Origin of the sequence: Ligilactobacillus saerimneri DSM 16049 (assembly GCF_000423265.1) — a bacterium.
Lineage (GTDB): Bacteria > Bacillota > Bacilli > Lactobacillales > Lactobacillaceae > Ligilactobacillus > Ligilactobacillus saerimneri.
In genome coordinates, this window is sequence record NZ_AUHQ01000003.1 from 57672 (window position 1) to 114218 (window position 56547).

54 protein-coding genes are annotated in these 56547 nt (G+C 43.1%); 36 read left to right on the forward strand and 18 right to left on the reverse strand.

Translation table 11 applies throughout. The features are described from left to right. Positions 1-141: 141 nt before the first annotated feature. A complete protein-coding gene (locus tag G541_RS0101935; protein ID WP_027826310.1) occupies positions 142-531 on the forward strand; it encodes a hypothetical protein in 390 nt (129 codons plus the stop codon). Between the two features lie 840 nt (positions 532-1371). Here the strand turns inward: G541_RS0101935 and G541_RS09930 are convergent. The 8 genes from G541_RS09930 to G541_RS09185 form a co-directional block, all read right to left on the reverse strand. Next, positions 1372-1752, reverse strand: coding sequence for a hypothetical protein (locus G541_RS09930; protein ID WP_051174526.1), 381 nt, complete (start codon positions 1750-1752; stop codon positions 1372-1374). A gap of 332 nt (positions 1753-2084) precedes the next feature. After that, positions 2085-3563, reverse strand: a complete 1479-nt coding sequence (locus tag G541_RS09180; RefSeq protein ID WP_051174527.1) for a DNA primase family protein — start codon at positions 3561-3563, stop codon at positions 2085-2087. Continuing rightward, positions 3560-4465, reverse strand: a complete 906-nt coding sequence (locus tag G541_RS0101950) for a phage NrS-1 polymerase family protein (RefSeq protein ID WP_027826311.1) — start codon at positions 4463-4465, stop codon at positions 3560-3562. The genes G541_RS09180 and G541_RS0101950 overlap by 4 nt, the downstream gene beginning before the upstream one ends. A gap of 40 nt (positions 4466-4505) precedes the next feature. Continuing rightward, positions 4506-4763, reverse strand: a complete 258-nt coding sequence (locus G541_RS0101955) for a hypothetical protein (protein WP_027826312.1) — start codon at positions 4761-4763, stop codon at positions 4506-4508. A gap of 62 nt (positions 4764-4825) precedes the next feature. Next, complete coding sequence (locus G541_RS10345; protein WP_155824442.1) at positions 4826-4990, reverse strand: hypothetical protein; 165 nt, start codon at positions 4988-4990, stop codon at positions 4826-4828. Next, the gene (locus G541_RS0101965) at positions 4983-5210 is read right to left on the reverse strand and encodes a hypothetical protein (protein ID WP_027826313.1); all 228 of its coding nucleotides are present in this window, start codon (positions 5208-5210) and stop codon (positions 4983-4985) included. Before G541_RS0101965 ends, G541_RS10345 begins: the two co-directional genes overlap by 8 nt. Before the next feature lie 50 nt (positions 5211-5260). Then, the gene (locus tag G541_RS0101970; RefSeq protein WP_027826314.1) at positions 5261-5536 is read right to left on the reverse strand and encodes a helix-turn-helix domain-containing protein; all 276 of its coding nucleotides are present in this window, start codon (positions 5534-5536) and stop codon (positions 5261-5263) included. Continuing rightward, on the reverse strand, positions 5505-5741 hold the full coding sequence (locus G541_RS09185) for a helix-turn-helix domain-containing protein (protein ID WP_051174528.1): 237 nt from the start codon (positions 5739-5741) through the stop codon (positions 5505-5507). Before G541_RS09185 ends, G541_RS0101970 begins: the two co-directional genes overlap by 32 nt. 123 nt (positions 5742-5864) lie before the next feature. On the opposite strand from G541_RS09185, the gene G541_RS09935 reads away from it, so the two are divergent. The 6 genes from G541_RS09935 (at position 5865) to G541_RS0102005 (ending at position 12522) form a co-directional block, all read left to right on the forward strand. Beyond that, positions 5865-6491, forward strand: coding sequence for a helix-turn-helix domain-containing protein (locus G541_RS09935; RefSeq protein ID WP_027826315.1), 627 nt, complete (start codon positions 5865-5867; stop codon positions 6489-6491). Between the two features lie 70 nt (positions 6492-6561). Next, on the forward strand, positions 6562-7647 hold the full coding sequence (locus G541_RS0101985) for a tyrosine-type recombinase/integrase (protein ID WP_420890025.1): 1086 nt from the start codon (positions 6562-6564) through the stop codon (positions 7645-7647). 145 nt (positions 7648-7792) lie between these two features. Next, positions 7793-8674, forward strand: a complete 882-nt coding sequence (locus tag G541_RS0101990) for an alpha/beta hydrolase (RefSeq protein WP_027826317.1) — start codon at positions 7793-7795, stop codon at positions 8672-8674. Between the two features lie 43 nt (positions 8675-8717). Continuing rightward, positions 8718-9722 (forward strand): hypothetical protein, encoded by a 1005-nt coding sequence (locus G541_RS0101995; protein WP_035162696.1) that lies wholly within the window; start codon positions 8718-8720, stop codon positions 9720-9722. 178 nt (positions 9723-9900) lie between these two features. Beyond that, positions 9901-11715 carry a heavy metal translocating P-type ATPase gene (locus G541_RS0102000; protein ID WP_027826319.1) on the forward strand — a complete coding sequence of 605 codons (1815 nt, stop codon included), beginning with the start codon at positions 9901-9903 and terminating at the stop codon, positions 11713-11715. Positions 11716-11910: 195 nt separating this feature from the next. Then, on the forward strand, positions 11911-12522 hold the full coding sequence (locus G541_RS0102005) for an NUDIX hydrolase N-terminal domain-containing protein (protein WP_027826320.1): 612 nt from the start codon (positions 11911-11913) through the stop codon (positions 12520-12522). Between the two features lie 58 nt (positions 12523-12580). On the opposite strand, the gene G541_RS0102010 is transcribed toward G541_RS0102005, so the two are convergent. Genes G541_RS0102010 through G541_RS0102020 form a run of 3 tightly spaced genes read right to left on the reverse strand, consistent with a single transcriptional unit; the run spans position 12581 to position 16367 of the window. Then, positions 12581-12886: a PTS fructose transporter subunit IIB gene (locus G541_RS0102010; protein WP_027826321.1), complete on the reverse strand. Its 306-nt coding sequence runs from the start codon at positions 12884-12886 to the stop codon at positions 12581-12583. A 20-nt stretch (positions 12887-12906) separates the two neighbouring features. Further along, positions 12907-14457, reverse strand: a complete 1551-nt coding sequence (locus tag G541_RS0102015) for a PTS fructose transporter subunit IIABC (protein WP_081654763.1) — start codon at positions 14455-14457, stop codon at positions 12907-12909. A 17-nt stretch (positions 14458-14474) separates the two neighbouring features. After that, a complete protein-coding gene (locus G541_RS0102020; RefSeq protein WP_027826323.1) occupies positions 14475-16367 on the reverse strand; it encodes a BglG family transcription antiterminator in 1893 nt (630 codons plus the stop codon). A 477-nt stretch (positions 16368-16844) separates the two neighbouring features. Between G541_RS0102020 and G541_RS0102025 the strand changes: the two genes are divergently transcribed. From G541_RS0102025 to tkt, 7 genes are all read left to right on the forward strand, one after another. Next, a complete protein-coding gene (locus tag G541_RS0102025; RefSeq protein ID WP_009551323.1) occupies positions 16845-17315 on the forward strand; it encodes a PTS sugar transporter subunit IIA in 471 nt (156 codons plus the stop codon). A gap of 10 nt (positions 17316-17325) precedes the next feature. Next, positions 17326-18414 carry a fructose-specific PTS transporter subunit EIIC gene (locus G541_RS0102030; protein WP_235806342.1) on the forward strand — a complete coding sequence of 363 codons (1089 nt, stop codon included), beginning with the start codon at positions 17326-17328 and terminating at the stop codon, positions 18412-18414. 40 nt (positions 18415-18454) lie between these two features. After that, the gene (locus tag G541_RS0102035) at positions 18455-18757 is read left to right on the forward strand and encodes a PTS fructose-like transporter subunit IIB (RefSeq protein ID WP_009551319.1); all 303 of its coding nucleotides are present in this window, start codon (positions 18455-18457) and stop codon (positions 18755-18757) included. A gap of 35 nt (positions 18758-18792) precedes the next feature. After that, complete coding sequence (locus G541_RS0102040; RefSeq protein ID WP_009551317.1) at positions 18793-20070, forward strand: class II D-tagatose-bisphosphate aldolase non-catalytic subunit; 1278 nt, start codon at positions 18793-18795, stop codon at positions 20068-20070. Positions 20071-20156: 86 nt separating this feature from the next. Continuing rightward, positions 20157-20879: an HAD family hydrolase gene (locus tag G541_RS09195; RefSeq protein ID WP_051174530.1), complete on the forward strand. Its 723-nt coding sequence runs from the start codon at positions 20157-20159 to the stop codon at positions 20877-20879. 22 nt (positions 20880-20901) lie between these two features. Continuing rightward, positions 20902-21558, forward strand: a complete 657-nt coding sequence (gene fsa, locus G541_RS0102050; protein ID WP_009551312.1) for a fructose-6-phosphate aldolase — start codon at positions 20902-20904, stop codon at positions 21556-21558. Positions 21559-21570: 12 nt separating this feature from the next. Then, a complete protein-coding gene (tkt, locus tag G541_RS0102055; protein ID WP_027826325.1) occupies positions 21571-23565 on the forward strand; it encodes a transketolase in 1995 nt (664 codons plus the stop codon). Between the two features lie 111 nt (positions 23566-23676). Here tkt and G541_RS0102060 read toward each other — a convergent pair whose 3' ends face one another. Beyond that, the gene (locus tag G541_RS0102060; protein WP_009551309.1) at positions 23677-24108 is read right to left on the reverse strand and encodes an Rrf2 family transcriptional regulator; all 432 of its coding nucleotides are present in this window, start codon (positions 24106-24108) and stop codon (positions 23677-23679) included. Between the two features lie 73 nt (positions 24109-24181). Then, positions 24182-25036 carry an NAD(P)H-binding protein gene (locus G541_RS0102065; protein WP_027826326.1) on the reverse strand — a complete coding sequence of 285 codons (855 nt, stop codon included), beginning with the start codon at positions 25034-25036 and terminating at the stop codon, positions 24182-24184. Positions 25037-25302: 266 nt separating this feature from the next. Here G541_RS0102065 and G541_RS0102070 point away from each other — a divergent pair, with 266 nt between their 5' ends. Together G541_RS0102070 and G541_RS0102075 are read left to right on the forward strand one after the other, a co-directional pair. Further along, the gene (locus G541_RS0102070; RefSeq protein ID WP_027826327.1) at positions 25303-26907 is read left to right on the forward strand and encodes an APC family permease; all 1605 of its coding nucleotides are present in this window, start codon (positions 25303-25305) and stop codon (positions 26905-26907) included. Positions 26908-27040: 133 nt separating this feature from the next. After that, positions 27041-27856 carry a Cof-type HAD-IIB family hydrolase gene (locus G541_RS0102075; RefSeq protein WP_027826328.1) on the forward strand — a complete coding sequence of 272 codons (816 nt, stop codon included), beginning with the start codon at positions 27041-27043 and terminating at the stop codon, positions 27854-27856. Between the two features lie 268 nt (positions 27857-28124). On the opposite strand, the gene G541_RS0102080 is transcribed toward G541_RS0102075, so the two are convergent. Further along, positions 28125-28976, reverse strand: coding sequence for an aldo/keto reductase (locus tag G541_RS0102080; RefSeq protein WP_027826329.1), 852 nt, complete (start codon positions 28974-28976; stop codon positions 28125-28127). A 187-nt stretch (positions 28977-29163) separates the two neighbouring features. On the opposite strand from G541_RS0102080, the gene jag reads away from it, so the two are divergent. The 14 genes from jag (at position 29164) to G541_RS0102150 (ending at position 45975) form a co-directional block, all read left to right on the forward strand. Next, positions 29164-29922: an RNA-binding cell elongation regulator Jag/EloR gene (gene jag, locus G541_RS0102085; protein ID WP_035162708.1), complete on the forward strand. Its 759-nt coding sequence runs from the start codon at positions 29164-29166 to the stop codon at positions 29920-29922. A gap of 400 nt (positions 29923-30322) precedes the next feature. Beyond that, a complete protein-coding gene (locus tag G541_RS0102090) occupies positions 30323-31189 on the forward strand; it encodes an ROK family protein (RefSeq protein WP_027826331.1) in 867 nt (288 codons plus the stop codon). Between the two features lie 122 nt (positions 31190-31311). Continuing rightward, a complete protein-coding gene (locus G541_RS0102095) occupies positions 31312-32949 on the forward strand; it encodes an ABC-F family ATP-binding cassette domain-containing protein (RefSeq protein WP_027826332.1) in 1638 nt (545 codons plus the stop codon). 522 nt (positions 32950-33471) lie between these two features. After that, the gene (locus G541_RS0102100) at positions 33472-34017 is read left to right on the forward strand and encodes a folate family ECF transporter S component (protein ID WP_027826333.1); all 546 of its coding nucleotides are present in this window, start codon (positions 33472-33474) and stop codon (positions 34015-34017) included. 363 nt (positions 34018-34380) lie between these two features. Then, a complete protein-coding gene (locus tag G541_RS0102105; protein WP_027826334.1) occupies positions 34381-35235 on the forward strand; it encodes a glycosyltransferase in 855 nt (284 codons plus the stop codon). 1118 nt (positions 35236-36353) lie between these two features. Next, a complete protein-coding gene (locus G541_RS0102110; protein ID WP_027826335.1) occupies positions 36354-37298 on the forward strand; it encodes a glycosyltransferase family 2 protein in 945 nt (314 codons plus the stop codon). A gap of 12 nt (positions 37299-37310) precedes the next feature. After that, on the forward strand, positions 37311-38306 hold the full coding sequence (locus G541_RS0102115; RefSeq protein WP_027826336.1) for a glycosyltransferase family 4 protein: 996 nt from the start codon (positions 37311-37313) through the stop codon (positions 38304-38306). Positions 38307-38387: 81 nt separating this feature from the next. Next, entirely contained in the window at positions 38388-39446 is a 1059-nt protein-coding gene (locus tag G541_RS0102120; RefSeq protein WP_155824444.1) for a hypothetical protein, read from the forward strand. Next, a complete protein-coding gene (locus G541_RS0102125) occupies positions 39443-40381 on the forward strand; it encodes a glycosyltransferase family 2 protein (RefSeq protein ID WP_027826338.1) in 939 nt (312 codons plus the stop codon). The genes G541_RS0102120 and G541_RS0102125 overlap by 4 nt, the downstream gene beginning before the upstream one ends. 10 nt (positions 40382-40391) lie before the next feature. Then, positions 40392-41390 (forward strand): glycosyltransferase family 2 protein, encoded by a 999-nt coding sequence (locus G541_RS0102130; RefSeq protein ID WP_027826339.1) that lies wholly within the window; start codon positions 40392-40394, stop codon positions 41388-41390. 2 nt (positions 41391-41392) lie between these two features. Continuing rightward, a complete protein-coding gene (locus tag G541_RS0102135; RefSeq protein ID WP_027826340.1) occupies positions 41393-42427 on the forward strand; it encodes a glycosyltransferase in 1035 nt (344 codons plus the stop codon). Next, the gene (locus G541_RS0102140) at positions 42417-43397 is read left to right on the forward strand and encodes a Stealth CR1 domain-containing protein (protein ID WP_027826341.1); all 981 of its coding nucleotides are present in this window, start codon (positions 42417-42419) and stop codon (positions 43395-43397) included. Before G541_RS0102135 ends, G541_RS0102140 begins: the two co-directional genes overlap by 11 nt. An 11-nt stretch (positions 43398-43408) precedes the next feature. Continuing rightward, positions 43409-44962 (forward strand): lipopolysaccharide biosynthesis protein, encoded by a 1554-nt coding sequence (locus G541_RS0102145; protein WP_009551277.1) that lies wholly within the window; start codon positions 43409-43411, stop codon positions 44960-44962. Positions 44963-44994: 32 nt separating this feature from the next. Continuing rightward, positions 44995-45975 carry a glycosyltransferase family 2 protein gene (locus G541_RS0102150; RefSeq protein WP_027826342.1) on the forward strand — a complete coding sequence of 327 codons (981 nt, stop codon included), beginning with the start codon at positions 44995-44997 and terminating at the stop codon, positions 45973-45975. Between the two features lie 284 nt (positions 45976-46259). Here the strand turns inward: G541_RS0102150 and G541_RS0102155 are convergent, their stop codons facing one another. Both G541_RS0102155 and G541_RS0102160 read right to left on the reverse strand, forming a co-directional pair. Next, positions 46260-48020, reverse strand: a complete 1761-nt coding sequence (locus G541_RS0102155; protein WP_027826343.1) for a glycerophosphoryl diester phosphodiesterase membrane domain-containing protein — start codon at positions 48018-48020, stop codon at positions 46260-46262. Between the two features lie 121 nt (positions 48021-48141). Next, positions 48142-50211 carry a KUP/HAK/KT family potassium transporter gene (locus G541_RS0102160; protein ID WP_009551272.1) on the reverse strand — a complete coding sequence of 690 codons (2070 nt, stop codon included), beginning with the start codon at positions 50209-50211 and terminating at the stop codon, positions 48142-48144. Between the two features lie 209 nt (positions 50212-50420). Between G541_RS0102160 and G541_RS0102165 the strand changes: the two genes are divergently transcribed. The 3 genes from G541_RS0102165 (at position 50421) to G541_RS0102175 (ending at position 53183) form a co-directional block, all read left to right on the forward strand. Then, positions 50421-50714, forward strand: a complete 294-nt coding sequence (locus G541_RS0102165; protein WP_027826344.1) for a hypothetical protein — start codon at positions 50421-50423, stop codon at positions 50712-50714. Positions 50715-50938: 224 nt separating this feature from the next. Beyond that, positions 50939-51922, forward strand: coding sequence for an LCP family glycopolymer transferase (locus G541_RS0102170; protein ID WP_027826345.1), 984 nt, complete (start codon positions 50939-50941; stop codon positions 51920-51922). A 7-nt stretch (positions 51923-51929) separates the two neighbouring features. Continuing rightward, complete coding sequence (locus G541_RS0102175) at positions 51930-53183, forward strand: tyrosine-protein kinase domain-containing protein (RefSeq protein ID WP_027826346.1); 1254 nt, start codon at positions 51930-51932, stop codon at positions 53181-53183. Positions 53184-53271: 88 nt separating this feature from the next. Here G541_RS0102175 and G541_RS0102180 read toward each other — a convergent pair whose 3' ends face one another. Next, entirely contained in the window at positions 53272-53748 is a 477-nt protein-coding gene (locus G541_RS0102180; protein ID WP_035162713.1) for a nucleoside 2-deoxyribosyltransferase, read from the reverse strand. Positions 53749-53914: 166 nt separating this feature from the next. On the opposite strand from G541_RS0102180, the gene G541_RS0102185 reads away from it, so the two are divergent. The 3 genes from G541_RS0102185 (at position 53915) to G541_RS0102195 (ending at position 56169) form a co-directional block, all read left to right on the forward strand. Beyond that, on the forward strand, positions 53915-54655 hold the full coding sequence (locus G541_RS0102185) for a deoxynucleoside kinase (RefSeq protein WP_027826348.1): 741 nt from the start codon (positions 53915-53917) through the stop codon (positions 54653-54655). Between the two features lie 30 nt (positions 54656-54685). Continuing rightward, the gene (locus G541_RS0102190; RefSeq protein WP_027826349.1) at positions 54686-55594 is read left to right on the forward strand and encodes a CPBP family intramembrane glutamic endopeptidase; all 909 of its coding nucleotides are present in this window, start codon (positions 54686-54688) and stop codon (positions 55592-55594) included. Positions 55595-55692: 98 nt separating this feature from the next. Beyond that, on the forward strand, positions 55693-56169 hold the full coding sequence (locus G541_RS0102195) for a universal stress protein (protein WP_009551258.1): 477 nt from the start codon (positions 55693-55695) through the stop codon (positions 56167-56169). Positions 56170-56251: 82 nt separating this feature from the next. Here G541_RS0102195 and G541_RS0102200 read toward each other — a convergent pair. Beyond that, positions 56252-56547 (reverse strand): IS30 family transposase (locus G541_RS0102200; protein ID WP_027826350.1); only part of this gene is annotated, 296 nt, incomplete at its 5' end.

Genomic DNA, 56547 nt, shown 5'->3' on the forward strand with positions numbered 1-56547 from the left:
GCCGTTTTAAGTCATCTATGTATAATTAGACATAAAATGAATTCAAACGATACCTTGACCCATTATATTAAGCCGTTTTTAAGATAGAGCATTATTTTTCTTTTATAATGGTGGTAGTAGTTTCTCTAGGAGGATGATGCCATGCTAGCCATTGATGAAAAGGCAACGATTAAGAACGCCCGCAATTTTTTTAGGAACGATCTGGAAAAATACCAGGCGCTCTCTCTTTCAAGATATACCATTCAGTCAGGGATGCCGGCGGTTGTTGCCGTCTCTGGTGGTTTATTGGATCAAGCAGAAAGAACGCAAATAACCGGGGTTGATGCCGTTGCTACCGTTGACCAAGTACGGGATGCCATGGATAAGATGCAAGCAGATAATAGAAAGCTCCTAGAACTAAAATATTTCAGTCGCCTAAGCATCCTGGATCTTTGCGAACGCTTGGGCTATGGTCATTCAACAGTAGCAACCAAACTCAACCAGGCGCTATTAGAATTTGGCTTGATCTTTGGCTTGGCTGTCTTTAAATAGGAGGTGTTGCCGTTAGGTTGTCTGCTGTTCGTATTGGGCGGGTTCGGTCTGTTCATCCTTACTTGGTAAGTTAGGTTTTTTTCCTGGTCGTTCTGAGCGACCTGTTTTTTATTTGCTGTTAGTGGGTCAATTTGATTGACCGAGATAGTATATATAATCCTATATGCCAAAAGTTTTTAATGCTGAGGCTAGGGGATGTCCTGAACATCCTGGAAACAGGTTATTTCAAATCACCCGTTTTATATATCCGCAATTACTGAAAATAAGCCATTTATGCAAAAAATAAGCCCTAGCTGGTAAAGCTGGGGCTTTCTGCATTATTGCATAATCATTTTCTGTATTTTAGTATAGCACATCACATAAAAGCCTGTTTTTGTGAATTGCTACGCCTTGACATTACAACCTGATAAAACCTGACATAAAACACCGCCAATACGGCAATATTTGGCAATTAGCAAGGTCTAAAAAAGCCCCTAAATGTCCAATATTGTCCAATTTTTTCTAGCAAATTCTAGCATTTAATGTCAGCAAAAGTCAGCATTTTAAGTAGTTATGGGCTGGTGTCGCGATTTGCGACATTGAATAGCCCCCGCGCGTATAGTAAGCAGACGAAGCCAAAAATGGTTTGGTTAAAAATATGTGAATAGTTCCCGTATTCCAGGTAGCAAAAAAACCCGCTGTCCATTTAATGGATAGCGAGCCAAAAAAGAAAGTTATCAGATAAGAATTTTTTTACTACGTAAGCAATTATATCATATCGAATGCCCCGCCTACGCCCTTTTATAGTCGGCAAAAACTGAATAAAAATAACCCTAGCTGATTAGCTAAGGTTACTTGCTGTTAATACTTATCTGGAAACTTCTCTTTTAACTCTCCTATCAAGTCTCTATTTAATTTTTTGCCTAGGATTTTGAGCCCCGCTTCACTGATGCATACTCTACCATCAAGCACTTTAAAATATTTGTCTGGTAGCAAGCTAAAAATAGGATACTTTGCTTTAAACTCTGCTACTGGCTGAGGCTCTTTATTAATCGTCATTCTAACAGATATTAACCCCTCTTTAATTGCTCTTGCTGTTGGTTCGCCGTCTTGGTCAATGATTCCCTCTTGTAAGAGCATAGATGCTATGTCCTGGATGCTGGTATTAAAGCCATCATTTTTAGCCATCTTATAAGCTGATACAACCAAACTACTATTTATAATTTTATTCCAATCAATCATCTTGTATCATCCTCCTATATAGAGCGTGTTAATAATTCAACTAGCCTAAATAAACACGCTATATAACTAAGTTAGTTAGGAAACTAACCAAAAAATAAGGTTAGTTAGACGCTGTAACCCTTGGGGCTGTAAGCTTCATTAACTATAAAATAACTTTCTAACTAAATTTTTTGCTTCCAAGTTGCATATATATGTATATATACGGGATATATTTATATATACTGGCAATATTAGTAAGGTAGTTAGATAGTTAGTATATAAGCATTCTATCCTTGATATAACAACGTTTTTTAAAGCTAACTATCATACTAACCATCTAACCAACTTTTTTATTAGTTAGTTTCTTTACTAAAAATTCCTTGCATCTTGTCTTTTTCTTCTTCCAAGTTATAGAGCTTGTCAATATCAAGTCCAGTTCCTGGATCGTACTTATCCATCAAGTCTAGATCCGCTTGCTTGAATTTGTCTCCTGGTTGTCTACCTGTCTTGTAAAAATTCCAACCCATGGAATGCATCAGGGGCTTAATTCTAGTAGTGAATTTTCTTCTTGAGATCGTTTGCTTGTTGTTCTCCCGTTCCATCACCCATAAAAAATAATGAAATAAAAATTTGCTTGGTAGCCATTCACTAACTAGGGGATCAATGTAATTGCTAGCAAAGTAAGCTACGGGGTCATTATCCAACCTGGTATTTTCTACAAGCTCCTTACTCTCTTTAGGGTTTACAATCTGATCCAGATTAATATCAAGGGACTTTTTTAGTACCCATTCAAGCAAGCGTTTATCATAGATATAGGTATCTTTGACCTGTTTGCTTGCTGGATCATCCGGGAATTGATGAGGAAAGTTAATCATCCTAAACCGGCGATATAGCCCGCCTGTCTTATCCTTGAATTTGGGTAGTCCGTTCATAGACTGGATAACAATAGCATTAAATCTTGCTGTAAACGGCGTTAACCCTTTTGGATTAATCAATACAATTTCATTAGTGATGATACTTTTTAGATTGCTACCGTTATCTATGTAGCGCTCTGGGGGATTGTCATCACCAATCAATAGGCGTCCGCCGTATCCTTGAGCGAGTAAAAAATCGTTATCGAACTGATCCAGCATTAAAGCCTTGTAATTACCGTTGCCAACAAGGTTAATCAAAAACTGTTCCATGGTACTCTTGCCCGTTCTACCTTGCCCGGCGTCTACTAGCATAAACATTAAGCCGGTTTTACCTCTAACAATGCTAGCGATGAATTGCCATAGCAATAATTCTTTTTCATGGTCTGAGGATGATAATTGTTTGATCCAACTAGTAAAATTCCAGCCGTTAAAATCCGGCTCTGTTGCATCCGGGTTATAGTTAGTTGCTATCTTGGTAGTAAAAACATACATAGGGTTAAACGGGATCAACCGCTTATCTTTTAGATTGATGATGCCATTCCCTACTGGTATTAAGTCGGGATCATCCGTCAACTTAACCGCCGGGCTTTCAATCTGCAACCAGTCTAAAATTTCCTTGCGCCATCTCTTGGATATTGTGCTTTCAATAGCAAGCATTAGCTCCTGGATGCGCCGGGATCCATTAACATAAATTCCAGCATCCGGGTCATAGTAAGATAGGGGGGCTTTTTCCAGCTCCTTATCATCCTCACCAATTACAACCAGCTTCAAACTCTGCTTCAATCTGTTTGCGATAACTCGGGCGGGTACTGGGATTGTCTTGGTCTCGCCCGTCTTACTGTTCATCTTTGCATGATCCGCCCGCCAATCGTTGCCCCATTGGGCTAATTCTCTTTTGATCTCTTTAAATTTGCTCAATATAGCGCCTCCTTGACCCCGTTAATTGCCTTGTTGATAGTTAGTTGCCCATAGGTTAGGGCGCCCCGCCGTTTGTCCCATTTTGGGCGATATAGAGCAGATTTTCTAAAAAGTCTATCTATCTGAGTCGGGTTACAATCACTAAACAAGGCTAAGTCGTTACATAGCGATAAATCTTTTGCGCTGTCGTCTTGGTCGGTTTTAGGATTTGGATGCTTACCATCAAAAAATAGCATTGCTACTCGTTGCCCGGTCTTGGATGCTAAAGCTTTCATCATAACAATATAATCTGGATGATTAGGGGGGATATTAAGCATAGCATCCGGGTCTGTCATTGCCTGTTCTGCCTTGCTAATCTCCTTTAAACCGTATGCATCAAGTAATAACTTGAACTGATCCAGATCTAAAAAGCTAGTTTTTGGGGGCTGATCTGGTTGGATCTTGTTCCCCGTCATAGCAATAAACCGCCCGCCGGTATAAATTTCGGCTTCCTTGTTCTTGCTATGGTGTTTCGGCGGTTCTTCTTCCAATTTGAAAAAGCAATGAATGCCCGTTCCTGATTGGCTTATTTCGCTGTAACCCCATCCGGTAAGGTCTAAGGCTTTATATACGGCTTGATTACTAATGTCTTGGGGATCAAGTTTAGGGGCGATATTATCAACGTCTAAGCAACCCCATCCATCACCTAAGAAAAAGGCAAGCCCGCAATCTTGGGGTCTTTTAGCGTTGTTATAAGCTTCTAATGCTGTTTCATAACTTACCCATTCCCATGGTCTATTAGTTGCTGTTTTTCTCCTAGTGATAGGACTATAAGGAACTTTTTCTCTTTTATGTCCTTGCCCATCTCCTAAAACATAGATACACCAGCGGTTAACTTCTTTCATCTCGTTAGGAATTGTCATGTTGTAAACCTCCTATTTTTGCTAAAATAAGAGCAAACAATTATTTATATGTCTTTAATTGTTCCCCCGGTGCTTCTTGGTCGTTGACCGGGGTTTTTGTTTGCTCTAATTCGTCAATTAAGCAACTTGATGCTGAAATTATTGCTGAGAGAACGGCAAACATAAATTCATACTGCCGTTCAAACTCATATTTTTTGAGATTGCCCATCTCGTTAATATCTGTAATAGTGTTGGTTAGTCCGCCGGCTAGAGCTTTAACTTGGATAGCTTTTTCTATGAGTTCATCAATATTATTCATTTTTCCTATCTCCTATCTTTTTTATTGGTCTTGCATCATAAAAAACATAGTCAAAAAGTATGTTAATTAATTCTTCTAGATCCTTGTCCGTCATTCCCATATTTGAAACCTCCTAGCAAGCGAATATTTAAGAAAGCAACCAGGAAAAATAGCACAATCGATGCTATCAGATAGTTTGCATAAGCAAAGAAAAACACCGCTAATACCATCAATAGTAATTCAATCATTAATTTTTCCCTCCTTGATGAATGCGCTAATGTCATCCAGTCGGGATGATAAGCATTGCATACTGTCTAGCATTTTAGGCAAGCTGTAATTCAAAAAATAAGCTCTTTGATCGGGATCATCCTTACATGATAGGACTTGCCCCGCCAATTCAGTTAAAGCATGCAAACTGATTGAGAATAGTTGCAATTCGTCTGAAATTCGTTCTTGATCATCCATCATTTTTTATTCTCCTATCTTTAAATAGTCCTATTGGTAGCCGGTCTATTTTTTTAGTGTTCATATTGCGCCATAAAATCATCAAGGGATTGTCTGCTGTATCTTTTAACCCCGTCTATTTCTACTGTTGGGATGCCGTGCTTCTTGATCCAGTCATAAAAGGTAGATCTTGAAACACCTAGATATTTACTTGCTTCTGTTGCCTTGAGATACCCGGGCGCTTGCTGGTTGTTCCTAGTCTCAGTGATAGCAACCATTAAAGCGGTTCGGGCTAAGTCGGTAACTGCTTCTCTCAGTTCATCCGGTAATTGCATTTTGACTGCTTGCATCCTGGTTATCCTCCTTATTGAGATATTGCTTAATTAACCAATCATCAATCTTTCTAACGTTGCTACTAGTGATTGATTGACCTTTTAAAGCTCTGCTAAGTGGAAAGCGACTGATGCCAATCTCACTAGCTAGATCGGTAATAGTAATGTTCATCTCACCTTTAAAACGTCTTAAAGACAATAATTGATCTGCTGTTAGTTCCATATCATCACCCCCTTTGCATTTTTCGTAAATAATTATAATTTACGTTTTTTGCAAATTCAAGCGATTATTTACAAAAAGTGCAAAGTAATTTATTATAGTATGTTGAAAAGGACTGATTTTTTCATGAATAGAATTAAAGAATTGAGAACTGAAAAAGGGTTAACTTTAAAAGACTTTGCAAGTTCTTTCAATGAGTTTACAAAAAAGGATAGAGATTATATAAAGAGTGTCTCTTATGCTACTGTTTCAAGGTGGGAAAAAGGTATTAATGAGCCTAAAATTTTAACTTGGAAAGCTTTAGCAGATTTTTTCGGTGTCTCTATTGGATACATACAAGGAACGTCTGAGGTAAGAGATAGCTTTTATAATGAAGATGATCCATTCAATGCCTGGGTCAATGTTACGGCGGTTCATCAGGATAAAGCGGGTAATGCTTATTTTGGTAAGAACTTTAGAGCAGAAAGCACTTCATTTTTAAGGGATATAGATGCAAGAAAGTTTGAATATCTTTGTTTATCATTAAATACCAGTGCTCTTTTTTCTCCTGATGAGATAAAAGAGAATGCAAACATAATCAGTAATATTGATGATATTCTTACTGCTAACACCATCAGAGATACAATAGGTGAAGTTTTTAAAATGAGCTTAAAAGCTTATAACGGAGACGAGAAAGCTAAAGATGCAATGAGTAGCATAGAAAAGGTAATTCATAGAGATTACTTGGGTATTAAGGACGATGATTACTCTTAATTAACTTATCCAATCCTTTTAAATGGTCGTATTGGTAGCCGGTCATCAAAAAGGACTGAGACTAATGAGTATATCTATTAGAAAAGAGAAAGACGGCTTATATAGGAGCTATGTTTATTATTATGATAAGGATCACAAACGGCGGGGGAAATCTGCGGGCAAGTTCAAACGCAAAAAAGATGCCGTTGCATCCGCTAATGAGTTAGAAAGAGAACTAAACCAAATCAATCTTAATCTAAGGGATATTAGCTTGGCTGATTATTTTAAGCGCTGGTATGAAACATATAAAAAAGCTTCCATTGCTGATAATACCTGCATCAAATATTCAAACACTTTAAACGCCATCATTGAGTATTTTAAGGACACCATGCTAAAAGACATTAAGCGATCTGATTACCAGCGTTTTATTAACTGGTACGGGGAAAGCCATGCAATGGTAAGCGTTAAAAAAGTAAATGGTCATATTCGGTCATGCATTGGATATGCTATTGATGATGATATTATTGCTAAGGACTTCACTAAAAGAGTTCAATTAGTAGCAGATAAGAACAGAGAGCGTAAACCAGAGTATTTAACCACTAGCGAACTGATCCAGTTCAAGGATGCTGTTGTTAATCGTCTTGGTGGTCAATCCGTATCACCTTACATGATCCTAACGGCTATTTATACGGGCGCTCGTAAGTCTGAGATCCAGGCTTTAACATGGAATGATATTGATTTTATGCATGGTACCATCTCAATTACTAAGTCTTGGGATGATCTCAGAAAGAAAGTTAAACCAACCAAGAATGCATCCAGTAATAGGACTATTCCAGTTAACCGGGTGCTATTAGACAAGCTTGTTGATCTGAGGGCTAATCACTCTATCATGGTTTTTCAAAACGTACTAGGGGAAATACCAAATAGCGGGGTATTAAATAAAGCGATTGATAACATATTAGCTAGTATTGGGATCAGTAAGAATTATTTTACATTCCACTCATTGCGCCATGTTCATGTTGCCTATTTGATAGGACAAGGGGTAGACATTTACGCTATTTCAAAAAGATTAGGACATAGCAACATAACGACTACTTTAAACACATACAGTTATTTAATTGATGAATACAAGGCTAAAAATGATAAGCAGATTATCCAAAAACTAGGCGCCTTATAAATTGCAACCAAATTGCAACCAAATATGCCTTAAGCATTGATATAAAAAGGGTTTTAAGGCTTATGTTAAGGTTAGTGACTAGTAAGAAGTGATTACTAAAACTTATCCCCAAGTGGATAAGTTTTTTAATTAGAAGGGAGAAGTTATGCACAAGCAAAAAGTAACATGGTGGGTTCTCGGCGGCCTGCTCGTCCTCTTGTTGGTTACTGGCGGCGGGTTGGGGCTGCGGTCTTACCAAAGAAAAGCTTTGGCCCGCCAATACCGGCAGACGACTACGCCAACCATCTTTTTTCATGGTTATGGTTCGAGCTACCAGGCTGAACGCCAGATGGCAAATTACGCCCGCAAACAAGGCGTGACTAATACTGTTGTGCGGGCGAATGTGGCCCGCAACGGGCGGGTGACCTGGCACGGAACTATTCCTCCAAAAGCCCGCAATCCCATCGTTCTGGTTAACCTGGATAACAATAAGATGACCGCCACGGAAAGGAAGGATTTTGTCAAAGTTTATGACCAACGCAGTCAGTATGTAAAAGCCGTTGTGGTAACCATGCAAAAAAGATATGGGTTTAAACACATGAATTTGGTGGCACATTCGATGGGTAACCTTTTGGTAGCCAACTATATCAAAAACAACGCGCATAATAAGCACTTACCACAAATTGACCATGTGGTTGCAATCGCCGGTCACTTTAACGGCTTTAATGGCGAAGCTGGTGCCAAACAGACAAACATTGACCCGCAAACGGGAAAACCCGACCGAATGCTACCAGGTTACCGGGCGTTACTGCCACTTCGCCATACTTTCCCCAAAACAACGCGGGTCCTTAATATTTACGGTGACCAGGGAGATGGAAATGACGGGGCGGTACCAGTTGCCTCAGCCCGCTCCTACCGCTACCTGGTAGCTACTAGGGCCCGGTCGTACCAGGAAAATAAAATTACTGGACATGATGCCCAACATAGTCGGTTACATGAAAGCCAGCAAGTGGATCGTTTGTTAGCCAATTTCCTCTGGCGGAAGTGATATGGTAATCTTAGAGCAGTATCTTTGGAAAGGAGAGTTGGCGATGCCAACCAAGATTACTGCCCTGACAAGGGAGCAGCGTTTGAAGATTATGGCAACTCTGACAGCTGCCCAGGTCCAGGCGCTGGGGGAATTTACCCGGTTCACAATCTTGTCACGCTTTCACACCCGCCACTATTTGCACAATACTGACTGGGTCTTTCAAGGTGTACAAGTTGATCCGTGGTACCATATGGCACATGCACACGGGGGGACGAATTTGTACTGTGATTGTGGGCGACGTTTGAAAAATCAATTCATCCTCAAGTCACGCCGAACGGGTCAGGTTTTGATGTTGGGGAGTGCGCATTTTGCCCAACATGCAGCGATCCCCCACCAGGTTGTTCGTGAAATTCAGCAGGGGTTGAACGCGATCAACCTGTATGTTGACCGCGTGTTGGTAGCCTACCAACGCGGGCAGCGGTTCCCGCATGCTCTTTATGAGCGGGTGGTCCAGCAGCACGGGTTTGCCGGTAGGGAGCAAAGTGTTTTTTACCAGCGGTGCAATCTTTTTGACCAGGTTGATTTGCCATTATTAGCAGACGATGTTGCGCGGTTACGTCGCTTGCTACGTCCCGACAAACCACGGCTCTCACCAGCTGAAAAACAGGAACGTTATCAAGCAACGCTAACCAACTGGGAAGAATTAGCCCAATTGGTGCGGGCCTTTCAGTTGCGGTTGAGTCAGTTGAATTTGACGCCGCAAGCCCGGCACCGGATCATGACCAATGCCCGTAACTATGCGCTCCACCGCCGCCAGAATAAATACTATTGCCTGGATCGGAATGAAGCAGCAACATTAACCCTGACAAAATTACGAGCACAGGTCGAGCTCAAACTGCAAGAAATATCTTTTTATGCCCAAATAACTGTCCAGCATCCTGATCAGCAAGTGGAGAAGTTGCACCAACGGGCGGTGCAATTGCTGAATAAACATGGGCGGAAACTAGTACGTTCACGACAATTTGGGGTGGCTGAGGTCCAAGCATTATTAGCAAAGAATTATTAGATCGCCGTTAGTTTTTAAAAATTATAAACTAGCGGTGATTTTTTTATTTTTGCTGGGGCTAAAGTAGCAATTTGATCATTGGCGGAGCTGGGATAGGCAAAAGCTGGGGAATATAAATCATTCTATTTCAATCTTTGTTACAATAGTTATAGAAGAAAGATGAAAGGGGTTACGGATGATGGCACATAAACAAAAGTTAATGCTCCTAGGTGGGGTAGCAGTCCTGGCCATGATTTGTGAGTGGGGATTGCACCAAGCCTTGTGGGCCCAAGCAATTAATACGATTGCTGGGGGAATCATTGCACTATCAATGCTGATTGAAATGGTCAAAAAGATGCGCACTGGTGACTACGGAGTGGATTTGTTAGCAGTGACGGCGATTGTCGCAACTTTGGCCGTGGGAGAATACTGGGCGGCAATGGTGATCCTACTGATGCTTATCGGTGGTGATACCCTGGAAGATTATGCTAATGCCCGGGCGCACAGTGAGCTCAAGACGTTACTGGACAATAGTCCGCGGATCGGCCATGTCAGGCTTGACGGCGAGTTGGTTGACCAACCCGTAGAAGCCATCCAAGTAGGCCAAGAAGTAGTGGTGCGACCAGGTGAATTAGTCCCGGTTGACGGGATCGTTGTCCAAGGGAACAGTACGGTGAATGAATCTTCCTTAACGGGGGAATCAAAGCCCCTGGATAAAGGACCTGGAGACGAGCTGCTTTCGGGTTCGTTGAATGGGGATGTGTCCTTGACGATGCGGGTTGAGCGGACAGCCCAGGATAGTCAATACCAGCAATTGGTGGAATTGATTCGGCAAGCGGACCAAACACCAGCTGACTTTGTCCGCTTGGCGGACCGTTACGCTCTACCGTTTACCATCGTTGCATATATTATTGCCGGGATTGCTTGGTGGGTAGCCCAAGATCCGGTACGGTTTGCGCAAGTTTTAGTGGTGGCGTCACCGTGTCCCTTGATCTTAGCAGCCCCAGTTGCCTTTGTTTCGGGGATGAGTCGGTCTTCCCATGCAGGGGTTGTAGTTAAGACGGGGGCAGTGATTGAAAAAATGGCGACCGCTCAAACGGCAGCCTTCGACAAGACAGGAACTTTAACACGGGGAAACTTGGCAGTAAGTCAAGTTGTTCCTGTATCGGGGCGCGATCCTCACGAATTGTTGGCTTTAGTTGCTAGCGCTGAGCAGACTTCGGGTCACGTCCTAGCTCAGTCTATTGTTAGCCGGGCCAAGGAAGAGGGCTTGACGTTGACCGATCCGACTACGATGAATGAAGTGACCGCTAAGGGGATTATTGCGACCGTGGCGGGCCACGAAGTAAAGGTCGGAAAGCATGCCTTCATTGTGGAGGAACTTGACGAAAGCCGGATCCTCCAAGTGCCTATTACAGCAGTATATGTAGCAGTTGATGGTGCATATTGGGGCCGGATTGAATTAGAGGACCAGCTCCGACCAGAAGCGAGCGAAACGTTGAACCGCCTTCGTAAAGCCGGAGTTAGTCACCAAATGATCGTGACGGGCGACCAGCAAAAGATCGCAGATCAGATCGCCCAGGTAGTCGGAATTGATGAAGTATATGGTGACTTATTGCCCAAAGATAAGGTAAGCCACCTCAACGACTTACGCCCAGACCAGCGACCGAGCATTATGGTGGGGGATGGGGTCAATGACGCCCCAGTCCTCAAAGTGGCTGATGTTGGGATCGCGATGGGGGCACACGGGTCGACGGCAGCCAGTGAGTCAGCGGATGTGGTGATCCTGACAGATAACCTGCAGAAGGTGGCTGAAGCGGTGGAAATTGCCCAAGATACATTACGGATCGCTAAGCAGGCCGTGTGGATTGGGATTGCTGTTTGTACCGCGTTGATGTTGATTTGTTCAACCGGCTGGGTCCCAACAATTATCGGCGCGATGCTCCAGGAAGTGGTAGATACGGTATGTATCCTCTGGGGCTTGCGGGCTAAGAGTGCTCACGGTAGAAATTAATAGCAAGCTAAGGGTAGTCCCACGTGAAAGCGTGGGGCTATTTTGTCGAGAAATATAGTGGTTATCAATATTCACAGTTAACCGTCAGATTTAGGGAAAACAATAATTATTTCCTAAACCTGACGGTTATTTGTTTGATGAATAAAAAATGTTTTATCATATAGTTAGTAAGCGTTATCAAAAGGAGCGGATATTATGGCACAATGGTTGGATTGGGCGATTGAGTTACAGAGTTTGGCCCAAGCAGGTTTACACTATGGACATTATGTATATGACAAGGAACGTTACCAGCGTATTCGGGAGATTGCAGCTGAGATCATGGCGGTCCATGCCGATATACCAGTTGAACGGGTCCAAGATTTATTTTGTAATGAAAAAGGATATCAAACACCTAAACTTGATTGTCGGGCAGCGATCTTTCAGGACGACAAGATTCTGCTGGTGCAAGAGAGCAACGGTCAATGGGCACTGCCAGGTGGTTGGGTTGAGGTGAACCTCTCGGTTAAGAATAATACGATTAAGGAAGTCAAAGAAGAAACAGGGTTGGATGCTATTCCGCAACGCTTGATTGCTTTGCATGATCGGAATCTCCACAATGAACCCCTATATGCGTATGGAATTTGCAAAGTTTTCAGCTTGTGCACGGTAACCGGGGGAGAATTCCACGAAAATTCAGAAACTTTAGGCTATGAATATTTTGCCCAAGATGAATTACCACCTTTGATGGCAGACAAAACGACGGTTGAACAGGTGCAGATGTGTTTTGAGGCCTACAAAGATCCTCAATGGCAACCTGTGTTTGATTAAGAAAAATGTCGGATATAATGGCTCAATTCCATTACGTCCGACATTTTTTAGTATATATTTAATTTCTTTCGACCAAACGACTGACAATTATTTCAGCGTTATCGATAATATCTTGTGCGGGTAAGCGGACTGCTTTTTTACCCTTAAAACGTTCCATACCAGAGATTACGGTATCGTTTGTCAAAATGACATAATCAGCTTCTTGAATCTCTGTTAAAGTCAGCGGGTTTTCTGCACCAGTGAGTCCCTGGGTTTCGACTTTAATAGGCACACCATACAGTTTGGCGGCATATTTCAATGCTTCAGCTGACATATAGGTGTGGGCCACCCCGCTAGGACAAGAAGTAACAGCAACTAATTTCATATTATTCCTCCGCATACAAATTATAGAACCTCAATTTCAAAATCGAAATCTTTTCGCTTAGGTTTAGGACTTGTCTGAGTTTTTTTCAATAAGCCGATAATTAATGCCGTGATTGTTGCTCCGATTAATAGTGCTAATAGGAAGCCAAGACGATTGCCGATGACTGGTAAAACAATTAATCCTCCCCAGGGAGCATGGTTAGTAACACCTAAGAATCCAGCTAATGCACCTGATGTTAGAGTGCCAATAATACAGGCGCTAACAATCAGGATCGGATTAGTCGGGATAAATGGGAGAACTCCTTCAGTGATACCACAACTTCCCATTAAAAGAGCAGCAACGCCATTATTCCTTTCTGCAGGAGTGAACTTCCTTTTAAAAAGAAGGGTGGCAAGCCCTACTCCTAATGGAGGAGTTGCAGTAGCTACCCCCATAATACCAGTTAGGAAAGGAAGCGTATTAACTTGTGATTGGCAGAACGTAGCGGCAACTTTATTAATTGGTCCTCCCATATCCGAACCGATCATTGCACCAATAATGGCACCTAGGGGAATACGCGATGTTCCACTTAATGAAGCTAAATAATGAGTCATGGTAGCAACAAACCAAGCAATCGGTTGACCTAGTATTAGTAGGATGATTGTAGCCGGAATAATTGTTCCAACCAATGGATATAGAAAAATCGGACCTAATGATTGCACAGGTTGTGGCAAGTGTATCCTTTTGAGCCCTAAAACTGTTCCGCCAACCAGAAAGCCACTAGCAATTGCACCAATGAACCCACTGTTAATTTGAACAGCTAGTAAAGCAGTAATAAAACCAGGTGCTAACCCAGGTCGTCCGGCCATGCTATATGCAAGATACCCTCCAAGAGCCGGAAGATATAAGTGTAACCCGGCTTGGCCTACAAGTGCCAAAAGACGGGCAATGGAATTGCTCATTAAAGGGTCAGTATCAACTCCAGCAAGCATGATGGATAGTGCATATAGAATACCACCGGAAACAATAAACGGAATCATATAACCAGTTGCTGTCATAAGGTTTTGTTGTAAGTAATGCCAGAAAAATTTACTGAAGAATTTATCTTTAAAAAATTGGCGACGTTCATTATGAATGAATTTTGCTGAAGCACGGGTCAACATTTTATGCGCCTCTACTGGTGATGCATTGACAAATTTTTCTCGAAAATCGTCATGAATTAGTAATCCTGATAAATGAGCCAGGATTCGAAGATGGAGGGACCCTGTTGCTGTTTCAGGAACAGCAATAAGCACTAAAAAGTTAACACTGTGATCCTGGTCCCAGGAAATATTATGGGATAGTCTCCCCACTAAAATAACAGGACGCTTGACGTATTTACTTCGAGTATGCGGGAGACCGATAGAATGCCCAATATAGGTCGATAATTCGTTTTCACGATAACATAGGTCGTGTAGAAAACCCGCTTGGTCGCTAATAATTCCATCATTGAATAAACTAGTTGTCACTTCAGTTAGAACTTCTTTTTTAGAAAGAGCTGCGATGTCAAAGACAGTCTTAATAGCAATATTTTTACGACGAATAGTTTTCATTTATAGCTCTCCTAGCATTAAATGGTATCAATAATTTTTAAGACTTCTTCTGCCGAATGAGCTTGAGCAATTCGTTCGATTGCCTGATTATCACGAACTAGAAGGTAAAAATGCTGATAGAGCCGATCGAGTTCACTATCAAGTTGTTCATTTACTGCAATAAAGAAAACAGCTTTAATATGATTCTTCCCCCATTGCATACCAGAACGATTCAAAAGAATACTGATTGATGGGATGATTACTAAGCGCGGATCACCATGGGGGATTGCGGCATTGCGAAGCTCGGTTGAAGATTGTTCCTCACGTTTCAATGCTGTTTCAAGCATGCCTTCATGAACGTAGCCTGCTTGCTTAAGATTATTAACAATTTTGGTAATGGCTTGTTCAGGTGTTAGAGTTGGATCATCCACAAAAAGGATATTCTTGCGTTTGATCAGGCGCAAAAAAACATTATCGTCATACTTTTTCTTTTTTAACGTAGTTATTTTTTGCTCTAAGATAATAGTATCTTGATCTGTTAACAATGGCGAAACTTTAACAACTGTCATCTTAGGATAGTTAATACTGATAGTGCTAATTATTAGATCAGCATCGACGAATCCTTGAGTAATTAGTTCATCTTCAGACATGGTGCGGATAACATGGATGTCCCTACCATATTTATATTCAATTTCCTGCTTTAGTAAAACAGATGAGCCATAACCAGTGGAGCAGACGATGACTGCACGGATCCGATCATCAGAAACATCTTGACGGCGGATAAAAGACTCAAAGTGAAGTGCTAGGAAGGCTATTTCTCCCTCACTAGCTTCGATATTAAAGATCTGTTTAAGATGTCTTCCCAAAAGTAAAGCCCGATCAAAGGCAGCTGGATAGCGATTTTTGATTTCTTTTTGATAGGGATTAGGTACACTAACACCCAATTTAGCACGACCGATTAGTTCACGCAGATGATTGGCTAAATTATCGATTAAAGTATCGTCGTAAGTATCCAAAATTCTCTCTAGAATTTCGCGGAGGTTAGCCTTAGTAATTTCAATATTATTTGCCATGAAATTACGTTTTAGATTGTAGTTTTCAATAATAAGTAAATCGCGATTAACATAAGGAAAGTTTCCGTTATCAGCAGGACAGTTAAATTCTGCATTTAGTAAATAGGAATAAAGATTCAGATTTTCTGAATCGGCGAACTCACTTTTAGAATTAGTTAATCCTGTTTTGAGATAAATAGACATTTCAGCTACCGTATGAATTAAAAACAATTCATACTCACGGCGTTCAATTTTAAACGCAGTCAACCGCATGAATTCTGTTATCACTTGCTCAACCTTTTTGAAAGTTGAGTCAGCTAAAAAATCCCCTAAATGGTCATCTAGTTCGTAGTTATAATGTAATACTCCATTATTATCGATGATTTCGGAGTGGATGTGCTGCTGGATGAAATTAGATAATGCATCTTTGGCAGCACTAGTATCAGTGTTAATCCAGATACCATATTTTGAACTAGATATCTCTAATTCATATTTTTCTTTGAGATAATCAATTTTCCGTAGGAGAGTCGAACGACTAACAAAGAACATATCGGCTAGTTCTTCGATTAATACGGGCCGTTGCGCAGCTAAGAGATAACCGAACAATGCTGAAGAAATATTGCTAGGTGCTTGTCGTTGTGGAGAAATCGTCTGTAAGAGTGAAATATCTCCCTCGATATAGATCCCCTTATTACGCTTACGGACTAATTTAAGACCCTTAGAAGCTAAGAACTTCTCGGTATCCTTTAAATACTTGGCAACAGTACGTTTAGATAAACCAGTATATTCTTGAATATCAGAATAGTGGACAAGTTTTTTAGCTAGAATGAGTGCAATAATCTTATCCATGATTGCTTGGGGTGATTCCCGCGTTGCCACACCGATCATCTCCTTGTGCGATACGTATTAAGTAATGTTTATACATAATAAGTATACTTTTATAAAAAAAGCTTGGGAAGAAAAGGCTTACTGAACTAATTAAAAGTTTACTTTTTTGGAATAATAACACAGGATAAAAGCCTCAAAAGCGGTAAAAAAATAGGCAATAATAAGTATCTTAATAAAAATAACGATAAATCATATAAATTTAGAAAAGAGAAGCTTAGGAAACAAGAAATATTAATTTCCTAGGCTTTTATTTATTTGCCTCAGTAAACTTATTAAAAAGTATACGGGGATTATTCGAATAAGTTTACAGGAATAAAAAATAAGACTACTTTCAGAAATTGTAAGCGGTTTCTATATAAATATAATTAAGACTGTAAACAAAAGGAAGACAATGTTATCGCGATACTTCATTAATCAACCTGAGTTTTACCAGAATAAGAGAACGATGAATTGAAGCGAGGTGTTAGGATGCCCGAACAAAACGAAAAAAGACCAGTTAGTGTTGAAACGTATTTTGGTTTAGATGCAACATCTAAAGCAGATGCTATTACTCAAATCGGTCACTTTTTAGCTGAGCAAGGGTACGTTAAAGAAGGTGATGCGTTTGTTAAAGACGTATTTGCCCGCGAAGATGAAATGCCAACTTACATTGGTCATTCGATCGGATTACCACATTCCAAGAGTACACAAGTTGAGAATGCGGTTGTTGTAGTTGGACGGTTGAATAAACCAATTATTTGGTCAGATGATAATCAAGTTGACTTAATCTTCTTAATAGCAGTTCCTAAAGAATCGGCTGGTGACTTGCATTTGAAGATTCTAGCACAACTAGCACGGTCTTTGATGCACGAAGACTTCCGTGAAGGCCTTCGGACACTAAGCGCAGAAGAGGTTAAAGAATTGATGTATGAAACTTCACTCAACTCCCTAAAGAAGTAAAGGAGATGTCATGATGGGAAATACAAAGAAGAAGACTCCTTGGTGGGCTACCGCGCAAAAGCACTTAATGACCGACACGGGTTATATGATTCCATTCGTTGTTGCCGGCGGTATTATCTACGCTGTTACAGTTATGATGACTGGACAAGCTGCAGCTCCAACGCCAAAAGACGGTTGGATTTATAGCTTAAATATGATTGGTGCAGCTGGTTTGGCACTTTATATTCCAGCATTAGGTGGTTACTTCTCATACAGTTTAGCTGGTCGTCCTGGGATCGCCCCAGGTTTCATTACTGCTTATTTAGCCGTTCAAGTCCACACTGGGTTCATTGGTGGGATTATCGGCGGCTTGTTAGCAGGTTTAACCGTAAAGCAATTATTAAAAATTAAGATTTCTACCCATTACAAGGTATTAGGTTCAATTTTCTTATATCCATTAGTGGGTACATTGATTCCAAGTGCGATCGTTCTGTTTATCATTGGTGCACCAGTAGCCTCATTTATGACATGGATGACTGATTCCATGGCTGGTTTAAGTGGTGCTGCTAAGGTTCCATTGGGTGCATTGCTCGGTGGGATGCTTGGTTTCGACATGGGTGGTCCAATCAACAAGGTTGCTGCTACTTTCTGTCAAACTCAGGTAGATAAATTACCATTCTTGATGGGGATCATGGGACCAGCTGTTGCTACTCCACCAATCGGAATGGGGATTGCTACATTGTTATTCAAGAAGAAGTTCAGTCCTGAAGAACGTCAAACTGGTTTAGCAGGTATCTTGATGGGTTGCTGTGGTATCACTGAAGGTGCTATTCCATTCGCAACAGCTGACCCACTGCGTGTTATCCCAGCCAACACAATCGGCTCTATCGTTGCAGGTATGATCTCAGCATACTTTGGTGTTGCAAGTCATGCTCCTTGGGGTGGTTTGATTACTTTACCAGTTGTTGAAAACCGTCTCTGGTATATCGGTGCTGTTCTGATCGGTTCATTAGTAACTGCGGTAATCGTTGGTTTATGGAAGAAGGATTGGACAGAAGAAGCTGCAGAAGTTGGCGCTGACGCTGATGATGAATTCGACTTTGATGTAGAAACATTTTAATTGAATTCAGGTTTAAGAAGGTTACTTTGGAGGAATTATCATGAAAATTGTTGGTATTACATCTTGCCCAAGTGGTGTTGCACACACATATATGGCAGCTGAATCATTAGAACAAGCTGCAAAAGATAATGGGATCGAAGTAAAGGTTGAAACTCAAGGCAGTTCTGGCCCTGAAAATGTATTGACAGCAGATGATATTAAAGATGCTGACTACGTTATCTTGACTAATGATGTAGAAATTCAAGGTACAGAGCGTTTTAAAGGGAAAAAAGTTATTCAACTGAAAGCCCAACAAATTATTGCTAAATCAGATGCTTTAATGAAGAAATTATTGAAGATGTAAAAAAACATAAGAGAAGCGGAAGGGAAGAAAAAAGAATGACAGAAACAAATACACTTTCATTACGGGCAACCGTTCAAAATATGCTGAAGTTACAAAAAGAGAAGAACCGCTATTCAACCTTAGTGGGGATTGGACCTATGTCACCTAACCTCTTGCAGGCAAGTTTTGAATTGGCTCGTGACTATGACTTCCCGCTGATGTTCATTGCCAGCCGGAACCAGGTCGACAAAGACGAACTCGGTGGCGGTTACGTTAACGGATGGAATCAAAAGACTTTTGCAGCTGATATTAAGAAAGTTGCTGACAAAGTTGGTTTCAACGGATTGTACTACTTATGCCGCGACCACGGCGGTCCATGGCAACGGGATGAAGAAAGAAATGCCCACTTGCCTGTTGAAGAAGCGATGAAACTCGCTAAAGAATCATACTTAGCAGATATTGAAGCAGGTTTTGATCTTTTGATGATCGACCCAACCAAGGATCCGTTCCAAATGGGGAAAGTAGTTGACCTGGATAAGGTTATTACTTGGACTGTAGAATTGCTTGAATATTGCGAAACAGAACGTAAAAAGCGTAACTTACCAGAAATCGCATATGAAGTTGGGACCGAAGAAACCAATGGTGGTCTGACTTCAACTGATAAGTATGAATTCTTCATTCAACGTTTACAAGAAGAATTGAGTAAGCGTGACCTGCCAATGCCAACATTTATTGTTGGTCAGACTGGGACTTTAACTCGTCTGACAGAACAAGTTGGACACTGGAACTATGCCAATGCGATTGACCTGGCTAAGATGGCTGCTAAGTATGGGGTTGGTCTGAAAGAACACAATGCAGATTACATGAATGATGAAACATTGTTACTTCACAACCCATCTCACATCACCGCTTCCAATGTTGCTCCACAATATGGGACTGAAGAAACACGTGCTTATCTCAAATTAGTACGGGTAGAACAACGTTTAGCTAAAGAGGGATTAGTTGAAGATCCATCAAACTTGTACGATGTTCTCTTGGATAAAGCTATTCGGACAGAACGTTGGCGCAAGTGGATGGAAGGTGACGATGTGAACTTGAAAGTCGATGATATCTTGGCCAATGAAGAATTGTCACAAAAGATTCTCGATATTTCTGGACACTATGCTTTCAACGATCCTGAAGTTAAGGCAGAAGTAGCAAAGCTATTCGCTAACCTGAACGCTAACAGCATTGATGCTCAACGGTTCGTCGTGGAACACATCAAGCGTCCAATCTTACAATATGTCATTGATTTGAATTTGACAGGTTTGACAACTGATGTGGAAAACATCTAATCAAAATTAAAGGTTAAGCGATTGTTACGACATAAAATGTTAGGCGACAATCGCTTAATTGTTTTTAAAAGAAATGGGGTTTAGCTATGTGGCAGGTGTTTTTTGATCTAGATGATACTATTTATGACCAAGCACAACCATTCAAAATTGCTTTTGCAAAGGCATTTCCTCAAATTAAGGTAGACAATTGGAATCAACTATATCAATTGTTTCGTCAAAAATCTGATGAAGTCTTTCCCTTATATCCCAATGACCGTGAGCATTTAGAGGAGATGTGGATTGACAGAATGAATAGAACATTATCTGCATTAAATGAGGGTAATAAATATGATTCTGTAACGATCCTTGAGTTCCAAAAGATATATAACCAACAACTCAAACAGATTGTGATGTTTCCTGAGATGAGGAAATTGTTGGTTGAACTCAGAAATCAAAAAATTCAGGTAGGAATTATTTCCAATGGAAGCTATGAACATCAGATGAATAAAGTAACTACTCTAGGATTACAAGACTATGTGGCAAAAGATAGGATTTTTATCTCGGCGACATTTGGAGTTAGCAAACCTGATCCTGAGTTGTTTAGAAAAGTGGGAAAAGAAATAGGAAGACCAACGGATGAAATGATATATGTTGGTGATAATTATTTGAATGATGTGTATGCTGCGACACAAGCAGGATGCAAGGCGACAATATGGTTTAATCATCGTCAACGAGAAGTAGTTAACAAGCCAGTGATGGCGACTTTAGAAATCAAAACACCAGAGAAATTATTCCAGATAGCAAACTTGGTTAAGAATTTAAATAATTAATAGCAAAAGAGAGGTAATAATCATGAAATTTTTCTTAGATACTGCAAACACAGATGATATTCGGAAGTACGCTGCTTTAGGCTTAGTTGATGGGGTTACTACTAACCCAACACTGATTTCCCGTGAAGGTCGGGACTTTGAAACAGTGGTTAAGGAAATTACGACAATTGTCGACGGGCCTGTTTCTGCTGAAGTCACAGCAACTAAAGCAGAAGAAATGATTGAACAAGCACGGGAAGTTTCCAAGTGGGCTAAAAACATCGTAGTTAAAATCCCAATGACCGAAGAAGGGCTTAAAGCTGTGAGCGTTGTTAGCAAGGAAGGGATCAAGACTAATGTTACCTTGATCTTCTCAGTTGCCCAAGGTTTATTGGCTGCTAAGGCTGGTGCTACTTTCATCTCTCCATTCTTAGGCCGGTTGGATGATATCGGTGGTGACGGCGTTGGCTTGATCCAAGACTTACGGACAGTTTTAGACAACTATGGTTTCAAGACTGAAATCATCGCTGCTAGTGTCCGGGGTGTACAACACGTTGAAGAGGTAGCCTTGGCAGGTTCAGATATTGCTACTATTCCTGCAGGTGTCTTTGGTAAGTTATTCAAGCACCCATTGACTGACAAGGGCTTGGACAGCTTCATGAAGGACTGGGCAGAATTCCAAGCTAGTCAAAAGAACTAGGGGGGATAAAGGATGTTTGATCAAATTGACCAACTAGGGGTCAATACCATTCGGACCCTTTCCATTGACGCTATTCAAAAAGCCAACTCCGGCCACCCTGGGTTACCGATGGGGGTAGCACCAATGGCGTACGTTCTTTGGACTCGCCATATGCACCTCAATCCGAAAACCCACCTTGACTGGGCTAACCGCGACCACTTCATCCTCTCAGCTGGTCATGGTTCAGCGATGCTGTACAGCTTACTCCATTTAGCTGGTTATGAAGTATCCATTGATGACTTGAAACAGTTCAGACAATGGAACTCTAAGACGCCTGGCCACCCTGAATTTGGCCACACCGATGGGGTAGAAGCTACTACTGGTCCTCTTGGGCAAGGGATCGCCATGGCCGTTGGGATGGCTATGGCTGAAGCCCACTTAGCTGCCAAGTACAACCGACCCGGCTATCCAGTGATGGATCACTACACTTACTCGATCGTTGGTGATGGTGACTTGATGGAAGGGATCTCGCATGAAGCGGCTTCCTTAGCTGGGCACCTCAAGTTAGGTAAGTTGATTGTTTTGTATGATTCAAACGGCATTTCTCTCGATGGGCCAACTACTGCTGCTTTCACCGAAAACGTCGGTGAACGGTTCAAGGCCTATGGTTGGGAACATATCAAAGTTGAAGATGGTAACGACTTAGCAGCGATCGATGCGGCCTTGACACTTGCCAAGAAGAATACTAGCCAACCAACATTGATTGAAGTCAAGACCACTATTGGTTTTGGGGCCGAAAACCAAGGCACTAATGCCGTCCATGGTAACCCACTAGGGGCGGACGGAGTTGCTTATGCTAAGAAGGCCTACGGGTGGGATTATCCAGCTTTTACTGTTCCAGCTGAAGTAGCTACTCGGTTCCACCAGTTAATTCAGGATGAGGGCGCAGCAGCCGAGGAACAATGGCAGGATCTTTTTGCCAAGTATCAACAAGAATATCCAGAGTTAGCCCAAGAATTCACAGCTGGCTTTGCTAATGATTTGAAGCTTGATTTCCAAGCAGTATTGCCTCATTACGAAGCTGATTCCAGCATTGCAACTCGGAATGCAAGTCAAAAAGCTATCAATGCCTTGACCCCAGTCTTACCAACATTATGGGGTGGGGCTGCTGACCTGGCTAGTTCCAATAAGACGATGATCAACGGTGAAGCTGACTTCCAGCCAGGTTCATATGCCGGCCGCAACTTGTGGTTTGGTGTCCGTGAATTTGCGATGGCAGCCGCCCTCAACGGGATTTCTCTTCACGGGGGAACACGTGTATACGGTGGGACCTTCTTCGTCTTTAGCGATTACCTGAAAGCAGCAATTCGCTTGTCAGCCCTGCAACACCAACCAGTAATCTATGTCCTGACACACGACTCAGTCGCGGTTGGTGAAGATGGGCCAACTCACGAACCAATCGAACAACTTGCTGGTTTGCGGGCCATCCCCGATGTGCAGGTATTGCGACCAGCTGACGGGAATGAAACGTCCGCAGCTTGGGCAACTGCCCTCCAAACTACTGACAAGCCAACGCTGCTTGTCTTGAGCCGGCAGAACCTTGCAACCCTTCCGGTTGATCAAGCAACAGTCTTTGCGGGAGTTGACAAAGGGGGTTACGTCGTAGCACCAGCCACTAAGGCAGTGCCAGATGGAATTTTGATTGCTACTGGTTCAGAAGTCAACCTGGCATTGGCAGCTCAAAGTGAACTCCGTGACCAAGGGCAAGATGTGAGCGTTGTTTCCTTGCCAAGCTGGGAGCGCTTTGCTCAACAAGATCCTGCTTACCAAGAAGCGGTCTTGCCAGCTGCGGTCACTAAACGGGTGACAATTGAAGCGGCTGCAACTTTTGGCTGGGTTAAGTTTGCTGGCAGCCATGGTGCTTCCATCGGGATCGACCACTTTGGTGCTTCTGCTCCTGGCGATTTGGTATTAGATCAGCTGGGTATGAATGTTGCCAATGTAGTTGACACTTTCATGAATTTATAAAATACGGCTTAAACTATCTTTCTTATCCGAATATATGCTTAAAAGAGAAAGATAGGTTGAAAAGCAAATAGCGGCGATAGAATGTAATTTCACATTCTGTCACCGCTATTTTTAATGCTTATTTTGATGACGATGCAAGATCCCAGTGATGACATCTTGTAAAGTAGTTGCCTGCAATTGTGCTTCGGCTGCTACTTGAACCTGAGCATAAACTTCATTAAGAGTATCTTGGATATTGGCTCCCACCAGACAGTTAGGGTTAGTTTTCGGATCAATATGGAGTAAATCATGGTTCATATTGAGAGCATGATAAACATCCAACAAAGTGATGTTAGCAGGATCTTTGGCTAAGGTAGCATTGGGTGCCCCCTGTTGACTTTGGATCAAACCGGCCCGGCGCAGATCCGACATAAGACTCCGAACTACGCTGGGATTGGCCTCAATGCTAGCAGCAATTTGTTTACTTGACCGGTCACCATCTTTAAAGATGTCCAGATAGGCCAAGATATGGATTGCATCGCTTAGTTTATGAGAAAATTTCATCGGCATTCATCCTTCGCGTTAATTGTCATGGTGTAAGGATACCATATTTAACAGAAAGGAACGATCAACTTGCTTATTTTTGTTCAACAAGCCGCGTGACAACCGTAGTCAATGGGGTCAAGTCACCGTCCAACAGATTCATCAAATCAGCACTGGCATGGCGCAGGTCTCCCACGGCTGCGGGTTCTTGGAAAGAGGCAAAGAGGCTTGCTGTATCGTGGTCAAATCCTGCCTGTTCGAGCCCAGCAATGTAGGCTTCCCGTGTTACCAAAGTAGCAGTGTTGGTAATATTTAATGTACTAGCAAGGTCTTGTCCAAGTTGCGCATAAGTCCGAATTGGACCGGCCAATTCATAGCTTGGTTGGGGATCATCCATGGTTAAAACTTTGACAGCAGCCCGGGCGTAGTCTTGTTCAGCCGCCCAGCCCATTGCCTGGTCAGTCCAATAAGCAGCTGGCTGTTGGTGAGCTAGAGCTTGGATAAAGCCTGCTTCGTTTTCTAAATACCAGTTATTACGGACAAAAGAGTGTTTGAGCCCCGCAGCCTGGATTGCTACTTCGGTGGCCCGATGGTCACTGGCCAGAGCACTTTGCGCTTGGTCAGCATGAGGAAAACTAGTATAAACAGTCAAAGCAACGTAGTTAGCTTGCAAAGCAGCAATCACGTTTTGATGCTGGTCGAGCCGGGCAACTGGTCCTCCAGGTTGGGATGAGATAAAGAGAACTCGGTCGATACCATGCAAAGCCTCCGTCATACTAGGGGCACTGTCATAGTCCCCAATTCTAACTTCATTATTAGGGAATAGTTTGGTGGCTTTTTCTTGGTTGCGAGCAATAACGATAACGTTGTCAGCCCCTACGGCATGGTTGAGCGCAGCGACTGCATATTGTCCAAAGTGGCCTGTGGCAGCAGTAATAGCATATTTCATAAGTATTATCTCCTTTGTTGTTTTATTATTGACATGCACTAGTATAACTTATGTTATTTTAAAGTCAACAAGTTTGTTTACGATTATTTTAAACTGGGAGAAATTATTATTTTCTTCCCAGCCTTAGTTTTTATTTACCAATGTTTTCCATTCATAAAAAGTGACAAAACTTGAACCCTAGCTGATATACACGCTGAGCGTGTGCTATACTGGAAATTATGTACCCTGTGTATAATGGGGGAGTTAGGATGAATGGAGGAACAAGCATGCGTCAACGAAAAATTAGCCTCTTTTCTGGAGTAATGCTCGCCTTGAGCTCATTGATTGGGTCTGGCTGGCTGTTTGGCTCCGGCGCAGCTGCCCGGGTTGCGGGACCAGCTGCGGTGATCTCATGGATCATCGGGGCGATTATCATGATTATGATTGCTTTTAATTATGTCGAATTGGGGACGATGTTTCCCGAATCCGGGGGGATGAGTCGTTTTGCACAGTACAGCCACGGCCCCTTGTTAGGATTTATCGCTGCCTGGGCTAACTGGGTTTCGTTGGTGACCTTGCTCCCCATCGAAGCCGTGGCGTGTGTCCAGTATATGAGCTCTTGGCCATGGGCTTGGGCTAACTGGACCCGAAAGTTTATGGCAGATGGGACCATCACTACGGAAGGGTTATTAGTTGTCTTTGCAATTATGATTGTTTTTACCCTGATTAATTTTTGGTCAGTCAAACTATTAACGCACTTTACCAGTTTGATTTCAGTTTTTAAAATTCTAATCCCGAGTTTGACGATCTTGATGTTAATTATCGCTGGTTTTCACGGGAGCAACTTTGGACACAACTCTGCGACCTTTATGCCGTATGGAACCCGGGGGATCTTTGAAGCGGTGGCTGTATCCGGGATTATCCTTTCATATGATGCTTTCCAAACAGTAATCAATATGGGCGGTGAGATGGTCAATCCTCAGAAGAACATCTTCCGTGGGGTATGGATCTCATTGTCAATTACGGCAGTGATCTATATCCTCCTGCAGGTGGCATTTATTGGCGCAGTTGCCCCGAGTGATCTGGCTCGGGTGGGTTGGCATGGGATCAATTTTGCTTCCCCATTTGCTGATTTGGCAATCTTATTAGGGTTGCACTGGTTGTCCTTACTATTGTACGTGGATGCGTTTGTGTCCCCATTTGGAACAGGGGTAACTTTCGTGGCTACTTCATCCCGAACTTTAGCGGCGATGACACGGAATGGTAATTTGCCAGCATGGTTGGGGCGGATGAACCGCCGTTATATGATTCCGCGGCTAGCGATGCTAGCAGACCTGTTTTTAGCGATGGTCTTGGTGTTCTTCTTCCGTGACTGGAGCAAATTGGCAACAGTAGTGTCGATCTCGACTTTCGTTGCTTATGCTACCGGGCCAGTGACAGCAGTGGCTTTACGCAAACTGCGTCCCCGCTTTACCCGCCCCTTTAACTCACGTCACCTGGCATGGGTTGCGCCAGTATCCTTTGTTATGACTGGTTTGGTCATTTACTGGGCAATGTGGCCAACCACGGTTGAAGTGATCGGAATTGTGTTGTTAGGTCTACCAATTTATTTCTACTATGACCTGCGTTACAACCATGTACCGCTGCGGTGGCAACTAAAAGGGGCCTTATGGCTCTTGGTTTACTTGGTATTTATCTCTGTGGTTTCGTACCTTGGAAGTACCGGTTTTGGGGGACGGGACATCCTTAGATATCCTTTCGACTTCATAGTAATTATCGGGGCTTCATTGATCTTCTATTGGTGGGCAGTTCGGTCGCGCGTTGATGGCCCTGACCTGGAAGCCGCGGAAAAGGTTAATGCTAAAGTTAAGCGCACTTACGAAGATAAATAAAAAACTAGGCATACTAGTATGACGAGGGGCTACAAGCGACCTGCTTGTAGTCTCTTTTTATTTGATAATGATTGTAAGCGTTTCTAGATATATGCTATTCTGAACTATGAATTAAGAGTAGAGGAGTTTTTGTATGACGTTACCATTTAAAGTTGTTGCCTTTGATATGGACGGCACTTTTTTACAAGATGATAAGAAGTATGATTATCACCGCTTCAACCATGTTTTTCACCGGTTACAAGACCATGGGGTGCAGGTGGTTGTAGCTAGTGGCAATCCTGCCCAGATCCTCCAACAATACTTTACCGAGTACACGGATCAATTGACGATTTTAGCGGAAAATGGGGCGCAAGCGCTGGAGCGGGGACGACAAGTATTAGCTTCAACGTTAAACCGGAATAAGGTTCATGAAGCAGTAGCCTTCCTCCAACAAGATTTGGGGATTGCGCCTGCCTTATCTGGAAGTAAGCAAGGATATTTCCCGCGCAATACTTCGTCAGAATTCATGGAGCACATGGGTTTTTATTATCCTAAACACGTTATTCGTGACTTATTACCTTTGCCAGCAGATGACATTTTCCAAATTTCGATGTTGGTAAAGGATGATGCTGTTCCTGGAATCAAGACCCAACTTGATACGAAATTCCACGGTGAATTGGATATTACTCCTAGTGGGAACGACTCAATTGACATCACCAAACCAGGGATTAACAAGGGGTGGGGGTTGACCCAGTTGTTACAAAGATGGCACCTAACCGCGGATGATTTGATTGCTTTTGGTGATGGGGACAACGACCTGAGTATGTTGCAGCTAGCCAAGTATTCTTATGCCATGCCCAATGGTAATGCTAACGTTAAAGCTACGGCTAATTATTTAGCAGTGGCGGATAACAACAATGGTGGGGTCCTGGCAACCCTAGAAGATTATTTAGACCGGGCAGAGAAATAAACATTGAAAGAGCTATGAGTAGGAAATAACCTTTGTAGCAAGTTACTGAGATACTAGACTTGTGGTTATTTTTCAGACTATCTAAGAAATATTAGAGAATAAAGACCGAGGCTGGTGAGAAAACAGTATTTCTCCCAGCCTCGGTCAATTAGTTAATATGTGAAGTGAATATAGACAGCGGTGTCTGATTGTGGTTTTCTCTGATGATGCTCATCATTCGTTACCCTAGGTTAGATCACGCTTTCTAACTGCACTACTCAGCACTTCCTTAAAAACCAGCCGTATCCGGGTCCGTCGCATAACCCACAACCCCATCCAGAGCATCAATCCGTTGCATTTGTTCTGGCGAAAGTTCAAAATCAAAAATCTTAGTATTATCTTCAATATAATTAGGATGGATCGACTTTGGCAACGGCAAGAATCCGTGTTGTAACGACCACCGCAAGCAAACTTGGGCCACCGTCTTGCCAGTTTCTTGTGCAATTTCTTGCATGGTTGGATCTGTAAAAATCTTCCCCGTTCCCAAAGGACTATATGCTTCAAGTAACATGCCATGGTCGCGGCTGTAAGCAATCGTTTCTTGATCAAGATCACCCGGGCAGATCCGAATTTGGTTAACCATTGGGGCAACTTTTTGGGTCTGTTCGAGAACTTGGAGGTGGTGCTTACGGAAGTTAGACACCCCAATTGCCTTGAGTTTACCAGCTTGGTAAGCATCTTCTAATGCGCGCCAAGTATCTTGAAGGTGGGCTTCCCAGTTTTCATCCCGAAAGGCAACTGGATTTGGCCAGTGGATCAAGAATAAGTCGAGATAATCAAGCCCTAAGTCAGCAAGACTTTGATCAATTGCCTGGCTAGCTAGGTCATAGCTATGGAAAGAATTGTTAAGCTTGGAAGTAACCCAGAGGTGGCGGCGACTGATCCCACTTTCTTTGATGGCCTGACCAACCTCTTTTTCATTGCCATACATTTCGGCAGTGTCAATGTGCCGGTAACCTGAAACCAAAGCAGACTTCACCACAGATTTGGCGATCTCTGGAGCAGTTTGCCATGTTCCAAACCCAACCACGGGGATCTGGGTACCGTTACTCAGGGAATATGTGTCAATGATGCTACGCATAAATATAACCTCTCTTCATGCCATGATAACTTGCAACAAGTTTCATTCTAATTGTATTCTTAAAAAATAAGAAAGTAAAACTAAAATGTTAGCCTTACCCAAGATCCGGTACTACATTCAGCATGTTACTTTTGTTATAATTAGCATAAATATAGCGCGTTAATCCGCGCCAATTCCATGGAGGTCGATGAAAACGAGATATACAGGTAAAACTATCGCTGAAGCTGTTGCCACTGGGTTGCAGGCTCTGAATAAGCAACCTGAACAAGTAGAATATCAAGTCATAGTCACCCCGAAGAAGGGCTTTTTGGGAATTGGACGGCGTGACGCTGTGATCACAATGACTGTTAAAGAGGAACCCGCACCGACGCCGACACAAGCTGCTAAATCAGAAGCAACGCCTACTCCTGATCCAGCCAAGGTAGAAACACCTGAAGCTGATCCGACGCAGGCGTCAGTGGAACCGCCGGTTAGTTCTGCACGTCAGCAACGGGACCAAGCCTTTCGTGAGTTGGGCTATTATTTGGCGGATATTACCAAACAAATGGGGATTACAACTACGATCGACGTGACTCCAGGAAGCCATGTGGTGCGGTACGACTTTACCACTCCAACGGAAGGGCTCCTGATTGGCAAGCACGGGAAGGTAATCAATTCGCTCCAACTTTTGGCCCAAGTCTTTTTGGACAAGCATCTGCGTCACCATGTGCGGGTTGAGCTCAATGTGGCTGATTATCGGCAGCGGCGGGCAGAAACCCTGGAGCGCTTGGCTAAGCGGGTTGCACGGAACGCCATCGCTCAGGGAGAGAGCCAATATCTTGATCCGATGCCGTCGTTTGAACGTAAAGTTATTCATGGAGCCTTGGCCTACAATGACCACGTCAAAACATACTCTCGGGGTCGCGAACCTTACCGGTCAGTTGTGGTTGAACCGGTTCATCGATAGTCTATATCAGGGACACGCCTTAGATTAGGTCTACTAATCTGGGGCGTATTTTTATGGAGAAATAGTCTGGATAAGGACTTTTTACCAGGAAAATAATGGGTATTTTCGGAAAAAAGAAGGAGTTCATCAGTTGAAAAACTCTGCTTAAAGTCTCTTTTAGCGCTCGGAAAAATGTCCGTATTGCTAATTATATAGGGACAAAAAAGCTTTTAAATCAGCCAAAAAGGACAGAAAGACAGCTATTTTTTAGTGAATATCCTGATAATGATAGCGCTATCTGCTTATAACTGTTATTATAGTAAGTATTATGATAAACGATTGACACAAATAGTAACTGGTGTTTGCGCTTTCATAATATTATAATTTAGTTGTAATCATACCAAGATAGGGGATATTTATTATGGCAACATTAGTTGGCGGAATTGAAGCAGGCGGAACAAAGTTTGTCTGTGTAGTCGGGACACCAGATGGTGAAATCAAGGACAGCGTGCGCTTTCCAACCGAAGCACCAGAGCAAACCATGGCCAACGTTTTTAAATTTTTCGATCAGTACGACGTTAAAGTGATCGCAATTGGGTCATTCGGACCGATTGATATTAACGAAGACTCAGCTACATATGGCTACATTACCAGCACGCCAAAGCCAGGTTGGATGAACTTTGATTTCGTCGGTGCGATGGAGAAACAATACCCAGGGGTAAAGATTTTGTGGACAACGGACGTTAACATTGCTGGTTACGGTGAATACAAGGCTGGCGCTGCTAAGGGCCACAAGAATGTTTTGTATGTAACTGTTGGGACCGGTGTGGGTGTCGGCTATGTTCAAGATGGCAAATTCTTCCAGGGCTTTAGCCACCCTGAAGGCGGCCATATGCTCCCACGGCGGTATCCAGGCGATGATTTTAAGGGTGTATGTCCATACCATGGTTCCTGTATCGAAGGACTGACAGCTGGTCCAGCAGTGGAAGCCCGGGCTGGGAAGAAAGGTCACCTCTTGGCAGTTGATGACAAAGTTTGGGACTATGAAGCATTTTATTTAGCTCAAGCATGCGCTACTTACACCGTGACCTTCCGACCAGACATTATTGTCTTTGGTGGGGGCGTAATGAAACAAGAACAACTCTTTGACAAGATTCGGAAGCAAACAGCAGAATTGCTCAATGGTTATCTCGATACACCAAACATGGAAGATTACATTGTTCATGTTGGCTTAGGCGATGATGCTGGGATCAAGGGGTGCTTGCTGTGGGCTGGCGACAACTTATAAAAGAAGTAAATACTGAAATTTAAGCGGGAGTTCGTGAACACCCGCTTTTTGTTATGGCGCTTTTAATTTGCTAGTGAACTGTGTTACATTCTATGTAACGATAAAGAAATGAGGGCAAATCTGTGATTACTGTAAATGATTTGAGTTTAAACTTCTCGGGACGTTTACTCTATGATGATGTTAATTTGAAATTTACCCCCGGTAATTGTTACGGCATTATTGGTGCTAACGGCGCCGGCAAGTCGACTTTTCTCCACCTGTTGGAAGGACAAATCGAGCCGACAACGGGTTCGATTACGATCGGTGCAAACGAACGATTATCTAGTTTGCAACAGGACCACTTTGCTTTTGAAGAATTTCCGGTCTTGGAAACTGTAATTCAAGGGCATAAGAAGCTATACGATATTATGAAGGAAAAAGACGCCTTGTATGCCAAACCAGACTTTTCCGAAGCCGATGGGATCAAGGCAGCAGAACTAGAGGCGGAATTTGCAGAAATGGATGGGTGGAATGCTGAGGCCGAAGCGGCTCAGCTGCTGCAATCCTTGGGAATCCCAGAGGGGCAGCATAACTTGCTGATGAGTGAACTGGCTGAAAGTGACAAGGTGAAAGTGCTCTTGGCTCAAGCCCTCTTTGGCTCACCGGACATCCTCTTGCTGGACGAACCAACCAACGGGTTAGATGTGCACACTATTGCCTGGCTCGAAGACTTTCTAGCTGATTACCAAAACATTGTAATCGTGGTTTCCCACGACCGCCACTTTCTCAACCAAGTCTGCACTCACATGTGTGATGTGGACTTTGGCAAGATCAAACTCTATGTCGGGAACTATGACTTCTGGCTGGAATCTAGCCAGTTAGCAGCTAAACTACAGGCTAATGCGAACGCAAAGAAGGAAGAAAAGATCAAGGAATTGCAGGAGTTTATCGCCCGGTTCTCGGCTAATGCTTCTAAGTCCAAGCAGGCAACTTCACGGAAGAAGCAGTTAGAAAAAATTACCCTTGATGATATCAAGCCGTCTTCGCGGAAGTATCCGTTCATCAAGTTCGACCTGGAACGAGAACTAGGTAACGATTTGGTCAAGGTAGAAAACATCTCCTATACTGTTGACGGCGAACAACTCCTCAACAATGTTAGCTTCATCATCCGGCCTGGGGAAAAGGTTGCTTTCCTTTCCCGTAACGACCGGGCAACAACAGCATTGATGCAGATCATGGCGGGAGAATTGCAACCTGATGCAGGGACGGTAACTTGGGGCCAAACAACGAACCGTAGTTATATGTCTAAAGACCTTAATGCTAGCTTTGACAATGATGAGCTCAGCATCTTAGACTGGTTGCGTCAATTTGCTTCCAAGGAGCAGGATGATAATACTTTCTTGCGGGGCTTTTTAGGTAAGATGCTATTTTCAGGTGATGATATTACCAAGCAGATCAAAGTCTTGTCTGGGGGCGAGAAGGTGCGGTGTATCCTGGCAAAGATGATGTTAGAGCAACCTAACGTACTCTTGATGGATGATCCGACTAACCACTTAGATTTGGAGTCAATTACAGCGCTGAATGATGCCATGATTGATTTTAGTGGTTCCATCCTGTTTACATCTCATGACCATGAATATATTCAGACAATTGCTAATCATATTATCGAAGTGGGGCCGAATGGCTTGGTTGACCGCTTTGATACAACGTATGATGAGTTCTTGGCTCACCCAACTGTGCAGGAACAAGTAGCCAAGTTATATTTAAGAACAGATAATTAATTGTGCGGCTCACTACTAGGATGTGGTGGGCTGTTTTAGTTGGGAAAAATGAGCGTGAAATTTCAGAAAAATTATTTTGCTCCATGAGCATTGTGAAGTGTCCCACCCGACATATCGTAATATAGGTGCAAAAGTGGATTGCTTTTTATGCTTTTACAGAGAAATGGCGCATATTGTAATATATTTCGTGTCATTTGTGCTCAAGTTGATAAATTGTGCCGAAAAAATTTATTGCAACAAGTTTTGTGCACTGACTAATGAGGTAGAGTGCAGAGTGTTAGGCAGAAAAATTGATCCACAATATAGTAAAAAACTCAGTGATGGACTTAAAAGAATATTGTGGTATAGTTAGTCAACGTAGGGGTAGGAAACTACGCGCAACGCTCCCTCGGAACGGAATGTGAACGATGGAGGAGTGGTCAAAGTCATGTGACCGACGTGTTTTTTCCGCATTCACCAATTGAAACTGAATAAGATTCTGGTGTCTGTCCTCCCGCAAATAATTTTTGGGAGTTGATTAACATGACAAAGTATTTTTCCTGGCGTAGTCCTAAGCTGACTACCAAGACGTTGACGGTAGCTGCGATGCTGATTGCAGTGCAAGTGGTACTAGGGAAGCTTTCCGTAGGTGATGCCCAGGTCCTCAAAGTTGGTCTGGGTTTCATTGGAACTGCGATGATCGGGTATTTCCTGGGACCGTGGTTAGGCGGTATGGTGATGATCGTTGATGATATCATTGCCAATACGATCCTTTCGACGGGCGCTGGTTTCTTCCCGGGGTTCACGTTGAGTGCTTTCATCTCGGGGGTGATTGCCGGGTTGTTCTTGCACCAACAACGGATTAGTTTACCACGGCTATTTGCCTACGAATTGGTCCAAATCACGATTACGAATGTGATTTTTAACACTTTGTGGCTGCACATCATACACGGGGCACCATTTACCCAGTTGTTTTGGGTACGGTTGCCGAAAGAAGTGATCAGTTGGCCGGTGGAAAGTCTGGTGGGCTTTATTGTCCTTGGGGCGCTAGTTCGGGCATTAAGAGCACGGAATATCTCGGTGAATTAAATTAGATAACTAAGTTTAAGTGGGCACCTTGCTCCAGCTGAAAGAAACAGGCGGAGTGGGGTGCCTTTTTGTTTGCAGCAGTATTAGGCATGTCGAGCGTATTTTTTGCTCTTGTGGATAGCCTAAGCATAATGATAATATAAATATGTATATTGTCTTTTTGTAGTTTTAATCATTGGGAAACAAAAAGACAACTGAATACATAGAATACAATTGAACGAAAATGATATTAAGCGTCGATCACAGGTGCATATATAGTTATGGATCGGTGAAAGAAAACGCGATTATTTTGAATGCCGTTGGCGAGGCTGGCGGACTCGTACCTGCCAGATGAAAACGGCATAGAGCAATGAGGTTAGAATAATGAAGAACAAGCAGGTAGGCGATAAATTTCCTACGTTTGCTGTTTTAATGACAGTTTATGAAAAAGAACAGCCAGCATTTTTAGACCGCTCTTTACGTAGCGTGAGCGAACAGACAGTCCGCCCTGACCAAATTGTCGTGGTGACTGATGGGCCTTTGACACCTGAATTAGATCGGGTGTTGGCGCACCACCAAACTGCATTTGGAGAAGCATTTAAGATTGTTCGCCTGGCAGAAAATAAGGGTCGGGGCCGGGCATCACAAGCCGGAATTGACACGATTACTACGGAGTGGATTGCCCGTATGGACTCGGATGACATTTGTCTACCTGATCGGTTTGAAAAGCAGCTGCAAGCAATCGTTGCACATCCTCAAGTGGCAGTGGTTGGTGGCTATGTCCTAGAGTTCGCTGATGAAGAAGATAATATCGTCGGCAAGCGGAAAGTTCCGTTGACTAATGATGAGATTCGTAACTATGCCAAGTACCGTAATCCGATCAATAACCCGGCAGTGATGTTCAAAAGGGAAGCTATCCCTAACTTAGGGGGCTATCCGACGATGAATATCCTTGAGGACTATGACTTGTGGATTCGATTTATTGCCAACGGTTATGAACTGATGAACTTGCCGGAATACCTCGTTAAGATGCGGGTCAGCTCCGGGATGTACTCCCGGCGCGGGGGGATGGACTTCCTCAAGACCTATATCAAGATGAAGCGCAAGTGGCGTCAGATGGGCGTAGGGGACTGGAAGTCCGAGCTCACCAGTAACGTTGCGATGACCGCCAATACGTTGTTGCCTGATAAGGCCCGTAAATTGATCTATCAAAAGGTACTACATAAAAATTGTAGATAAGTGAAGAAAGCTCGCAGTGCCAACGGTGATTGGTACTGCGGGCTTTTTAAATAAAAAATAAAGTTAAATATTACCTTGTTTACTATTACTTTTGATAGAGTAAGCTGCAGACAATGCGGAATGAAAGATTTCAATAATCTGTAATCGTTGTTTATTGCGTTGTGAAAGTAAAATTAAAATATATATTAAAATTATTAAGCAGGTGGCTATGATTGGCGAATAAGTATAGGGCAATAAATCATGGAAATTGCGAATATGTAAGCTGTTGAAGTTAATGTTAAATAATGTAAAACCTTTTACAAGACTAGGCACATGATACAGGAGAGCGAGAAGGCAAAAGCTTATAGTAAGAGAAAATATAGCGTTACTATCTATATAGCTTTTATATATGTGTGTTGGGGAACTATTTTCCATAAAGTTCTTTAAAAAGGCCAATTCTGAAAGCGAAAGTTCTGTAAAATTACAGGTCAGCAATTTACATAAGTAAAAACGATTAATATTTTTGTCACTATTGAGATACCAGATTAACTGCCCTTTTGGGGGTAAAACAACTTTTTTGTCAAGAAAGTGTAGTATTTCAGAAAAATAGTCGCTACTTAAGCGTATGAAAAAGTAAGAATTAATATCATTCCATGTGATCCATTGCTTCTTTTTATGAGCAATTAAAATTTTAGAAAACAGTTTGTCTATTATATTACTTAGAAAAGCAATGAACTTTATCGCTACATAAAATCCTATAATTTCTATGATAATGCATAAAACACAAAGTAAAGAAAAATATGCATTTCAAGCTCCGTTTTGTTTACGAATTTATATATTTATATATAAATTATATGACATAAACCAAACAGCAACAACATTTATAATGAGAGTGTTTTTATATTATTAAACAATAGGTGAATTATTAGCCTGTCATCTTTATATAAAAAGTGGTGGTTTAATTTTTTCTTAAAAATCATGTACCGTAACGGTCTGTAATGATTCTGATATTGAGTGAGATCAAGTGATAGTGGTAATATTAAACCGTATATTGCCTTTTAGCAGCAAGCTTTGAGGCATAGTCAAGATTATGAAAACTAGCACCAGAAGCGCTAAGAAAGAATTAGGGATTGAAAGCAATGAATCAACCAAAGATTTCAATATACGTGCCGGCGTATAACTGTGAAACTACGATTACCAAATGTTTGGATAGCCTGCTAGCCCAGACATATCCACAAGCTGAGATCGTAGTTGTAAACGACGGTTCTACTGACAAAACGGGAGAAATACTCGCCAACTATGCTACTTCTTGCCGGGTGATTACCCAGGCTAACCAAGGTTTGGGGAAAACACGGCGCAATGCTATTGCAGCTTGCACAGGTGAATATGTGGCGACAGTTGACGCTGATGATTATGTCACTCCCAACTGGCTGACAGACTGTATCACAGCTATGACAGAGAACAACGCTGATGTGGGGATGTTTGGTTTTGTATCAGTTGACCAGGAAGGGCATGAGCTAAAGTACGGGCTCAAGCGCGAATACCAAGCAGAACTACTCTCCAGTGTTGAAACCGTTCAGCGCCTAGGAAAAGATGAACTCAAGAACATGAGTTGGGGCTTCATTACGAAACGTGAATACTGGTTGCAGGTACTCGAACACCTGACTGCCAGCAGATACTATGAGGATGTAGCTTCAACCTATAAGGTTATGATGCAGGCTAACCGCGTAGCATTGATTCCAGGGACCTACTATTATTATGTTCAAGCAGAAGGAACAATTACCAAGACTCCATCCATAAACCAGGTAACTGACTTGGAACGGATCAAGCAGCAGCTCCAAGCCGATTTAACCGGCCCTTATCAACCCTTATTAACTGATTGGATCTTCCATATTACCATGATGCAATACCAGATTCTTTCATTAATTGGGGGTCACGGAACGCAGCTCAAGCAGCTCAAACAAGATATCCTGGCTAATATTCCAGCCGGCATGAGCAAAGCTGAACGGATCAAAGTCTTGTTGGTGCGGATGAACTTATACAGCCACTTCTATGGCAGCATCAAGAAACTGAGAAATATTTAGTGGGGATTAATGATGAAATTAGTAGTATTAACACGCCAATTTGGGATGTATACCGGAGCGACTGTTTCGACGATCGAGTTGTTAAAACGGATCAAGGATAAGTTTGCCAGGGTGGTAGTCGTTACCATGCGGACTGATGGGACCCAAGTTGCCGGGGTTGAGTTCAAAATGGTTGCTAAAAGTCGTGACCTGAAAACTACTGCTCAACAACTAGTTGCAGGGGACCCAGAATGGGTAGGGTATTCAGACGACCATTTTGGCTGGATGCTGGCGGACGCTAACGTCCCCTATATTCATACCTACCATGGGAACTGGCCGGATGTAAAATATCAAAGCGGACAGATGTTTTTGAAGTCGTTTTTCTTCATTCCGATGTATAAAAAAACAATTCGCAAGGCGGCAGTAACGGTCAACGTTTCACATTATATGGAAAAACGGTTCTCGGGGCAGTATGCCCAACGATCTACCGTCATCTATAATGGGATCAAACAAACGGGAGATCAGGCCAAACAACAACCAGAACATGACCGCTTAATGATGGTAGGAAATGTTGATAAACGAAAATACGGCTATGCGGTAGCAGTTTTCAAACAGGTGGACCCAACTCGGATGCCTCCGGTCGATATCTATGGTAAGATCGTTGATGAAAAAATTGCTACTGAGTTACGGCAATATCCATTTGTCCATCTGCAAGGTCAGGTTGATCGGATCGAATTCAACCAATATACCAAGTTCCTGTGTACCTCAGCGAGTGAGAACTTACCGGTTTCAATCGTAGAAGCTTTACTGCAACGGGTACCAGTTATCAGTTTTGATGTTGGTGGGATCAAGGAAGTGGTTACTCCCACTCGGGGCCGAGTGGTGGCACGCGGGGACCTAACAGCATTTGAGCAGGCACTTTTTGCGAACGGTACATATTCATTTGCTGGCGATGATTTGGCTGATACGTTTAATTGGGACAATTCTGCACGTAAGTACTATGAATTATTTAAGGGATTAAGGCGGTAGAAATCATTGAACGAGAGAGATATGCGAAATATATATAATTCAATCATATGTTTAGCGTATGGGATTTTTGTAGTAATTCAGGTGAGTTACAATTCATACTTTATTACTAATGGCGCCAAAATAGTCTTCTATGCCCTTCCTTATCTAGGAATGTTAGTATTGTTGGGATTAATCGTCTTGAATATTCCCTTCTTCTTGACTAATAGGCGGTCGGTGGCGCTTTTTATAGTGATGGCCCTCCTGTTTTTACTGACTTACCGGCATACAGGATACGACCAGATCTTGTACATTTATTTAGTGCCGTTCATAGTGCCAGCAGTCGGGGGCGAACGCCTACTCCTAACTGATTTCAAGGTCAGAACGATTGTGACATATTTGATAATCATTCTTTCACCTGTATTGGGGACAGTTAATATTTTTAATGCCAGCACAGGCAGATGGCGGTATTCATTGGGCTTTTACAATCCTAATAGTGTTTCAACAATGCTTTTGATGATTGCTATGGAAGCAATTGTTTTGCGGAAACTTCTTCCCCAATGGCTTGCTTGGAGCGTTAATATTGTCAGCTTTATTTTGATGGTGGCATTTACACAGTCACGGACAAGTTTATTGATATACGTTGCCTTTTTAGGCTTGCAGATGCTTTTTGAGTATGAAGATAGAATTTTTGGCAAGATTAAATGGATATTAGCAGTCTTTCCCCTACTGCTCTTGGCCTTTTCTTACTTCGTTACTTATAAGTACATGCACCAACCGACAGGGATTTATGCCCTCCTCAACAGCTTACTCTCCAACCGCTTATACTTGGGATCATATTTTATGGAGCGGTATTCGGTTAACATGTGGGGCCAGCAACTCAACTTCCACAATAATGGGGTAGAAGTAGGTACCCTTGATAATGGCTACCTTAATACCTTGTTGCGGAAGGGGTTAGTTCCGACTGTTGCGATTACTGTTATTATTGGTTGGGCCTTGTACAAGTTGTGCAAGCCGAAGTATCGCAAATATTTAGCCCCGATCCTATGTTTAGTTCTAGTGGGAGTGACAGAAAATATACCGTTTAGATTTGGGTACAATGCCTTTTTGATCTTGCTAGCGGTATTGGTAAATAATAAATCACGAGAGGTTGAGGTAAAGTGAAAGTTAGTATAATTGTTCCAGCATATAACAATGCTACGACACTAGAAAAATGTATTACGAGCTTAAGCGTTCAAACATATAGTAATATCGAGATCATCATTATTAATGATGGTTCGACTGACAATACCTCTGCAGTAATAGATCAACTTGCTCAGAATGATGAACGGATTCAGGTAATAACTCAAGAAAATGGGGGATTATCAGCAGCCAGAAACACGGGAATTAAGGCGGCCACCGGTGACATCCTGATGTTTGTCGATGGGGATGATTATGTTGACCCAGATTACTGTCGCCTAGCTGTGGAGAATATGACTACATATGAATCTGACATCTGTATCATGGGTTATTTGCGGGAAGAAGGAGCCGCAATCGAAAAGCACCTCCTAGCTCATCCAGTGGGCTTGATGGCTAAGGATGAAGTCATGGTCAAGACTTCCGATCTTGATATGGGGAACTTTGTTGGGTGTAAAGCCTTTCGAGCTCATCTGTTTGAACATGTCCAGTTCTTGGAAGGCAAGAATTATGAAGATATCCGCATTTTCTATCAGTTGGTAGAATTAGCGGCTAAGATCAGTTACTGTCCCGTGACAACCTATCACTATGTCCAACATCCTAATAGCATTGTGACGACGCTCAGTAAGCGAAACATTCGTGACTCGCTCGAAGCAGCGGCTGTCCAGTATGAATATTTTGCACGAAATTACCCTCAAGCAGCCCAAGCAGCGCATGAATATCTCCTGGTGGTGGCAGTGCGTTACTGTCTATACATGGAGCACGATGACCTGTATTACCAAGCCCAACGGTACCTGCGGGAAATACCAATTCCGGCCGGGTTGAAGAAGAAGTATCGCTGGCCGATGATTTTGTTCAAGCGACTGCCATTTACTTGGGGGCTCGTACGGTGGGCGGCACAACGCCTCCAACCAGCAAAGTAAGGGTACGAAGATGAAAGAAGCAACAGTTGATGTTATTGTAACTGTCCATAACAGTGAAAAATACCTAACAGCTTGTCTGAATGCGCTGGCTTCCCAGACTTATCCGCAGGTCAACTTGATTATTGTTGATGATGGGTCACAAGACCATTCATTGGAGTTAATCAATGAATTTAAGCACCAAACCGAGTTGCCAGTGCAGGTACTGCACAACGATGAGGGGCACGGAGTTTCTCATGCCCGCAACCAAGGTTTGGATGCTGCTAGCCATGATTATGTAACATTTGTTGATGATGATGACGTTGTTATGCCTGATCACATTCAGATCCTGGTGGCAGGGATGGACGACCAGGGGGGACTATCTGCTACGAGTTATCGTCGGACCAAGGATATTCCCGCGACCTTAGCGGAAATAGATAATACCCAGGTTCACCAAGCCCAGGTAACAACAGTAAAAATTGGGGAGTATATCTTAGGCTTTAACAAGTTCCAGGGTTATGTTTGGAACAAAATGTTTGCCCGTTCTGTTCTGGAAGAACACCAGTTACGTTTCAATGAGCACTTGTTTATGTGTGAGGACCTTGAGTTTGTTTGCCGTTACCTAATGCAGTGTGGGGCAACTTCCCATACGGTTTCTGAAAATATCACCTATGTTTACCGTCTTAACGAAAATAGTATGGTTGAACGCCGGTTGACAGCTGAGGATGTCCTGCGCAAGGGGCAAAATGAACAGGATGCCTACCAGTTGATCACTACTGAAATGCAGGCAGCACCGGCACTGGCAGCCAAAGTAGCGCAAAAAAAGGTGGTAGTTACGACCAACCTGATCAAGGCACTGTATAGCACTGGTGCTAACCAGAAAGCAGCTACATTTTATCGGGCTTTACGGCCGTTACTACGCAAGCAATATTGGCGGGTTGTTTTTGGCGGCTTTGTCCCGGTGAAAGACACAGTGCATTTTATTATTGATACAGCACAGAACTATTTTAATTATAAAGGAAAGAAAAAGTAGGTATGAAAAGGTTAGTAATTGCGGGCCCTCTTCCTGACCGTGATGGCAAAAGTGTTGGTGGGGTGGCCGAGTTTGATTTGATGGCTGCCAAAGCATTGGCACCTTTCTTCGAAGTGATCGTCGTCACAGCTACTGCGAACCCAGAAGGGGATCCAGCGTTTAAAACTGAATGTACAAAAGGACTCTGGCAAATTAAAGCCCGAATCAACCAGTTGCAGCCTGACTATATCCTGTCGAGTTTGCAGTATAGTTTCCCTGTGGCCTTTGCTAAGGGGGGATGGAAACTACATTTTGTTCACGGCTTTGTTAATGCGGCTAACTATCCGTTGATGAAGCGGTTAGTGTGGTGGATATTAAACAAACTGGTGCAAAAGCGGTTTGATTTGCAAGTGGGAAATAGTGCTTTTACTCAGATGATCAACCGTGAGATGTTGACCAACCCTGTTGACCAGGCCCTGCCTTTAGCGATCCAAGACGCCTATTTTGACCCTTATCCTCAGAATGAACGGGACATTGATGTGATCTATGTCGGGCGGATTGTGAAGTCTAAGGGGATTGCCAAGATTATCCGTGCCCTCCAGTATCTTCCCCAGGGGACCAAGATGACAGTGGTTGGGGATGGGGCTGACCGCAAAGAAATGGAAGCTTTAGCCCAAGAGTGTGGGGTCGATGTTACTTTTGTTGGGAGCAAGCCCCGCCAGGAAATTATTAACTATTATCGCCGGGCTAAGGTCTTTGTTTCATTAAACGCTGCCGAACCGTTTGGCTTAACTTATATCGAAGCTTTGACCCAGGGGTGCAAGATCCTCTGTCCAATTACGGGTGGCCAGGTGGAAAATCTTCTTGCCTACCGTGAGCGGGTTGAGTTTGTTAGTCAACTCACCCCTAAAGCAATTGGCACTAAAATGACCACCCTACTAGCTAGAAAGGTAGCTCCAGTTGATTTGCAAGCTCTAAGCACCAAGTATTCCAGCCAAGCCTTTGGGCGTAATATGAGTGAGATAATAGAAGGGGTAGGAAACGCACATGAAGATTGATTTTGTGATTACATGGGTGGATAGTACTGATCCCAAGTGGTTGGCTAAAAAGGATCAGTACGCCAATGTTAAATCTAATTACAGTGATAGCAAGACCGCAGAACGTTTTCGTGACTATGGCACCCTGCGTTACCTGTTACGGAGTATTGAAAAGTATGCTCCCTGGGTTAACCATGTCTTCTTGGTAACTGACAACCAGCGTCCGGAATGGCTCCGTGATACTTCTAAGTTAACGGTGATCGACCATACGGACTTTCTCAAGCCGGATGATTTGCCGGTCTTTAACTCCAATGCGATCGAATTAAGCTTAGATAAGATTCCCGGTTTAGCGGAACATTTTGTTTATTTCAATGACGACGTCTTGTTGAATAAACCAGTTAAACCAGCAGATTTTTTTGACGACAATGGTGCTCCGCGCGATACGCGGATCTACTTCAGTTTACGGCCGAAAGAGGACTTTGATTCCATCCAGTTTACCAATTTGAAACTGATTAACCGTGATGTGATCAAGGGACAGTGGCCCCTCACCAAGAAGGGGTTGTTTAACCGTGGTTACGGGCGCAACAACCTCCATAATTCCTTGCAATTATTGCGGAAATGGGTCACAGGTTACTACAATCCTCACAGTGCCTTTAGTTTTACCAAGAGTGATTTTCAGCAGGCACGAGAACTCTGGGCACAAGAGTTTGCCCAGACCAGTACCCACCGCTTCCGCAAGCAAAATGAGATTTCCTTGTGGCTGATTTGCTATTTGCGTATGGAATTAGGGCAGTTTGCCCCACGGGCACTGACATTTAGCCAATATTACACAATTACAGATGGGGATCGGATCCAAAGCGATCTGCAAGCAGCAAACCACAAAGTCCTCTGTATCAACGATACCGAAACAGATAACTATGTGGCCGATATTACCAAACTCAACCAAGCCTTGGCGGAGAAGTTCCCCACCAAGTCAATCTTTGAACGATAAAGGAGAAGGCTGTGAAGTCTAGTAGAACACATAACGCATTAATTAACTCATCCGTGTTAGCGGTCCTGCAGGTTTTGACGATCTTGCTCCGCTTTGTCACGCAGACAATCTTTATTCACTACCTGGGTAAGAAGTACCTGGGGTTAAACGGGTTGTTCTTGAATATCATCAACATACTAGGGTTTGCTGACTTAGGAATTGATACTTCGATTGTCTATGCTTTGTACAAACCATTGGCCGAGCATGACGAAGAAAAAGTCACCGCTTTAATGAACCTTTTCCGGCGGGCATACAATGTCATTGGTTTAGTTGTGGCGGGGGTAGGGATCATTCTCTTGCCTTTCTTACCCTACTTGATCAAGGACTACCACGCAGTTAGCCATATTCCAATGTATTATTTACTGTATCTGGCTAATGCGGTTGTCAGTTATTTCTTTACTTATAAGCGTTCGCTATTGATCGCTGACCAGCAGGAATACGTTAGCTCGTTGAACCAGTTCAACTTTACTTTGTTACAGACGATCTTCCAAGCAGCTGTTCTGTTTGTGTTTAAGGCATACTCACTATACCTATGGGTGGCTATCATCTGTACCTTGTTGTCCAACTTACGGATCTCACGAAAGGTGGATAAGCAGTACCCATACTTAGCCAAGCACAAGCATGAACGGGTTAGTCATGAAGAGTTTGTTAGCATCCGCAATAATGTAGCGGGGATGATTGGAGCTCGGATCGGAAGTGTGGTTGTTCGGTCGACCGATAACCTCCTCCTTTCGACTTTTGCGGGGTTAGCGGTTGTAGGGATTTATTCCAACTACCTCCTCATCGTCAATAGTGTTGTCAGTGTTTTGACCAAGTTGGTTAGTTCGGTAACTGCCAGCATCGGGAACTTGATCGTTGAACGGGAGGACCAGGATGTTCGCCGGGTTTATCTGGATCACTTTATGATCAATTTCTTCTTGGTAACTTTGACAGCAGGTTGCTTACTGACGGCTTTCAACACCTTTATTCAATTATGGGCTGGACCTAACTATGTCTTACCAACGGTAACGGTAGCGGTAATTGCTATTAATTATTTTGTTGATATGCTTCGGCAGACCAGCATTACGTTTGTTAGTGCCTATGGGCTCTTTGTGCCGAACGGGAAGAAGTCTGTTTTTGAAGCAATTATCAACTTGGCACTGTCACTCTTTCTTTTGGTGGGCTGCCATTTGGGGATCGCTGGGGTCTTGCTGGGGACGACGTTAACCAACCTGTTGCTTAACTCATGGTTTGAGCCATGGATGATTTATAGCCGTGGTTTTCGGTCACAAAGACAATGGTTTAAACGTTTTTACTTCCGAACTTACTGGATGAACATGGTATTTATGCTAGTGGTACTCTTCTTGATCAATTGGGGGATCACTTGGCTTGATCAGATGTTGCACTTCAACTTGGTTATCCAGTTGGTATTCAATCTGGCCGTGATGGTGCTTAGCCTGTTGATAGTTCTCACTGTGGTATACGGCCGGACACCAAGCTACCAGTATATGTGGAACTTAGTAAAAAAGTTTAGAAAGATAATTTAATGATTTGAGTTAGAGTACGAGGGAATTTTACTATGGGGTATAAGAATGTGATGGCTAATTCAAAGCCATTACTCTCGGTCATTGTTCCAATTTATAATGTTCAAGACTACGTTGCTGCGGCGTTGCAGTCCTTACAAGAACAAAGCTTTACCGATTTTGAAGCGATTTTAGTGGAGGATAAAAGCACTGATGATTCGCTAGCTGTGATTCAGAAGTTTGCTCATGAAGACCCACGGTTTTATATTATTCAACATAAAACCAATCAAGGGGTAGCGGCTGCACGAAACGTGGGGTTAGAAAACGCACAGGGGGAGTATATCTATTATTTTGATCCTGATGACTTATTACCTCACGATTTTTTGAAGAACATGATGGCAGCTATTCAAAAGACAGATATTGATATTGTTTGCGCCAATACGAGCAATTTTGCCTGGAATACCGAACCAGAGTGGCGACAGGAAACCACAGTAACCGCCCAGGAGGTGATCGATCGGGATGAGTTGTTACAACGCTTGTTACCATATAAGATCGAAACCACAGCCTGGTCCTATATTACGAGGCGGAAATTTATCGGTGATGTCCGTTTTTCTACCGGACGTTTGTTTGAGGATGAAGACTACACGGCTCAACTTTTTACTAAGGCACGGCGGGCTTGTCTCTTGCATATGGCCCCCTTGGGCTACTGTCATCGGGTAGACCGGCCAGGATCAATTATTGATCAAAACAGAAGTGGCAAGACATTGCAAGGTTTTGAAGATTTGCAATATATGCTGGAACGGAAATATCAAACTTGTTATGCAGTTATGGGAGAAAATCCTCAGCTCCTTATGTGGTATTACCGGTTAGTTTATCGTTTGTTGAAGGAATACCGTTGGCTACTAAAGGATATGCCAGAAGAACGGACAGCTTTACTTGCTAAACTACGGTGGAGTTATCGGAAAGTAGAGCCTAGTTTATCTTTACGTGATCGGTTGACATACCTGGTGCTAAAATTACGATATTTTACCATTTAAAAATAATGATTATTATAAAAAGGTGAATAGAAAATAATTTTTTCAGCAAGTCGTCGACCTAAGTCAAGACGACTGTTGGCTTAAAGTGCGGCGACTGGTGGTTATTTTCCCCTTATCTGTGAAACATTAGTGAATAAAGACCAAGGTTATAAAAAAGTCTAAAAATTCAAAAAGCACTAGAAACTACGTTACTGAAAGCGTTGATTTCTAGTGCTTTTTGTTGTTCCTATTGATGTAGTTTCATCTAAAAACTGCTTTGTGTAGTAAATTAATTATTCAGATTTTTAACCTTCAAAATTATTCAAATAATTGAGGATCCGCATCGTATAGTTGGGGTCGTGGTAGTCCTTTAGTTCATCCCGTAATTCGGAAAGGTTATCCGTAATAACACCATTGACACCCAAGAAAAGCATCCGTTGCATACTGTCGGAACTGTTAACTGTCCAGACGTACACCGGCTGGTGGTGGAGTTCGGACAGGAGGATAAAGCTATCATCCAGGGTTGAGTATTCCATCGAATAGAAACTAGCGTTGGTATTAGGATAAGTCAGGTTATACGGTTGGATATATCCGATCTTGAGCGCAGGTGCATGGTGGCGAACCTGTTGGACTACCCCGTAGTCCAGGGAGTGAAGCTCATAGTGATCGCGCTGAAGGCGGTGAGCATACTTAGTCAAGAAGTTATGCACTAGCTGGGGTGAATCAGCAGGGGTAGTCTTGATTTCGACTAGGAGCTTTTGGTGGAGCTTCTCCGCTGCTGTTAGGTACTGGTCAAAGCTTGCCACGGGTGCTTCGTGTCCGTCTTCGCGGGCGGTCAGTCGGGTCAATTGTGCCAAAGTGAGGTCGTGGGGCCTTTTGTTAACCCCGGTTAACTTTTTGAGGTTTTCATCGTGCATCACAACAAACTGGTGGTCTTTGGTTTCGTGGATATCCATTTCTACGTAATCGGGATGTTCTTTGGCGGTCCGCTTGAGGGCCGGGATGGTATTTTGGACCCCGTTATGGTCATCAACCCCGCGGTGGGAGATCAATAGAGGACGGGCCCCACCACTATTTTTGAGGTAGAAATAATTGCTGGGGATCGCTAAAAGCCCAAGAATAATTAAGGCCCCAACAACTAAGCTGGTCATTTTTCCCCGCGGTGGCTGGGAGAAACTAAAATTATACCCCGGACTGCTAAAGGGGGCGGCTACCAAAGAAAGAGTTACCACAGAAAACCACATTTCCAAAAGGCTATGTCCCACTTCCATGATAGTCAGGCCTACGGTTGCCAAATAGAGGGGAAAAGGCTGTGGTAACCGATCCCATCCCACTTGGGCGATAATCACGATGACAATCACTGCTACCAGCATTAATCCCAGGAGCAAAGCAGCACCCAAGATTTGCTTAAGCAGTACCCACCACTGTCCCCGACTGGTCATTTGCCAGCTAGTTTTGATACTCTGGCTGGCAGAACGCCGATCCAAAATTAGCAGGGGGAGGACATAAACTAAGCGGAGACCGATGAACATTGCGCCGATAAACAAGACGCTATAAGCAGTTGCCATTAAGGGACCACTAAAGATAAAGTCTAAAATGAACCCAGGGACATGCACCTTAGCGAATAGTTGGGTCTTAAAGACAAAGCTAGCACCGGGGAGGAGTAATAAAATATAGCCCAGAAGAACGAGGAGGGCCGCTGGGCGGAGTCGCCGGACAGCCCACCATGAATCACCCAGGATACTTCCGAAGGAAAAACGGCGTTGCTGGATAGCCTGAATTCCCAAGAGTAAAAAGGCGAACTGCCAGTAGCCGACGATCAAGATCAGGAGCAATTCTCCAACTAAAGCCAAGGAAACCCATGGGTGCTGGGTGATCAGCATGGTAATATTGGTCAACGTGAAGACCGGGACCTGACCGAGGTGGAGGAGGTAGGTCGCTAACAAACGAAAGAAGGGAATAAAGATCACTTCAAGCCCGATACTGATCCCAGTAAAGAGCAGGACGTAGTTCCACCAGTGAGTGCGAAACTCAGCATTAAATTGTCGGATAGTTGTGTATGGCATGATTGTTCCCCCTAATGTTAAATAACTATGTCTATCATAGCTAATTTGCGCTTGAAAATAAAAAAGAAGACTCAAAAACAGGTTACTGCTGCTTTTGAGCCTTATGGGCGCTTACGCCAGGTTATTTCTTTTTATTGTGGCGGAATAGGTCAGGCTTTGGAACCGGACGCCGCTTCGTTTTGGCATTATAGATCTTACGCTGCACCATGTATTCATGGTGGTTTTTGTTAATGAAAAGCGGGGTTGATTCTTCGACCACATTGCTAAACTCCAGTCCGTACCATGCAACCGGAGAAGCAGTGATGTTTTGAAGGAAGATCCGCGCAGCGATCAAGCGCCGATCAGCTGGCTTGATATCTGAAGTAGTCAGGTCAGCTGGTTCCTCATTGACAATAACGAACCTGAAGCCCCCCACCTTCCGGTCTTTCATCGTGGAATACTTCGGCGTTTGCGGAGGCAAAATTCCCTGGTTGATCAGGTTGTTAACGACTTGCCGCAAGTAAACAGAAACACTCTGTGTCCGCCGAAAACCAAGGTAGAGCTGGACATTGACGATGTTTTTAGTTCCCAACATATCAACAGTGTAGTTACTTTCAAATGGTTTGTCAGTTTCGTTGACTGTCACAAACCAATAAACCTGGGCCCGTTTTGGTCCCTTGTCGAGAATGGAGTACATTGCAGACCGCTTGATCCGGTAGTTGTCTTTGACCTTAGTCATGTAAACTAAGTTGGTTGTATACAGAGGAATATCTTCGTCATTAGCCAATTCGGTTAATTGAGGGATGAAATCTTTGAGGGATACATATTCGCTTTCTGCTTCGTATGCGTCCCGACGCTTGTTCCCAAAGTACCAGATGTACATTACGGCTAAGATTGCCAACAGAATCAAGAAAGTGACATACCCACCGTGGACGAACTTCACAACACTAGCGATGAAGAAGATAGTTTCGATAGTGAGGAAGAACGCACTCATCAGGATGGCAAGAGCCCGGCTGATGTGGTGTTCGATATATTCAAATAACAAGACGGTTGTCATCAACATGGTAATAGTGATTGCCAACCCGTAGGCTGCTTCCATGTTTTCTGAACTTCTGAAGAACCAAACAACGCCAAGGGTGATGATACAAAGGATCCAGTTGATGTCACCAATATAGATCTGGTTGCGGACGTCACTAGGGTGTTTAACAATCATCCGCGGCAAGAACTTCAACCCGATGGCTTCGCTGACTAGGGTGTAAGACCCAGTGATCAATGCTTGGGAAGCAATGATCGCTGCCAAAGTGGCGATGATGATGGCGGGTAGTTGCCAGTGACTAGGTAGCATTGCATACAAAGGGTTGACTGCCCGGGTACCACTAAACTTCGGGTTGGAAATATTGTCCATCATCCATGCCCCCTGACCCAAGTAGTTGAGGGTCAATGCTGTCAGCACCAGCGGCCATGTTGCATAAACGTTTCGTTTACCCACGTGTCCCATGTCAGAGTAGAGCGCTTCAGCCCCAGTTGTTGCTAGGAAAACAGCCCCGAGGATAAAAATTCCGGCTTTGTTATGCGGACTAAACAAAAGGGCAATGGCATGGTGAGGCAAAAGGGCAGCAATCACTTCGGGGTGTCGGTGGATATTAGCCACCCCAGCAATAGCCAAGAAGCCAAACCACAGGATCATGATCGGACCGAAGCCCTTGCCGATGAACCCTGTCCCAAAGCGTTGCACCATAAAGAGAGCCAGCAAAATTCCGGTAGTGATCAGGAGGACCAACATCTGCGAGTTAGGAAAACTAAAGAAACTAAAGTCTTTACCTTTCAACCCTTCGACGGCCGAAGTGACCGTCACTGCTGGAGTCAAAGTTCCATCAGCGAGGAGGGCTGCGCCCCCGATCAGAGCTGGTAAAACAAGCCACTTGCCGTAGTTTCGAACTAGGGCATAAAGGGCGAAGATCCCGCCTTCACCGTTGTTATCGGCGCGCATTGCGATCAAGACATACTTAACAGTAGTGATGAGCATTAATGTCCAAAAAATAAGTGAAATTGCACCAACGATGTATTCAGGAGTGACGTTGCGCATCCCGCCAGCATCATTGATGATCGCGTTCATAACGTAGAGAGGGGAGGTCCCGATATCGCCGTAGACGATTCCGAGTGTTACCAGCATCCCTGCTAACGATATTTTATTGAGTGATTTAGCATCCATGATAAATGCCTCCATATTTTCTCCAAATCTTACCAGTGATTATAACATGTTAATGCACTTTGCGCCGAAAAAACCAAGTAGAAGCGCAATTTATCGGGAGTGAGTAGTCAAAAGATGGTTAACTTTTACTAAAATTGCACGAAAAAGATGAAAAATCTCGTCCCCAACCGTTATTATAGACTGAGGAAAAAGAAGAAAGAGGTGGACTGATGGTTCCAACGCGTTCACAAAGGATGGGAGAAATAATGCGTGAATATCCGTTGACATTAGCGTTTGCAGGGCTAGCTGTTTTGTATATGTTGATCGTTGCGAATAGTTTCGTTGCAGCGCTGTACTTTATCATGTGGAGTGCTGGGCCGGCATTTATTGGGGAAACTATTGTCCGGTATCTAGTTGACCGCAATGCGGTTGCACAATATAAGCTAGCTGAACTCCTGGTTGCAGTAGTGCAATTAGCGTTGACCTGTGGTGGGTTGTGGTTTTTCTATACCTTTTTAAACTAAGGGATATATAACTACAACTAGCACTTGGAACAGGAGCTAATGAACAAGTGAATACTAACTGAACTGCTAGGCATTCTCACCGTTGTTGAGATTGCCTCTTTTTATAGGATGAAATATTGACAAAACTGTCTCTTTCCCGCTAATATTAAGGTTTGTACAAGTGTATTTTAAAGTTGGTTAATGCTGGTGGCTGAGGAGAAAAACCACCCATACGGAGGAAAATTATGGATACGGAACAACAAGAATATCGGCGTCCGCGACACCCCCAAAAGAAACACCACTGGGGACGGTGGTTCTGGGGTGTGATCGGGGTCTTAGTGCTCATTGCTTTGTTCTTTGCTGGCAAAGCCTGGATGAACGTCCGCAATGCCACTTCGAAGATGTATACCCCAAGTGGGGCTACTTCTAGCGCTGAGCTGTCGAGTAAATTAGGGGACGGAAAACCCGTTAGTTTCTTACTGTTAGGGACTGATACGGGGGCTTTGGGTCGCTCATATAAGGGGCGGACCGACACCATGATGGTGATGACAGTCAACCCGCAAAAGAAAAAGACAACGATTGTCAGCATTCCGCGTGACATGCGGGTAAACCTTGCCGGTGACTCAGAGAATTCCCCGGCTAAGATCAATGCTGCTTATACTTATGGTGGAGTTAAGGAAGCAATCAACACTGTCAAAGATTATTTCCATGTGCCAATCAACGGTTATCTATTGGTTAACATGGGAGGCTTGGAAAAGGCAATTGACCAAGTAGGTGGGGTCACAGTTACTTCACCGTTGACCTTTAGTTATGACGGATATAGTTTCACTGAAGGACAAGCAACTGAGATGAATGGTGCCAAAGCTTTGGCTTTCAGCCGGATGCGGCATGAAGACCCCCAAGGGGACTATGGGCGGCAACAACGGCAACGTTTAGTCATCATGGCCCTGCTTAAGGAGTCAGCATCATATAAGTCAATCTTGAACAATGATTTCTTAGATTCTGTATCAAGCATGGCACAAACTGATTTGACTATGAGCAACATGACCCAACTGGCAGCACATTACCGGGGGGCCGTTGGTAACGTTAAATCAGATCATGCTCAAGGGAAGTCAGCTAACATTAATGGCATTTCCTATGAAGTTGTTTCATTAGCTGAACGGCAACGGGTAAGTAATGAATTACGCCAATCCTTGGGCCTATCAAAAGTAACATTGAGTGAGGAGTAAGGAACAAATGGATGCACCAGAAGTACAAATTGACTACACATGGTTGTGGCGCTTATTGAAGCGTTACTGGATAATGATTGTGGGAGTCACTGTTGTCTGTGGCGGTTTAGGAGCATACAAAGCGCACGCAAGTAAGGAACAAGTGCAATATGTTGCTGGCGTGCAAGTTTTGATTAATCAAAAAAATCAGCCTACTAAAGTCGAAGCAGTAAACCCTGCTCACGTGATGGGAACGTTCCGTGACTTAGCAAGTAATGAAGGTTTATTACATAAGGCCCAAAAGGCTTTACGGCGGGATGGAATGCACGATGTTGTAACTCATGATTTACGGCGTGCTATCATGGTAGACTTCAAAGAAGAATCCCAAGTATTGGTTATCAGTGCTCAAACTGATAATCCTAAGAGATCAGAATTATTTGCCCGTTATGTAGCCAAGGCCTTCCAGAAGGAATACAAGAATACGGTTAACGGATATCAAATTGAAAAGATCGATGCGACCCCACAAGTTAAAAAAATGGGTGGAGGCCATAAAGGTGGTTTGAAATGGCTTGTCTTAGGCTTAGCTGGTGGTTTCATTGTTAGTTTTGCTTTAGCCTTTGTATTGGATCTGACTGATAAGAAGATCCGGAGTTCCCGAGCAGTTGCCAAACTTGGTTTAACTGACTTGGGTCGCATGGGGCAAGCAGGAGCTGAACCTGAAAACACACGGATTATTCAAGCTAATGTTGATTTGGTCAACACTGGTAAATCCTTGGTGGTGACTGCACCAGCGGGAAACATTGGTCAAGCTGATTTGGCCCTCAACCTAGCTGAATTGTGGGCTAAAAAAGGCAAGCAAGTCCTATTAGTTGATGGGGACTTGCGTCATCCGCAACTAGCTCAACGCTTAGGGGTGACAGCAGACAGTGGTTTGAACGAAATGACTACTGCTGACGACCTGGTGCCAGTTGCCACGACTACTGCAAACCTGCAATTATTACCAGCAGGTAAAGCATTAGCCGCTGATCAGGAAAGCAAGTTTGATCGGGATACTATGCAAAAAGTATTAGAAAAGCTAACCGGTCAATTTGATCATGTTGTGGTAGTAACTCCAGCATTAACAACTGATGCCAGTGCACGGGAATGGGTAGCCTGTGTCACAGGAACAGTGATGGTAGTTCAAAACAATGTTACTACCGTAGACGACATTAGAGAAGCAATGGCAGCCTTAGCTTTAGGTAAAGCTACTGTTTTGGGTTACGTCATGAATAGTGAAAAATAACATTAGCTATTGATAGCCGTGAGGGCATAAAAAAGAGCTGTGAGAATTTTTCTCGCAGCTCTTTTGCTATCTTTACCCAGCACTAAGCTTAAATTATTGGCCGGCTAGCCCGCTGTGGTAGCATAACGTTGAAGTCATATTCTGCCAGCTTTTGCAAACCGTGGTCCTGACTGAGATCAAAGTAAGTGGTCAGGCTTTGGGCAATCATTAAGTTGATCTCTTTTTTAGGATCAAACTGAATGACCGCTACCGGGGTATGAGTTCCGTAGGCCAAGCCAACTTCAAAGGCAGTACCTGAATCCATCTCATTGTCGGCTTCTTCTAGCTTGTAGTCCGCAATAGCGACGACGATGTCAGCCTGATAGATGTGGTTAACATCGAGGCGGAAGGTAGCATCCTGCCAGCCAAGTGAACCAAATTCTTCCTGCGAATAAGGATGTTTTTCTGGAAGAAAGATCTCACCGATCGTAGGATTTTGCTGGAGAGCAGTGACAACTTGGTTGATACGGGTGTGTTGCCCATCACTGAAAAAGGGAGCAGCTAAGTAAACAGATTTTTGTTGCATAGTATTCAATCCTTATTAATAATTTTACAAGATGTAGTGGGATGTTAAATCCTATCTACAAGATAAAGAATCTTTGCTTTATTTTCAATGGGATTCCTAGTATTATTAGGTATGTTATTGTAAAAAACGACTAGCTAAAATCAAACGAAAGGATGCTTCTATCATTTTGATTACGTTATCAGGGATTATTGGTTCTGGGAAGTCAAGCTTGACCAAGATCTTGGCTGAAGAACTCGGAACCACAGCATATTATGAACCAGTTAAAGACAACCCCGTTTTACCTATTTTTTATAAGGGGAATGAGATTGCTGCCAAGAAACGGGCGGCCGGTGATGCCGAAGCCACCAACCCATACGCATATTTATTGCAAACTTTCTTTTTGAATCGCCGCTTTGCGATGATCAAGAAAGCTATGGAAAATGACAATAATGTCTTAGACCGGTCGATCTATGAAGACGAGATTTTTATGAAAATGAATACCGAACTGGGCAATGCTACCCAGGTGGAATATGACATCTACAAGAGCCTGCTCAATAATATGATGGAAGAACTACCCCTGGCTGCCCACAAGAAATCACCTGACTTGATGATTACGATCAAAGTTTCTTATGAAACCATGCTTAACCGGATCAAAAAGCGGGGCCGAAAATATGAACAGGTGGAATTAGATCCTTCCTTGAGCGACTACTATCACCGTTTGCTGAAACACTATGACATCTGGATGCAAGAATATAGTTACTCACCTTTACTGATCATTGATGGGGACAAGTATGACTTCATGGCTAACAAGCATGACCGGGTGGCAGTCTTAGAAACAATTGAAAATAAATTGGTGGAACTGGGTAATTTGACTGAGGCTGACTTTGCCCGCTACCAACAAAAGCACCAAGAGTTTTTGCAATCTTAAGAAAATACCTAAGAAAAGAGGGCGGTATTGATGGAAATGTTAGATGTACAGTATAAGAAAGAAGCACGCCATGCTTTAGCATTAATGCTCGGATATATTATTGTTTTCCAGGCAGTAGCTTCCTTTTCATGGCGCCTTTTTTCTTCGATTTCTACTGCGATGAGTTCAGGGATCCCATACTACCTCGGGGTAGCAGCTGGCTTGTTAGTAATTTTCATTGGTACCAGCAAAATTGACCAGCGAGCGATCTGGCAGCAAATTCGAACTATTCCGCGTAAGCCGACTGCCAGAACGATTGTGACTCTTTTAGCCCTGATAATGCTGGCAAATATGTTTTTTGGGATTTGGAGTAACTTGGTTGAGCATATTTTCCAGGTATTTGGTTTGACAACCAGAGCGCAACTAGAAACTGCTTCTGCCAACGGTAAAGATTCACTGTCGATGATTATTTATGTCACTGTGGTTGCACCAATTTTCGAGGAGTTTATTTTTCGGGGTTACTTGCTCCACTATTTCAGCAAGTACAGCCAAAAGTTAGCTGTGTTTGTTACGGCATTCTTTTTTGGAATCTACCATATGAATATTGCCCAGACACCATTTGCTTTTTGCCTAGGTTTGTTGTTAGCTTATACGGCGCTGACTTACGGTTTGCGGTGGTCGATCTTTGTTCACTTTTGTAACAACGCGTTTGGACAAGTAGTTTCGATCCTTGCTGTTCACTGGGGTGGCGCTATTAATGCAGTCAGCTCAATGTTTATGCTGGTGATGGCAGTGGGTAGCCTGGTCTTTTTAATTCGCCATGCTAGCCAAATCAAAAGCTGGCTTCAAGCCAACGTTATTCCACCCCACTATCTGACCTGGAGCTTACTTAACTGGCCTGCAGGAGTGGCCTATGTTTTATGTGTCATTTCAATCGTCATGGGGCTAGACAGGATCTAGCATTTGCAGCGGATCGTCCTTGCAGTTTCACTAGAAAACACATATCATAATATTAGAAGGGTTTAATATTAGAGTTATCTAGTCGAGAGGTGAGGATAATGGCTTACATGATGAATTACAAACGTATTTTGGTTGCTGTTGACGGATCCCAAGGGTCACGCTATGCATTGGAAGATGCGGTGAACCTAGTGAAGGGAACCACAACTCGATTAGATGTGTTGCGGGTTTTGGATCTCAATACTCTAGAATATGGGGGCGCTGGTGTAGCCTTGGATGGCGAACGGATCTATGAGATTGAACAAGAAGCCGAACAAGAGATGCTACGCTTGCGGAAGGAAATTGTTGAGGAAAAAGGCTTGGATGATAGCCAAGTTTACGTTCATTTGCGCTTTGGCAATCCAAAGCGCATTATAGCGCGTGAGTTCCCTCAAGAATACAAGAGTAACCTGATCGTCCTAGGTTATACCGGACGTAACTTTATCGAGCGGGTTATGATGGGGTCTGTCGCTGCTTATGTGACACGCGAAGCACTGTGTGATGTTTTGACCTGCAAAGGAAATAACGAAACTAAATAGTTAGATTGAATGGTGGTTGCCTAAAAAAGGTGAACCACCTTTTTAATTGTAAGGTAGATTGCAATAAATAACTTGAACAAATTTAATGACGCAGATTAAGCAAAAAGATCTCAATTGGAGTTCGCCAGTTCAAACATTTGAGTGGCCGTGAATTCAGATACCAGTTAATCTGAATCAATTCATCATCACTAATCTCTTCAATTGGCTGACCCTTAGGAATAAATCGCCGTAACACTCGATTACGATTCTCATTACTACCACGTTCATGCGGAGAATAAGCATGGGCAAAGTACAACGGCACGCCGGTATTTTTCTCAATTGATTGGTAGTTGGCGAACTCTTTCCCGTGATCAACCGTCAGTGTCTTGAGATTAGTTC

Coding starts and splice junctions, on each gene's coding strand:
- G541_RS0101955 (WP_027826312.1), bottom strand. CDS start 4,763: ATGAATAATATTGATGAACTCATAGAAAAAGCTATCCAAGTTAAAGCT.
- G541_RS0102160 (WP_009551272.1), bottom strand. CDS start 50,211: ATGGATGCTAAATCACTCAATAAAATATCGTTAGCAGGGATGCTGGTA.
- G541_RS0102150 (WP_027826342.1), top strand. CDS start 44,995: ATGGGGTATAAGAATGTGATGGCTAATTCAAAGCCATTACTCTCGGTC.
- G541_RS0102075 (WP_027826328.1), top strand. CDS start 27,041: ATGACGTTACCATTTAAAGTTGTTGCCTTTGATATGGACGGCACTTTT.
- G541_RS0102035 (WP_009551319.1), top strand. CDS start 18,455: ATGAAAATTGTTGGTATTACATCTTGCCCAAGTGGTGTTGCACACACA.
- G541_RS0102070 (WP_027826327.1), top strand. CDS start 25,303: ATGCGTCAACGAAAAATTAGCCTCTTTTCTGGAGTAATGCTCGCCTTG.
- G541_RS0102000 (WP_027826319.1), top strand. CDS start 9,901: ATGGCACATAAACAAAAGTTAATGCTCCTAGGTGGGGTAGCAGTCCTG.
- G541_RS0102015 (WP_081654763.1), bottom strand. CDS start 14,457: ATGAAAACTATTCGTCGTAAAAATATTGCTATTAAGACTGTCTTTGAC.
- jag (WP_035162708.1), top strand. CDS start 29,164: ATGAAAACGAGATATACAGGTAAAACTATCGCTGAAGCTGTTGCCACT.
- G541_RS0102165 (WP_027826344.1), top strand. CDS start 50,421: ATGGTTCCAACGCGTTCACAAAGGATGGGAGAAATAATGCGTGAATAT.
- G541_RS10345 (WP_155824442.1), bottom strand. CDS start 4,990: ATGATTGAATTACTATTGATGGTATTAGCGGTGTTTTTCTTTGCTTAT.
- G541_RS0102025 (WP_009551323.1), top strand. CDS start 16,845: ATGCCCGAACAAAACGAAAAAAGACCAGTTAGTGTTGAAACGTATTTT.
- G541_RS0102155 (WP_027826343.1), bottom strand. CDS start 48,020: ATGCCATACACAACTATCCGACAATTTAATGCTGAGTTTCGCACTCAC.
- G541_RS0102130 (WP_027826339.1), top strand. CDS start 40,392: ATGAAAGAAGCAACAGTTGATGTTATTGTAACTGTCCATAACAGTGAA.
- G541_RS0102090 (WP_027826331.1), top strand. CDS start 30,323: ATGGCAACATTAGTTGGCGGAATTGAAGCAGGCGGAACAAAGTTTGTC.
- G541_RS0102115 (WP_027826336.1), top strand. CDS start 37,311: ATGAAATTAGTAGTATTAACACGCCAATTTGGGATGTATACCGGAGCG.
- G541_RS0102190 (WP_027826349.1), top strand. CDS start 54,686: ATGGAAATGTTAGATGTACAGTATAAGAAAGAAGCACGCCATGCTTTA.
- G541_RS0102170 (WP_027826345.1), top strand. CDS start 50,939: ATGGATACGGAACAACAAGAATATCGGCGTCCGCGACACCCCCAAAAG.
- G541_RS0102065 (WP_027826326.1), bottom strand. CDS start 25,036: ATGAAATATGCTATTACTGCTGCCACAGGCCACTTTGGACAATATGCA.
- G541_RS09185 (WP_051174528.1), bottom strand. CDS start 5,741: ATGGAACTAACAGCAGATCAATTATTGTCTTTAAGACGTTTTAAAGGT.
- G541_RS0102040 (WP_009551317.1), top strand. CDS start 18,793: ATGACAGAAACAAATACACTTTCATTACGGGCAACCGTTCAAAATATG.
- G541_RS0101970 (WP_027826314.1), bottom strand. CDS start 5,536: ATGCAAGCAGTCAAAATGCAATTACCGGATGAACTGAGAGAAGCAGTT.
- G541_RS0102195 (WP_009551258.1), top strand. CDS start 55,693: ATGGCTTACATGATGAATTACAAACGTATTTTGGTTGCTGTTGACGGA.
- G541_RS0102005 (WP_027826320.1), top strand. CDS start 11,911: ATGGCACAATGGTTGGATTGGGCGATTGAGTTACAGAGTTTGGCCCAA.
- G541_RS0102140 (WP_027826341.1), top strand. CDS start 42,417: ATGAAGATTGATTTTGTGATTACATGGGTGGATAGTACTGATCCCAAG.
- G541_RS0101990 (WP_027826317.1), top strand. CDS start 7,793: ATGCACAAGCAAAAAGTAACATGGTGGGTTCTCGGCGGCCTGCTCGTC.
- G541_RS09930 (WP_051174526.1), bottom strand. CDS start 1,752: ATGATTGATTGGAATAAAATTATAAATAGTAGTTTGGTTGTATCAGCT.
- G541_RS0101965 (WP_027826313.1), bottom strand. CDS start 5,210: ATGATGGATGATCAAGAACGAATTTCAGACGAATTGCAACTATTCTCA.
- G541_RS0102010 (WP_027826321.1), bottom strand. CDS start 12,886: ATGAAATTAGTTGCTGTTACTTCTTGTCCTAGCGGGGTGGCCCACACC.
- G541_RS0101995 (WP_035162696.1), top strand. CDS start 8,718: ATGCCAACCAAGATTACTGCCCTGACAAGGGAGCAGCGTTTGAAGATT.
- G541_RS09195 (WP_051174530.1), top strand. CDS start 20,157: ATGTGGCAGGTGTTTTTTGATCTAGATGATACTATTTATGACCAAGCA.
- G541_RS0102135 (WP_027826340.1), top strand. CDS start 41,393: ATGAAAAGGTTAGTAATTGCGGGCCCTCTTCCTGACCGTGATGGCAAA.
- G541_RS0102110 (WP_027826335.1), top strand. CDS start 36,354: ATGAATCAACCAAAGATTTCAATATACGTGCCGGCGTATAACTGTGAA.
- G541_RS0102030 (WP_235806342.1), top strand. CDS start 17,326: ATGATGGGAAATACAAAGAAGAAGACTCCTTGGTGGGCTACCGCGCAA.
- tkt (WP_027826325.1), top strand. CDS start 21,571: ATGTTTGATCAAATTGACCAACTAGGGGTCAATACCATTCGGACCCTT.
- fsa (WP_009551312.1), top strand. CDS start 20,902: ATGAAATTTTTCTTAGATACTGCAAACACAGATGATATTCGGAAGTAC.
- G541_RS0102060 (WP_009551309.1), bottom strand. CDS start 24,108: ATGAAATTTTCTCATAAACTAAGCGATGCAATCCATATCTTGGCCTAT.
- G541_RS0102080 (WP_027826329.1), bottom strand. CDS start 28,976: ATGCGTAGCATCATTGACACATATTCCCTGAGTAACGGTACCCAGATC.
- G541_RS0101935 (WP_027826310.1), top strand. CDS start 142: ATGCTAGCCATTGATGAAAAGGCAACGATTAAGAACGCCCGCAATTTT.
- G541_RS0101950 (WP_027826311.1), bottom strand. CDS start 4,465: ATGACAATTCCTAACGAGATGAAAGAAGTTAACCGCTGGTGTATCTAT.
- G541_RS0102175 (WP_027826346.1), top strand. CDS start 51,930: ATGGATGCACCAGAAGTACAAATTGACTACACATGGTTGTGGCGCTTA.
- G541_RS09935 (WP_027826315.1), top strand. CDS start 5,865: ATGAATAGAATTAAAGAATTGAGAACTGAAAAAGGGTTAACTTTAAAA.
- G541_RS0102100 (WP_027826333.1), top strand. CDS start 33,472: ATGACAAAGTATTTTTCCTGGCGTAGTCCTAAGCTGACTACCAAGACG.
- G541_RS0102105 (WP_027826334.1), top strand. CDS start 34,381: ATGAAGAACAAGCAGGTAGGCGATAAATTTCCTACGTTTGCTGTTTTA.
- G541_RS0102180 (WP_035162713.1), bottom strand. CDS start 53,748: ATGCAACAAAAATCTGTTTACTTAGCTGCTCCCTTTTTCAGTGATGGG.